We start from the raw sequence: 44342 nt of genomic DNA, 5'->3' as shown, positions 1-44342 counted from the left end.
AGAGGTGTATAAGAGACAGGTCTAGGCACGCCCTCAGACGCCGTAGCTCAGCCCCGAGACGGCGACGGCCAGCGGGCCGTCGTACACCTCGCGGGCCTCCTGGACGGCGCGCTGCGGATCGTTCCACACCGGCAGGTGTGTGAGCAGCAGCTTCCGGGCCCCGGCCTGCGCCGCCGTCTCGCCGGCCCGTCGGCCGGTCAGGTGGACGCCGTCGATGCCGTCGTCCCGGCCCTCGTGGAAGGCGGCCTCGCACAGGAACACGTCCGCGTCCCGCGCGGCCTCGACGAGCCCCTCACATGCGTCGGTGTCCCCGGAGTAGGTGAGCACGCGGGTGGTGACGCCGCCGTCGTCGTCGACGCGGTCCACCTCGACCCGGATCGCGTAGGCCTCGTCGATGGGATGGCGCACGGGGACCGGGGTGAACCGGAACGGACCGAGCCGCTCGGTGCGGCCGGCGGCCCAGCACCGGAACTCGAAGTCCTGGTGCATCCCCGGCTCGGGGTCCATCCCGTACGCCTCGGCGATGCGGTCGGCGGTGCCGGCGGGTCCGTAGACGGGCAGCCGGCCGCGGCCCCAGCCGGCCGGGTTCCAGCGGATGGCCACGTGCATCCCGCACAGGTCCATGAAGTGGTCCGGGTGCAGGTGGGAGAGCAGGATGCCGTCCAGGTCCTCGAGCTCGACGTAGCGCTGCAGCACGCCGAGGGCGCCGTTGCCGAGGTCGAGCAGGATCCGCCACGTGCGCGGGGTGACGCCGTCCGCGGCCACACCCTCCGCGGTGAGGAGGTAGCACGAGGCGGGCGAGCCCGGGCCGGGGAAGGACCCGGACGCCCCGATGATGGTCAGCTTCACGTCACACCCTCCTGCTCGGCGCCCAGCCGCACGAAGGCCGCCGAGCGCGTCGGGACCGGCGCGGCCGCGGGGCGGGGCGCGCCGATCGTCTCCAGGCGTCGCACGGACTCGACCTCGGGTCCGAGGAAGCGGCGCGCGAGGGCCTGGAAGTGGTCGGGGTCGCCGGTGGCGGCGAAGCGGTGGCGGGTGGCCTGGCCGGAGCCCGCGGCCGAGTGGGGGTGCTCGAGGCCGAGGCGGACCAGTTCCCGGTAGAGGTCCTTGGCGGTCTCCTCCGCGGAGGAGACGAGCGTGACGTCCTCCCCCATCACGAGCGAGAGGGCGCCGGTCAGCAGCGGGTAGTGGGTGCATCCCAGCACGAGGGTGTCCACGCCCGCCGCGCGCAGCGGGGCCGTGTACTCCCGGGCGGTCTCCAGCAGTTCGGGGCCGGTGGTGATGCCGGCCTCCACGAACTCCACGAACCGCGGGCACGCGACCGAGGTGATCTCGAGGTGCGGGGCGGCCGAGAACGAGTCCTCGTAGGCGCGGGACCCGACGGTCGCCTCGGTGCCGATCACGCCGATCCGGCCCGTGCGGGTGGCGGCCACGGCGCGGCGCACGGCGGGCTGGATCACCTCGATCACGGGGATGCCGTGGCCTCCCGTGTAGCGCTCTCGGGCGTCGCGCAGCACGGCGGCCGACGCGGAGTTGCACGCGATCACGAGCGCCTTGACGCCGCGCGCGACGAGCTCGTCCATGATCGCCAGGGCGAGGGCCCGCACCTCGGCGATGGGCCGCGGGCCGTACGGCGAGTGCTCCGTGTCGCCCACGTAGAGGATGGACTCGTGGGGCAGCTGGTCCATGATCGCCCGGGCCACGGTCAGCCCGCCCACGCCCGAGTCGAACACGCCGATCGGCGCGGCGGCGTCCACGGCGGCGCGCTGGCCGCTCACTGCTCGCCCTCCGCGTCCCCGGCGCCCGGCGCGGACTCGTCCGCGCCCTCGGGCAGCTCGCTGAGCATCTCCGTCATGAGCGTCTCCAGCAGCCACGAGGTGAAGTTGTAGAGCAGGGCCATGGTGGACTCGACGTCCTCCGCGCTGCGCCAGTCGTCCACGGCGTGCACGCGGGCGGCGTCCTCCTCGGTCTCGACGCCCAGGCGGGCGGCCAGGACGAGGCGCACGTCGTTGAGCGCGCGGCCGAAGGCCGGCGCCTGGTCGTGCGGCACTTCCACGCGCGTCGAGCGCAGCAGCTCGAGTGCCAGGCGCGCGTCCGCGAGCTTCCCCTCGGACAGGGCGTCCTCGGTCAGGGCCCGGTGGGCGCCCTGTTCGGCGGCGCCGGCCTGGGGCATCGCATCCGGCAGGAGGCGTGCGACGGCCGGGTCGGTGGGGGCCGAACGCTGCGGCTCCGGGTCCTGGCTCAGGTGCAGCCCGGAGACCAGCCCCCAGAACGCGGCGTCGGACGCGTCCAGCCCGGCCACGGGGCCCGCGTCCTGCGCGGCGGACACGGACGGCGGCGCCGCCGGGGGATCTTCGGGCGTGTCGACGCCGTCCTCGGCGGCCGGGGCCTCGGCGGGGTCCGCCTCGGCGGGGCGCACGTCCGCGCGTCGGCCCTCGAGCAGGGCGACGACGTCCCTGACCAGCCCGCGCAGCAGGCGCACCTCCGGCAGCTCCAGCTGCGCCGTGTACCCCCGCCGCGTCCAGCGGAACCGTTCTGCCATGCCCCTCCTCAGTCCTCCGCCTGCTCCAGCGTGGCCCACAGCCCGTAGCCGTGCATCGCGCCCACGTGCAGCTCGGCCTTCTCCTTGGTGCCCGTCGCCACCACGGACCGGCCCCGCTCGTGGACCTCGAGCATGAGCCGCTGCGCCTTGGCCGCGGAGTAGCCGAAGTGGGTGCGGAACACGTAGGCGACGTAGCTCATCAGGTTCACCGGGTCGTTCCACACCACCACGTTCCACGGCCGGTCCCGGGCTGTGTCCTCGTGAGGCCGCTCCAGCAGGGCAGTGTCGGTGGCGCCGGCGGGGACGGACTCACCCGGCGCCGGACGCACGGCGCGCGGCGCGGACGGATCGTGGCGGGTCAGCACGGACATGCGCCCCAGTGTACGAGGCGGGCGGGCCAGGACCGGCCCCGCAACGGTCCACTAGGGTGGGCGCGTGAGCCAGAACCCCGTGCCCAGCGCCCCGCGGACCGCCGACGACTGGCAGATCCCCACGGCGCTGATGACCGACCACTACGAGCTGACCATGCTCCAGGCCGCGCTGAAGGCCGGCACCGCGCACCGCCGCTCCCGCTTCGAGCTGTTCACCCGACGCCTGCCCAGCGGCCGCCGCTACGGCGTGGTGGCCGGCGTGGGCCGCGCGCTGGAGGGCCTGTCCCGCTTCCGGTTCGACACGCCCGAGCTCGACTTCCTCGCGGACACCACCGCCCTCGACGACGCCACGCTGGCCTGGCTCGCCGACTACGAGTTCACGGGTGACATCGTGGGCTACGCCGAGGGCGAGGCCTACTTCCCGCACTCCCCCCTCCTGCAGGTGGAGTCGACGTTCGCCGAGGCGTGCATCCTGGAGACCTACCTGCTCTCCATCTACAACTACGACTCCGCCGTGGCCTCCGCAGCCTCCCGCATGACGGCCGTCGCGGACGGCCGCCCGTGCGCCGAGATGGGCTCGCGCCGCACGCACGAGGAGTCCGCCGTGGCCGCCGCCCGCGCCGCGGCCATCGCGGGCTTCACCGCCACCTCGAACCTCGAGGCGGGCCGCCGGTACGGCATCCCGACCGTCGGCACCGCCGCCCACTCCTTCACCCTGCTGCACGACTCGGAGCGCGCCGCCTTCGAGGCCCAGGTCGCCGCGCTCGGGGCGGACACCACCCTCCTCGTGGACACGTATGACGTGGAGCAGGGCGTGCGCACCGCGGTCGAGGTGGCCGGCCCGGCCCTGCGGAACGTCCGGGTCGACTCCGGCGACCTCGTGATCCAGGCCCACCGCGTGCGCGAGCTGCTCGACAAGCTGGGCAACACCGAGACCGGGATCATGGTCACCTCGGACCTGGACGAGTACGCGATCGCCGCCCTGCGCTCCGCCCCCGTCAGCTCGTACGGCGTGGGCACGCGCCTGGTCACCGGGTCCGGCGCGCCCACCGCCTCCATGGTCTACAAGCTCGTGGCCCGCCAGGACGACGACGGCACGTGGGTGGACGTGGCCAAGGCCAGTTCCGGCAAGGCCAGCCGGGGCGGCCGCAAGGAGGCCGCGCGCCGCCGCGACCCGCGGGGCCGGGCCACCGCCGAGGTGATCGGCGTCAACCGCAGCGCCGCGCCCGACGCCGACGACCGTCCCCTGCTGCACCGTTTCGTACACGCCGGCGAGCTGGCCGAGGGCTGGACCGGCCCCGAGGCCGTCACCCGCGCCGCCGAGCGGCACGCCGCCTCCCTGCGCGAGCTGCCCGCCTCGGTGGGCCGCCTGCAGCCGGGCGACCCCGCCATCCCGACCATCTTCCTGGAGGACTGACCCGTGGAGAACCTGAACCGCGCCCTGGTGATCGTGGACGTGCAGAACGACTTCTGCGAGGGCGGCGCCCTCGGCGTGACCGGCGGCGCCGCCGTCGCGGCCGGGGTCAGCGAGCACCTGGCCGAGCACGCGGACGCCTACGCGGCCGTGGCCGCCACGCGCGACTGGCACGTCGACCCGGGCACGCACTTCGCCGCGGCCACCGGCGCCGAGCCGGACTTCCGCACCACCTGGCCGGTGCACTGTGTGGCCGGCACCGCCGGCGCCGAGCTGCATCCCGACCTGGACGCCGAGCACCTCGACGCCGAGTTCCTCAAGGGCCTGCACACGGACGCCTACTCCGGCTTCGACGGCGCCCTCGGTGAGCCCGACGCCGTCCCGACCGGGGCCGCGGGCGAGCGCCCCTCCGGGACCGTCGGCCCGTACGGGGCCACCGCCGTGGCCGCGGCCGCCGTCGAGTCCGGCGCCCCCGGCCTCGACGAGTGGCTCCGTGAGCAGGGCGTGGACGCGATCACCGTGGTGGGCATCGCCACGGACCACTGCGTGCGCGCCACCGTGCTCGACGCCCTCGACGCCGGCTACGAGGTCACCGTGCTGACCGACCTGGTGGCCGGCGTCGACGAGGCGGCCGCCCAGGCCGCGCTCCACGAGATGGAGGCCGCCGGGGCCATCCTGGCGACCTCGTGAGCGGGTTCGGCCCCGAGCGGCGCCCGCGTCGCCTCTGAGGCGCCGCACGTCGGGACAGTGACGAATGTCACTCGATGCGGCATGATGGAGGCACGCGGCCCCGGCGGGCGTGCCGGAGCCGGTGCCCGACGCAGACGAGGAGAGCAGCCATGACCGGCTCCCCCATCGCCGCAGACCGGGACGGCATCCGCTACCTCTCCGGGGTGATCCCCGCCGCCGACGGCGGCCGTCTGGTTGGCCTGGCCCGCGTGGTCTCCGACGGACACACCATCGCCTACCTGCAGGACATCCTCGTGGATCCGGGGCACCAGCGCCGCGGCATCGCCTCCGAGCTGCTGCGCCGCGTCTTCGCCCGGTTCGGCCAGGTGCGTCAGCACGTGCTGCTCACGGACACCGAGGAGCGTCAGCGCGCCTTCTACGAGACCCATGGATTCCGCGAGTCCCGTGACGTGGAGGGCGACGAGCTGCGCGCCTTCGTGCGCTTCCAGTCCCGGGACGGCTGAGCCCGGCGCTCAGGCCGACACGGCCTGCCGCTCCCCCCGGGCGGGGGCGGCGGCGAGATCGCCGAGCCGCTCGGCCTCGTGCGGGCCGGGCTTCATGGCGCGCAGGGCGTTGACGATGGCCACGACGTCCACGAGCTCCTGGAACAGCGCGCCGACCAGAGCCGGGATGGCGCCCGTGGCGGCGATGACCATCAGGACCAGGGAGAGCGCGATGCCGACCCAGATCGACTGCGTGGCCACCTGCAGGGTGCGCTGGCCGGCGGCCACGGCGACGGCGACCTTGGAGACGTCGTCGGCGAGCACCACCACGTCGGCGGACTCGGAGGCGGCGGTCGAGCCGCGGGCGCCCATGGCCACGCCCACGTCCGCGGCGGCGAGCACGGGGACGTCGTTGACGCCGTCGCCGACCATCATCACCGGGCGCTCCGGGCGCTCGGAGAGCAGGCGGACCTTGTCCGCGGGCAGCAGGTCCGCGTGGACCTCGTCGATGCCCGCCTCCCCGGCGATGTGCCGTCCGGTGGCCTCGGCGTCGCCGGTGAGCATGAGGACCTGGCGTGCGCCGAGGCGGTGGAGCGCCTGCACGGTGGCGGCGGACTCGGGGCGGATGCGGTCGGCCAGCAGCAGGACGCCGGCGAAGGCGCCGTCCACGGCCACGTAGACGGCGGACTGGCCGGGGGCGAGGTCGGCGGTGGCGGTGTCCGGGGCAGCCTGCGTGACGTAGGCGCGCTTGCCGACGACGACGCGGCGACCCTCCAGCACCGCGACGACGCCGTGGGTGGCCTCCTCCGTGGCATCCTGCGCGGTCGCCAGGGACAGCCCGCGCTCCTCGGCCGCCGCGCGGATGGCGTCGGCGAGCACGTGCACGGAGTACTGCTCGGCGGAGGCGGCCAGGCGCAGCAGCTCGTCCTGGGCGAAGCCGGCGGCCGGGCGCACGCCGGCCAGCTCGGGGCGGCCGGCGGTGAGGGTGCCGGTCTTGTCGAAGCCCACGGTCTGCACGGAGCCGAGGGCCTCGATGGTCCCGCCGGACTTCACGATCACCCCGGACGTGGCGGCGCGGGACATGCCGCCGAGGAAGGCCACCGGAGCGGCGATGAGCAGCGGGCATGGCGTGGCCACCACGAGCACCTCGGCGAAGCGGACCGGGTCCTGGGACAGCCACCAGGCCAGGCCGGCGATCAGGTAGGCGACGGCGGTGAACGGCACGGCGTAGCGGTCGGCCAGGCGCACCATGGGGGCGCGGGACTCGGCCGCCTGCTGCACGAGGGAGACGATGGCCGCGTACTGCGAGTCGGCCGCGGAGGCGGTCGCCTCGAGCACGAAGGCGCGGGTGCCGTTGAGCGCGCCGGACATCACGGCCGAGCCGGTGCGGTGCGTGACGGGCAGGGACTCGCCGGTCAGGGAGGACTCGTCCAGGTCCACGGCGACCTCCCCGCCGTCCTCGGCGGAGGCCACGGTGCCGTCCACGGGAAGCACCTCGGCGGGACGCACCAGGAGCCGGTCGCCGGCACGCACCTCCTCCACCGGCACGTCCTCCACGGAGCCGTCCGGACGCAGGCGATGCGCGCGCTGCGGGGCGCGGTCCAGCAGGGCGGACAGATCCCGCCGAGCGCGGCCGGCCGCGTAGTCCTCGAGGGCCTCCCCGCCGGTGAGCATCAGGCAGACGAGCACGGCGGCGAGGTACTCCCCCACCAGCACGGTGGCGACGATCGCGGTGACGGCGAGGATGTCCACACCCCAGTGCCCGCGCATCAGGTCCCTGACCATGCCCACCGAGGTCCACGCGGCCACCACCAGGGCATACGCCGAGGCGATCCAGCGCGCCGGATCCTCCGCCCCCGCCAGGTGCAGGCCGAGGGTGAGGGCGACGACGACCAGCGTCGCGAGCACCCACGGGTACCGCGCGGCGAAGCCGAGGACGGCGGGACGTGACGGGGACGGGACGGACACGGGCATGGCGACTCCTGACATCGTGCCCCCATTCCAGCCCGTCCCCGTGCCGGGTGCCAGCCAGGGGAGGCGAACCTCAGCCCGCGGGCGCCCGCCGCGCTCCCGACGGACCTCAGGTCCGGCCGACGAACCACCCGCGCAGGGTGCTCAGCCGCTTCTCCAGCTGCTCGCGGGAGGCCTGGGCCACGGCGGGGCCGCCGGAGATCTCCCGCAGGCGGTTGTGGATCACCCCGTGCGGCTGGCCGGAACGGGCCGCCCAGGCGGACACCGTCTTGGACAGCTCGGAGCGCAGCTCCTTCATCCGCCGGTGGTCCACGACGTCGGCGGGCTCGGCCGCCTGCGCACGCGGCCGGCGCTGGATCTGCTCGGCCTGCCGCTGCCGCAGCAGGGCGGAGACCTGCTCGGCGTCCAGCAGGCCCGGGATGCCGAGGAAGTCCTGCTCCTCCTCCGAGCCGACGGCGCCGCCGAGGCCGAACTCGCCGCCGTCGAAGAGCACCTTGTCGAAGCTCGCCCGGGACTCGAGGGCCTCGAACTTCTCCCGCGTCAGCGCGTCCGAGCCGCTCTCGGCCCGGTTGGCCTCCGCGATGAGGTCCTCCTCGGGGGCGTCCTCGAGGTCCTCGACCTCGACGGCGCCCTCCTTGCGGTCCAGCGCGTGGTCCCGCTCGAGCTCCATCTCGTTGGCCAGCAGCATGAGCGCGGGCACGGACGGCAGGAACACCGAGGCGGTCTCCCCACGCCGGCGGGAGCGCACGAAGCGGCCCACGGCCTGGGCGAAGAACAGGGGCGTGGACGTGGACGTGGCGTACACGCCCACGCACAGGCGGGGCACGTCCACGCCCTCGGACACCATGCGCACCGCCACCATCCACCGCTCGTCCGACGCGGCGAACTCCTCGATGCGATCCGAGGCGCCCTTGTCGTCCGAGAGGATCACGGCCGGCCGCTGGCCGGTCAGCGCCTCGAGCTGCGCGGCGTACGCGCGCGCGTCCTGGTGGTCCGTGGCGATCACGAGACCGCCGGCGTCGGGCACGTTGCGGCGCACCTCGCTGAGCCGCCGGTCGGCCGCGCGCAGCACGGACGGGATCCACTCGCCCGCCGGGTCCAGCGCGGTGCGCCAGGCGGAGGCGGTGATGTCCTTCGTGGCGGCCTCGCCGAGCTGAGCCTCCATGACCTCGCCGGTGGAGGTCTTCCAGCGCATCTGCCCGGAGTAGGCCATGAAGATCACCGGGCGCACCACGTGGTCCCGCAGCGCCGGGCCGTAGCCGTACGTGTAGTCCGCCTTCGACCGCTCGATGCCGTCCGCACCGAGTTCGTAGCGGACGAAGGGGATGGAGGCGGTGTCCGAGCGGAACGGGGTGCCGGTCAGGGACAGCCGCCGCGTGGCCGGCTCGAACGCCTCACGGATGCCCTCGCCCCAGCTCAGGGCGTCGCCGCCGTGGTGGATCTCGTCCAGGATCACCAGCGTCTTGGCGGCCTCGGTGCGGTTGCGGTGCAGGACGGGCTTGTTCGCCACCTGGGCGTACGTCAGCGCCACCCCGCGGTACTCGGCACCGTGCCGCCCGTCGGCGTTCTTGAAGTTCGGGTCGATCGCGATGCCCACGCGCGCGGCGTTGTCCGCCCACTGGCGCTTGAGGTGGTCCGTGGGCGCGACGACGGTCAGCCGCTGCACGACGCCGGAGTCCATCAGGATCTTGGCCACGCGCAGCGCGAACGTCGTCTTGCCCGCGCCGGGGGTCGCGACCGTCAGGAAGTCCTGCGGGGAGGTCTGGAGGTAGCGCTCCAGCGCCTCCTGCTGCCACTGGCGCAGCTTGGGGGCCGTCCCCCACGCCGCGCGCTCGGGCATGGCGGGGGGAAGGTCCTCGCCGATGTGGAACAGGTCGTGCTGGACGCTGCCGTCCGGGGTGCCGCTCGTCAGGGAGCGGCCGTCAGCCACGGCCGCGGCCTCCGAACCAGCCACCGCGCTTGCCGCCGCCGTCGCCGTCGCCGCCGTCCTGCGGCTCGCGCAGGCCCTCGTAGATCTCCTTGCACGTGGGGCACACGGGGAACTTGTTCGGGTCCCGGCCCGGCACCCACACCTTGCCGCACAGGGCGATCACGGGGGCGCCGGTGACGGCGGACTCCGTGATCTTCTCCTTGCGGACGTAGTGGGCGAAGCGCTCGTGGTCGCCCGGCTCGATCTCCTGGCGCAGCTCCTCACGCTCGAGGACGGACGTGCCGCCGCCGGCGGGCGCGAAGGGGTCGTTCAGGTCGGGTTCGCCGGTCACACTCATGCGGGCCAGTCTAGCCGCGCCCCTCAGAAGGCGGCCACGGCCTGGTAGGTCTCGGCCTGCGCGCGGTCGTACCAGCGCGCCCCCAGGCGCACGCCCAGCCACAGCGCGACGGCGCCCCACGCGAGCCCGAGCGCCACCGTGATCCAGCCCCACACGGCGGCCCCGGTGACGAGCCGGACGACGAAGGGCACCAGGAACGGCACCGCGAGCGCCAGGCTGACCAGCATCGCGGCGCCCTGGACGAGCATCGTGCGCATGGCCGCGCCCTGCGGCGTCGCGAACGGGCTGTCCCCTGGCTTCGGGACCGGGTAGACGAAGCGGGCGGAGACGAACGCGGACAGCCCGGCGGTCGTCCCGAACAGGCCGAGGGCCAGGCCCAGCATCGGCGCCAGCAGGGACCAGTCCCCCGCCGCCGCCACCGTCGCCGTCGTCACGAGCAGGATCATCGGCACGCCCCAGCCCGCCAGGCCCAGGACCCGGCCCCAGCGGTCGTCCACGCCCCGCACGCCCGAGACGACGTGCAGGTGGAACGCCGTGTGGTCGTAGGCGATGTCCGCGGAGATCGAGTAGGCCAGAGACCAGGCGGTGATCGGCCCGAGGACCAGCAGCAGGCCCAGTCCGGGACCCCCCTCCCCGGCCATGCCCCCGGTGAACCACAGCAGGACGGCCATGAGCGGGATGATGATGAGCCCGGCCGCGTACCGCGGGTCGGCCAGCCAGTAGCGCTGGGCGCGGGCCGCGATCGCGGTGCGCGGGCCCGTGGCCGGTCGGCCCAGCCAGCGCAGCGGCGTCGGGTCCGCTCCCGCGGCGACGCGGCGGGACCGACCGCCGCCCACGGCCACCGGCTCCACGGTGCAGCGCACGGCCAGGTGCCACAGGGCCAGGGCGGCCAGGCACCAGGCGGCCGCCACCGCGAGGTGGAGCGCGACGGCGGCGCCGCGGCCCTCGGCAGCCGCCCACGCCGCGGCGGGGCCCGCCCCGAACGGGGTCCACGCCGCGCCGCGGGCGATCTGGGGCGCGATCGCCAGGAAGTCCTCGAACGACGCGATGGCCCGCGAGAGGGCGAGGCCGCCGAGCATGAGCGGGATGAACAGCAGGACGGAGACGACGTCCCGCACCCGACGCCGGCTCGCGTAGGCGGCCAGGAGGCCGGCGAGACCGGAGCCGATCGCCACGGCGGTCACCGCGGTGAGCGCGCCCCCGACCAGGCCCACCGCCAGCGCGGCCGGCCGGTCCCACCAGCTGGCCCCCAGGCCCACCAGCACGGCCAGCGTGGCGAGCCCGACCGGCGTCGTGAAGGCGCTCAGGACCAGCCCGGCGATGAGGGTGCGGGCCGGGACGGGGAAGAGCACGAAGCTGTGCGGGTCGAGCGTGGCGTCGACGCCCGTGACGAACGGCGGGATGACGAGCCAGGCGAGCACCACGACGGCGGCGGCCAGCACGGTCGTGGCGCCGCGGGCCTCGTCCGGCAGGGCGGGCAGGCCCGTGACGAGCAGCGTCACCGCCACGGCGGCCATGCCGAGCACGTACAGCGCGCCGAGCACGCTCATCACCAGGGTGAACGGGGACCGGCGCCACTGGTTCAGGGTCAGCGTCCAGCGCAGTCGGACGAGCGTCAGAGCCATGCCAGCCCCTCCGAGCCGTGGCGGCCGCCGACGAGGTCCACGAAGCGGTCCTCGAGGTCGCGCCCGTCCCGGACCTCCTCGAGCGTGCCGGCGGCCCGCAGGGTCCCGGCCGCGATCACGGCGACGTGGGTGCACATGCGCTGGACGAGGTCCATCACGTGGCTCGAGACGATCACGGTGCCGCCCCGCTCCACGTACGAGTGCAGGATGTCCCGGATGTTCGCGGCGGAGACCGGGTCCACGGCCTCGAACGGCTCGTCCAGGACGAGCAGGTCCGGGGCGTGGACCATGGCGGCCGCCAGGGACACCTTCTTGGTCATGCCGGCGGAGTAGTCGGCCACGAGCTTGCGGCCGGCGTCCTCCAGGTCCATCACCCGCAGCAGGTCCGCGGTCCGCTCGGCCACGGTGTCCGCGTCGAGCCCGTGCAGCAGCCCGGCGTAGGTCACGAGCTGCGCGCCCGTGAGGCGGTCGAAGGTACGCACGCCGTCGGCGAGCACGCCGACCCGTCGCTTGGCCTCGAGGGGCTGCTCCCACACGTCGACGCCGTGGATCCAGGCGCGGCCGCGGTCCGGGCGCAGCAGCCCGGTGGCCATCGACAGGGCCGTGGTCTTGCCCGCCCCGTTGGGCCCAACCACCCCGAAGAACGATCCGGCCGGGACGTCCAGGTCCAGCGCGTCGAGCGCCAGCTTGTCCCCGAACCGCTGGGTCAGCCCGCGCGTGACGAGGGCGAGGTCCGGATCGGGGGCGTCCACCGCGCGACGACGGGCGGCGGCCGCCAGGTGGGCGGGGGCAGGCTCGGGCGCATGCGGAGTCATGCCTGGGACGTTACCCACCGTCAGGCGGACACGGCGTCCTCCTCAGGGATGAACTGTGGGTCCCTCAGAACAGCGCTGCGGCCAGCCGACGCCGCGAGGCCTGCACACGGGGATCGTCCGTGCCCACCACGGTGTAGAGGTCCACGAGGTGGGCGCGCGCCGTCTCCCGGTCGTCGCCGGGGTGGAGGGCGATGAACCGCACGAGTCGGGCGAAGGCGTCCTCCACGTGGCCACCGAGCACGTCCAGGTCGGCGACGGCGAGCTGGGCGGCGACGTCGTCCGGGCCGTCCGCGGCGGCCGCGCGCACCGCTGAGGCGTCGGCGTCACGGGTGCGCAGCATGAGGCGGGCCGCGGACAGGCCCTGCTGGGCCACGGCGTCCGCGGGGCTGTCGGCCAGCGCCGCCTCCCACGCCGAGACGGCCCCGGGCAGGTCGTCGGCGGCGAGGGCCTCGTGGGCGGCCCGGTGCAGCGGCGGCACGGGCGGGGCCTCCGCAGCCGCGGCGCCGGCGTCCTGGCGCGCCGGAGCGACGGGGGGCACGGTGCCGGCGACGCCGTTCTGACGGGCCACCTCGAGGATCTCCCCCATGAGCTGGCGCAGCGTCTCCTCCGGCACCTCCTGATTGACCAGCGGCACCGGCTGCCCCGCCACCACGGCCATGACCGCGGGGCCGGCCCCCAGGCCCAGCGCCTGCAGCACGGCGGGCTCCTTCGCCACGTCCAGACGCGCGAGCACGAGCCGTCCCGCCTGGGCGTCGACCGCGTCCGCGAACTGCCGGTAGAGCGCCTCGCTCGCCGCGTCCCCGGGCACATGCAGGTGCAGCAGCACCGGCACCTGGGCGGAGAGCTGGACCAGCTGCTGCAGCAGACCCTGGTCGGCGTCCGCGATCACCCACGAGCCGCCGCCGGCGCCGGCGTCGGCCCCCGGCGCGGTGCGCCCGGCCGGGGCCGGGGTGCCGAGCGAGGACAGGTCGACGGCGCCGCGCAGGTGGGACGGGGCGTCGGAGGGGGGCTGGGCGGTCACGTCGGTCACGATCCTTCCGGTCCGGGTCCGCCCCGTCGCCGGGGCGAGGGGCGTTGTCACTGCGCCCCACGGTAGCCTCCCGGGCGCGGCGCGGTCAGGCCGGGGCCCTGACGTACGCTGAGCGCGTGGAGGAGAAGGAGACCGCATCCGGCCCGGACGTCGCCGGCGTCGCCGACGTCCGTGGCCCGGCCGAGCCCGAGGGCGCGGAGCAGCCGTCCCTGGCCGGCATGCCCGTGGAGCCGGTCGGGGTGGCCGCCGCGCCGCCGTCGCACGGGCCGACGCCCGCCGGGCGTCGTCGACTGCCCCGCCTGGGCTCCGTCCTGCGGCGGCGCCGACCCTTCCTCGAGGAGGACCGGGTGGACCCCGAGTCGGTCCCCGTCGACGGCGCCGAGGATCCGGCGGTCGCGGCCGTGGCCGTCGAGTCCCCCGTGCTGACCGGCTTCCTGCTCGCGGTCGGCGTGGCCCTGGCCATCGGCGTCGTCTCGGTGCTGCGCACGAACGGACAGCTCATCGTGTGGATCGCCGCGGCCCTGTTCATCGCCCTGGGCCTGGATCCGCTGGTGCGCCGGGTCGAGTCCTGGGGCGCGCCCCGCTGGGTCGGCGTGCTCACGGCCGCGCTCGGCCTGGCCGCCGTGGCCGGGGCGTTCGTCGCCCTCCTCGTCCCCACGGTGATCGAGCAGTCCACGCAGCTGGTCCAGGACCTGCCGGCCATCATCGACGGGGTGATGACCGCCGAGTGGTTCGTGCAGCTCGACGAGGAGTTCCACCTCCAGGAGGCCGTCCGCGCCCAGACCGAGCGCCTCGCCGCCGACGGCGTCGCCGTCACCGACCTGTTCGGCGGGCTCCTCGGCTTCGGCCAGACCGTGCTGGACGCCGTCTTCTCGGTGCTCGTGGTGGTCGTGCTGACGCTGTACTTCCTCTCCTCCCTGCCGCACATCAAGTACTGGGCCTACCGGCTCGCACCGCGCTCGCGCCGGCCCCGCATCGAGGCGCTGTCCGAGCAGATCACCTCCTCGGTCGGCCACTACGTGATGGGCCAGTCCTTCGTGGCCGCCCTCAACGGCGCGGTGGCGTTCACGGCGCTGGCCATCGCCGGCGCCCCCTTCGCCGTCCTGCTCGCCGCGATCGCCGCCTTCATGGCGTTCATCCCGCTGGTGGGCGCCGCGATCGGCGGCACGCTGCTGACCCTCGTGAGCCTGCTGACCTCGTGGCAGACCGCCGCCGTGTTCGCGGCCATCTACTTCGTCTACCTGCAGATCGAGGCCTACGTCATCTCGCCGCGCGTCATGGCGCGCGCGGTGTCCGTGCCGGCGGCCGTGGCCGTGATCGCGGTGATCGCCGGAGGCGCGCTGCTCGGCGTCCTCGGCGCCCTCATGGCGATCCCGCTCGCCGCCGCGCTGCTGCTGCTGGTCCGCGAGGTCTTCATCCCCCGCCAGGACGCCCGGTAGGCCCACGACGGCGGCGCGGCCCAGACCGTCGCGGTCAGCGGCCCGGGCGGGTGCGCCAGCACACCGGGTGCCAGTGCCGCCGGTCCGCCCCCGCGTCCTCGTCCCCCATGATCCAGTCCGCGCGCCAGGCCACGAGGTGCGCCTGGCCCTGCCGGATCACCCGACCGCAGCCAGGGCACGTGTAGTCCTTCACCGCGCGCCACGCGGGGATCTGCCGGACGTGCCAGCCGCCGTCGGACCCGGACTGGCGCGAGTAGCCCGCGTCCAGGCCGAGGAGCTCCTCGAGCGGGTCGGCGCGCCCCGGCGACGGCCGGGACCGCCGGGAGGCGCCGGAGGCCCCGCGCTCACTCCGCCGAGGCGCGGACGAGCGGCGGGGGCGGTTCGAACGGGGCATGCCTCCATGCTGGCACACGAGCGGGTGGGCACGGTCCGCCTAGGATGGACCGGTGCGACTCGTCATTGCCCGCTGCTCCGTGACCTATGAGGGCCGCCTGAACGCCCACCTGCCCACCGCCACCCGCCTGCTCATGGTGAAGGCGGACGGCTCGGTGCTGGTGCACTCCGACGGCGGTTCCTACAAGCCCCTCAACTGGATGTCGCCGCCCGCGACCCTGCACGTGGAGGAGCCCTCCCCCGATCAGGCCGACCAGGGGGTGACGCAGGTCTGGCGCGTGCAGGCCAAGAAGTCCGACGACCGGCTCGTCGTGCTCATCGAGGAGGTCCTGGCGGACGACTCCCACGAGCTCGGCGTGGACCCCGGCCTCGTCAAGGACGGCGTGGAGGCGGATCTGCAGCGTCTGCTGGCCGAGCAGATCAGCCTGCTCGGCGACGGCCACACCCTCGTGCGCCGCGAGTACATGACGGCGATCGGCCCCGTGGACATCCTGGCCCGCGACGCCGACGGCGGCACCGTGGCGGTCGAGCTCAAGCGCCGTGGGGACATCGACGGGGTCGAGCAGCTCACCCGCTACCTCGAGCTGATGAACCGGGACCCGCTCCTGGCGCCCGTGCGCGGCGTGTTCGCGGCCCAGCAGATCAAGCCCCAGGCCCGCACCCTCGCCGAGGACCGCGGCATCCGCTGCGTCACCCTCGACTACGACGCGATGCGCGGCGTGGACGACGCCGAGTCCCGCCTGTTCTGAGGCGCCGGGCGGGCTCAGCGGCGCCAGAAGGACGACGCCGCGGACGGCCCCGCCTCGCTCCAGGCGCGCAGGGCGCCGGCGTCGTCGGGGTCGACGACGACGCGCACCGGACGTGTGCCGGCGCTCAGCTCCAGGACGGCCCGGCCGGCCTCGTCCGCCGGGAGGCGGTCGATCTGCAGGCGGCTCCGGTCCGCGCTCCAGCGCTCTCGCGAGAGGCGCCAGCCCCCGGTGAGGCGCAGGCGGGACTCGTCGTACACGCCGATCACACGCTCACGCCCCGGGCCCTCCCGCTCCAGGACCGCAGGGAAGGCGGCCGTGACACGGGCGAGGGCCCGGCGCCGCATCACCAGGGCGAGTGCCGACAGCACGATGACTGCCACCACGGTCGCCGAGGCGATGAGCACCGGGCCCTCCACCGTCAGGTCCTGCCGCGCCGCGTCAGGCCGCCGCGGCGTCGCCCAGCCGGGCGGACGTCGCGGCGATCACGACACGGTCGTGGTCCACGGAGAAGAAGCCGCCGCGGGCCTGCGCGGTGACGGTGCCGCCGTCCGTGGTCCGCACCACGACCTCGCCGTCGCCGAGGACGGCGAGCATCGGGGTGTGGCCCGGGAGGATGCCGATCTCACCGTTGACGGTGCGCGCCGACACGGCCGACGCGGCGCCCGACCAGATGGACCGCTCCTCGGAGACGATCTCGACGTTGAGCTCAGCCATGATCGATCAGCCCTCGGCCTGGATCTTGGCCCACTCGCGCTCGACGTCGTCCAGGCCGCCCACGTTGTAGAAGGCCTGCTCCGCGACGTGGTCCAGGTCGCCGTCGGCGATGGCCTTGAAGCCCTCGACGGTGTCCTTGACCGGCACGGTGGAGCCCTCGACGCCGGTGAACTGCTTGGCGGTGTAGGTGTTCTGCGAGAGGAACTGCTCGATCTTGCGGGCGCGGCCCACGGTGATCTTGTCCTCCTCGGAGAGCTCGTCCACACCGAGGATCGCGATGATGTCCTGCAGCTCCTTGTTCTTCTGCAGGATCTGCTTCACGCGGATGGCCACGTCGTAGTGGTCCTGGCCCACGTACTGCGGGTCGAGGATGCGCGAGGTCGAGGCCAGCGGGTCCACGGCCGGGTACAGGCCACGGGACGCGAGGTCACGGGTCAGGTTGGTGGTCGCGTCCAGGTGCGCGAACACGTTGGCCGGGGCCGGGTCGGTGTAGTCGTCCGCGGGGACGTACACGGCCTGCATCGAGGTGATGGAGTGGCCGCGGGTCGAGGTGATGCGCTCCTGGAGCACACCCATCTCGTCCGCCAGGTTCGGCTGGTAGCCCACGGCGGAGGGCATGCGGCCCAGCAGCGTGGAGACCTCGGAACCGGCCTGCGAGAAGCGGAAGATGTTGTCGATGAACAGCAGCACGTCCTGGTTCTGCACATCGCGGAAGTACTCCGCCATGGTCAGCGCGGACAGGGCCACACGCAGACGCGTGCCCGGCGGCTCGTCCATCTGGCCGAACACGAGGGCGGTGTCCTTCAGGACGTCCGCCTCGTCCATCTCGACCCAGAGGTCGTTGCCCTCACGGGTGCGCTCGCCGACGCCGGCGAACACGGAGGTGCCGCCGAAGTTGCGGGCCACACGGGTGATCATCTCCTGGATGAGCACGGTCTTGCCCACGCCGGCGCCGCCGAACAGGCCGATCTTGCCGCCCTTGATGTAGGGGGTCAGCAGGTCGATGACCTTGATGCCGGTCTCCAGCATCTCGGTGGAGCCCTCGAGGGACGCGAAGTTCGGGGCCGGGCGGTGGATCGGCCAGCGGTCCTCGGCCTGCAGCTGCGAGGCGGGCATGTCCAGGGTCTCGCCGAGCACGTTGAAGATGTGGCCCTTCACGGCGTCGCCGACCGGCACCGAGATGGGGGCGCCGGTGTCCACGACGTCGGTGCCGCGCACCAGGCCGTCGGTGGACTGCAGGGAGATGGCGCGGACCATGTTGTCGCCGAGGTGCTGGGCGACCTCGAAGGTGACCGTGCGGCGCTGGCCGTTGAGGTCGATCTCGGTGGTCAGCGCGTTGTAGATCTCCGGCATCGCGTTGGCCGGGAACTCGGCGTCGATCACGGGGCCGATGACGCGTGACACGCGTCCGGTGGCACCGCCGGTGGGGGTCCCGGTGCCCTGGTCAGTGATGGTGGCAGTCATCTCTCTCACTTCTATCGTGTGTGGATGGCGAGTCTGGTGAGTCCCGAACGGGCTCAGGAGTTGTTGAGCGCGTCCGCGCCCGCGATGAGCTCGGTGAGCTCCTGGGTGATCTCGGCCTGACGGGCGTTGTTCATCAGGAGGGTGTAGTCCTTGATGAGGCTCGTGGCGTTGTCGCCCGCCGACTTCATGGCGCGCTGACGGTTGGCGAGCTCCGAGGCCGCCGACTGCAGCATCGCGTTGAAGATGCGCGACTCGATGTACTTGGGCAGCAGCGCGTCGAGGACCTCCTCCGCGTCCGGCTCGTACTCGTAGAGCGGCAGCACGTCCTCGGCGGTGGCGGCCTCCTCCTCGACGACCTCGAGGGGCAGCAGACGCACCACGTGGGGGTTCTGCTTCACGAGCGAGACGAACTCGGTGAACACGACGTGGATCTCGTCCACGCCGCCGTCCGCCGTGTCCGTGAGGAACGCATCCACGAGCACCTCGCCGATCTCGGCGGCGCGCTCGGCGACGGGGGCGTCCGTCTGACCGGTCCACAGCTTCCTGTAGCCGCGGCCGCGGAAGTCGAAGTACGTCTGCGCCTTGCGGCCGACGACGTACACGTCCACGTCCTTGCCCTCCTCGCCGAGGCGGGCGAGGAGCTGCTCGGCCTTGCGCAGCACGTTCGCGGAGTACGCACCGGCGAGGCCGCGGTCCGAGGACATGATGAGCACGGCCGCCCGGGTCGGGTTCTCGGGCTCCGTGGTGAGGACATGATCGATGTCGTGCTGGCTCGACACGGCCGAGACGGCGCGGGTGATCGCGTTCGCGTAGGGCAGCGACGCGCTGACGCGCTCACGTGCCTTGGTGATGCGAGACGTGGCGATCAGCTCCATCGCCTTGAAGATCTTCTTCATCGACGACGTCGACGCGATCTTCTGACGGTAGACCCGGATCTGGGCTCCCATGGTGGTCCTTTCCCTGGCGGGAGGGCGGCCCGGCGTCGTCCCCGTGGGGTCCGACGCCGGACCGCTCCCTCACCGACCGGCGGTCAGCGCTTCTGCTTGGTGATCTGCTCCTGCGCGACCTGGTCCTGCTCGATCGCGCGGTGCTCCTCGTGGCCGGCCTGCACGCCGCCGTCCTCGGAGGACTGGAAGCCCTTGGAGAACTCGGCGACGGCCGACTCGAGCGCGGACACGGTGCCGTCCTCGAGCTTGCCGGTGGAGGCGATGTCGGTCAGGACGGAGGTGTGGCGACGCAGGTGGTCGATGAACTCGCGCTCGAAGCGCAGCACGTCCTGCACCGGCACCTCGTCGAGGTGGCCCTTGGAGCCGGCCCAGATGGACACGACCTGCTCCTCGACCGGGTAGGGCGAGTACTGCGGCTGCTTGAGCAGCTCCATGAGGCGCTCACCGCGGGCGAGCTGGCGGCGGGTGGCCGGGTCCAGGTCGGAGGCGAACATGGAGAACGCCTGCTGGTCGCGGTACTGCGCCAGGTCCAGCTTCAGCGTGCCGGAGACCTTCTTCATGGCCTTGACCTGGGCGGCGCCGCCCACGCGGGACACCGAGATGCCCACGTCCACGGCAGGACGCTGGTTGGCGTTGAACAGGTCCGACTGCAGGAAGATCTGGCCGTCGGTGATGGAGATGACGTTGGTCGGGATGTAGGCCGACACGTCGTTCGCCTTGGTCTCGATGATCGGCAGGCCGGTCATCGAGCCTGCGCCCATCTCGTCCGAGAGCTTGGCGCAGCGCTCGAGGAGCCGGGAGTGCAGGTAGAAGACGTCGCCCGGGTAGGCCTCGCGGCCCGGCGGGCGGCGCAGCAGCAGGGAGACGGCGCGGTAGGCCTCGGCCTGCTTCGACAGGTCATCGAAGATGATCAGCACGTGCTTGCCGCCGTACATCCAGTGCTGGCCGATGGCCGAGCCGGCGTAGGGGGCGAGGTACTTGAAGCCGGCCGGGTCGGACGCCGGGGAGGCCACGATGGTGGTGTACTCCAGGGCGCCGTGCTCCTCCAGCGTGGCGCGGACGCCGGCGATGGTGGAGGCCTTCTGGCCCACGGCCACGTAGACGCAGCGGACCTGCTTCTCGACGTCGCCCGACTCCCAGTTGGCCTTCTGGTTGAGGATCGTGTCGACGGCGATCGCGGTCTTGCCGGTCTGGCGGTCACCGATGATCAGCTGACGCTGGCCACGGCCGATCGGGATCATGGCGTCGATGGCCTTCATGCCGGTCTGCAGCGGCTCGTGGACCGACTTGCGCTCGGTCACGGTCGGCGCCTGCAGCTCGAGGGCACGGCGGCCCTCGGCCTCGATCGGGCCCAGGTCGTCGATGGGCTGGCCCAGTGGGTCCACCACGCGGCCCAGGAAGGCGTCGCCCACCGGAACGGAGAGGATCTCGCCGGTGCGCTGCACCTCCATGCCCTCGCGGATCTCCTGGAACTCGCCGAGGACGACGACACCGATCTCGCGGGTGTCGAGGTTCTGGGCCAGGCCCTGGATGCCGTTCTCGAAGCGCAGCAGCTCGTTCGCCATGACGGAGGGCAGACCCTCCACACGAGCGATGCCGTCCGCCGCGGAGATGACACGGCCGACCTCGGTGCGATCGGTGCCCGACGGTTCGTACGATGCCGCGAAATCATTCAAGGCATTGCGGACATCGTCAGCGTTGATGGTCAATTCGGCCATCTGCAGTCCCTGCTCTCTGTGCTTGGTGATCATCGACGTGACGATGATGCTTACGTTCGTGGGTGTTCCGGATGCGGGCGGGAGCCGGCGTCAGCCGGCCATCCGCCGCTGGAGGTCGTGGAGGCGCGAGGCCATGGACCCGTCGACGACGTCGTCGCCGACCTGGACGCGGATGCCGCCCACCACGTGGGGGTCCACCGTCACGTCCATGACGAGATCGCGGCCGAAGGCGCGGCGCAGGCCCAGGGCCAGCCGCTCCTGCTGCTCGGCCTCGAGCGGCCGGGCCACGGTCACCTCGGCGATCCACTGGCGCTGCCGCTCGGCGACGACGTCCGCGGCCTTGCGGACGGCGGCCGACGGCTTCAGGCCGCGCGGGGCCGAGACGGCGCGCTCGACCAGCAGTCGGCCGGCCGGGCTGGCCGACTCGCCCAGGAGACGACCGGCCAGAGCGGCCCGTGCCTCGAGGGGTGCGTGCTGATCGGTGAGCGCCCGCTGCACCTCGTGCGAGTCCTCCACCGTGCGGTTGAAGGCCAGCAGCTCGCCCGAGAGGGCGGCCAGGCCCGCGTGTCCGCCGCGTGCGGCCTCCGCGGCGGCCGCGTGCGCGGCCACCGTCTCGAGGGCGTCCCCGAGATCGCGCTCCGCCGACCAGCGGCGGCCGGCCAGGTCCTTCAGGACCTGCAGTGCACCGGGGGTCACCCGGGCGCCGAACAGCGAGTCGACGAGGCCGTGACGGCGCTCGGTGGTCCAGGCGGGGTCGGTCAGGGCGCGGCGCAGCGCGCCGTGCTCGTCCACCACGTCCAGCGCGCCGAACAGCTCGCGTGCCAGGGCCACGCCGCCCTCGTCCAGCACCGGACCGACGGCCTCCAGGGAGGCGGCCAGGGAGTCCCTCGATGCGCCCGTCATCATTCGGCGACACCTGCGCTCTGGTGACGGTCCAGGTCAGCCAGGAAGCGGTCGACCACGCGCTGCGAGCGGGCGTCGTCCTCGAGGGACTCGCCCACGATCTTGCCGGCCAGGGTCGTGGCCAGCGAGCCGACCTCGCCCTTGAGCTGCGCGGCGGCCTGCTGACGCTCGGCGGCGATCTGCGCCTGCGCCTGCTCGGAGATGCGCGTCGCCTCGGCGGTCGCGCGCTCGCGCGCCTCGGCCACGATCTCGGCGGCCTCGGTGCGGGCATCCTCGCGGATGCGGTTCGCCTCGGTGCGGGCGTCCGCCAGCTGCGACTCGTAGTCCGCCATCATCGCGTTCGCCTCGGCCTGGGCCTTCTCAGCCTTGGCCAGACCGCCCTCGATCGCCTCGACACGGTCCTGGTAGGACTTCTCGAGGGTCGGGACGATGAACTTGATGACGATGAACATGAGCAGGGCGAAGCCCACCACGACGACGAGGATCTCCCACGGGTTGGGGATCAGGGGGTTGGCCCCCTCAGCCGCCGCGAGGATCAGTCCGTTGCTGATCATGTTTCAACCATCCTTCGGTCAAGAGTCCTGTGGAGATGGAGCACCGACGGTCTCACCGTGCGGGCGCTCCGTGGACGCGGCGCGTCAGGCGCCGATGACGAAGGCGAAGACGAGGCCCAGGATGGCGAGGGCCTCGGCGAGCGCGAAGCCCAGGAGGGCGATCGGCTGCAGGATGCGCTGGGCCTCCGGCTGACGGGCGACGCCGTTGATGTAGGCGGCGAAGATCAGGCCCACGCCGATGGCGGAGCCGATGGCGGCGAGGCCGTAGCCGATCATGTTGAGCGAACCGTGCAGTTCCATGGTGTTCCTTTCACGAGGCCGAGGTGTCCGGCCGGGTTGTGGAGGGTCGGCCTCCCGGGTGGTCCTCCTGCGGAGGGCCGGGAAGACTGGTGGCGGGCTCTCCCGCCGTACCGCGGCCGCCTGGGTCGTGCCCGAGGCGGCCCCGGAAGATCAGTGGTCGTTCGCGTCGATCGCGCCCTGGATGTAGATCGCGGTCAGCAGCGTGAAGACGAAGGCCTGCAGGTACATGATCAGCAGCTCGAGGAAGTACAGGGCCACCGAGCCGAGGATGACCAGGATGCCGGTGCCCTGCAGGGCCAGGCTGCCGGTCTGCGTGATCAGGTAGGCGGCACCGGCGCCGGCGAGCATCACGATCATGTGGCCAGAGAGCATGGTGGCCATCAGACGCAGGGAGTGGGTCAGCGGGCGCACGATGAAGTTGGAGATGATCTCCAGCGGCACGAGCAGCGGCAGGATCCAGCCGGGCACACCCGAGGGCACGACGGCCAGCTTCAGGTAGCGCACGCCGTGGCGCTTGATGCCGACGCCGATCCAGATCGCGTAGACGATGAGGGCCAGGCCGTAGGCGGCGCCCGCGTGGGAGAAGGTCGGCAGCTGCAGCACCGGGATGGCGCCGAACAGGTTGTTCAGCAGCACGAAGAAGAAGATGGAGAAGAGCAGCGGGACCCACTGCTTGAAGTTCTTCTCGCCCAGGATGTCCTTCGCGATGTCGTTCCGGACGAAGGAGTAGCCGGACTCGGCGAGCCACTGGGCCTTGCCGGGCACGAGCCGGGGACGGCGCATGGCCCACGCGAAGAAGGCGGTGATGAGCACTACGGAGAGCAGGACGAGCAGCATCTGCTTGCCGAAGCCGGTGCCGTACTCCGCACCCCAGGGGAAGATCTCCGGGAGGTGACCATCAGAGATGGTGGGGGGCACGAATGATGCGTTGGCCAGCACGAGGGTCAGCACGCGGTTCCTCTCCGAAGTGATGCAGTCGACGGGACCGCAGCCTCGTCCCCGGACCACAGGCGGGCGCCGCGACATTGCGGGGGTACCGGTGCGATGCGAGACACGGATGGCGGCAGGTGGGCGCCGTCGAAGTGTTCGCCGCCAACGATACCAAACGGTGACCCGTGCTCCGTACCGCAGAAGGGGCCCACGACATGGCCCCCGGCTCGGTGTCTTCGCCCCTCGGGCGGGTCAGTCGGTGTAGATCCCGCGGCGGGTCCGCGCGAAGACGAGGACCTCCGCGGCCTGCCAGACGAGGATCGTCACGAGGGCGGCGATCGCCGCCGCGTCCGCCCGGACCCAGCCGGGGCGGGGCAGGACCCCCAGCAGCACCGCGAACACCGCGATCTTGAGCACGAACAGCCCCACGCTGACCGGCAGCGCCGCCTCGCGCGCCCGGTCCCACACGAGTGCCGTCGTCGCCCCGGTGAGCGCCGAGAGCGCGAGCACCGCGCCGCCGCCCAGCAGGGCGCTCCCGGCCGCCTCCCCGCCGACGGAGAGCAGCCACGCGGCGCACGTGATCGCCAGGGCAGCCCCCGCCGCGGTCAGGGACCACCCGAGGATCCCCCACCAGCCGCGGCGGTTCTCCCAGCGGCGCCGGCGTCGGCGGCCGCCCGCCCCGGTCACGCGTCCCCCCGCTCGTCCGGGTGGGCCGCGGCGTCGTGCCGGTCCGCGCGACGGCGCTCCACGATCGGATGCAGGGTGAGGTAGCCGGCTCCGGCCAGGGCCACGGCGAGCACGGGCAGGACGATCATGTGGTCCACGAAGTTCAGGGACACCGCGCCCCATGCCACGAGGAACGCCCAGAGCCAGAGCAGCGCGACGGCCTGCGCCTGGGTGTAGCCGCCGTCCACGAGCTTGTGGTGCAGGTGCCCGCGGTCCGCCGAGAAGGGGCTGGTGCCCTTGGCCGTGCGCCGCAGCACGGCCAGGGCGAGGTCCGCGAGCGGCAGGGCGAGGACGGCGACGGGCAGCAGGATCGGCATGTAGGCGGGGACGTTGCGGAAGCGCATCCCGTCCAGGGCGTTGACGTCGGCGGTCACGGCGACCGCGGCCGCGGCCATCAGCAGGCCGATGAGCATGGCCCCCACCTCGCCCATGAAGATGCGGGCCGGGGACAGGTTCCACGGCAGGAAGCCCACGCACGCGCCGACGAGCAGGGCCATGAGCAGGGTGGCGAGGTTGGCGTAGTCGAACTGGTTGATGGTCCGCGTCAGCAGATACGAGTAGACGAAGAAGGCCGAGCCGCCGATCAGCGCGACGCCCGCCGCCAGGCCGTCCAGACCGTCCACGAAGTTGATCGCGTTCATCGTCAGCACCACGGCGAACACCGTGAGGATGACCTGCGTGGTCTCGTTCCCCACCGGGATCCAGCCCACCGGCATCGCCTCGATGCGGATCCCGCCCAGGGCCACCGCGAGTCCGGCCAGCACCTGGCCGGCCATCTTCACCCACCAGCGCAGGTCCCACATGTCGTCGGCGATGCCCACGACGAGCACGACGGCGACGGCGACCAGGAGCCCGCGCATCGCGGCGTCGTCCGCGTAGATCCCCTGGAGGAACGGCACGACTCCCCCGACGGCGAATCCCACCAGCACGGCCGCGGCCATGGCCACGCCGCCCAGCTTCGGCACGGGGTGCCGATGCACATCCCGCTGGCGCAGCGGGGTGAACACGCGCGCGCCCAGCCCCAGCCGGCGCATGAGGGGCGTCAGGGCCCCGCAGGCGACGGCCGTGACCATGACCAGGACGAGATACGCGCGCATGGGGGCCGGTCAGGCCTCCCGGTCGGCGGGGCGCGCCGCGGCGGCGTCGTCGGCGGCCGCGATCCGCTCGGCGGCGACCGGCGGCTCCTCGCCCTCGGCGAGCAGGTCCGGCACCACCGCGCGCAGCTCCTCCAGGGGCACGGAGCCCTGCCGGGCCACGCGGAACGGGGTGACGGTGCAGTCCACGATCGTCGAGGGATCCCGGCTCTCGCGGGGGCCGGCGTCGAGGTAGAGGGCCACGGACTCCCCCAGCATCGAGCGGGCGGCGTCGGCGGTGGTGGCGGCGTCCATGCCGGTGCGGTTCGCGCTGGAGACGGCCATGGGGCCGACGGCGTAGAGCAGTTCGCGGGCCACCGCGTCGTCGGGCACGCGCAGGGCGACGGTGCCGCGGGTCTCGCCGAGGTCCCAGGTCAGCGTGGGCTGGGACTTGAGGATGAGCGTGAGGGCGCCGGGCCAGAAGCGCCCGGCGAGGGCCTCGGCCTCCTCCGGCACGTCGTACGCGAGGCCGGCCATGACGCGGCGGTCCGCGATGAGCACGGGCGGCGGCATGGTGCGGCCACGGCCCTTGGCGGCCAGCAGCACGGCCACGGCCAGCGGGGAGAACGCGTCCGCTCCGATGCCGTAGACGGTGTCCGTGGGCAGGACCACGCAGCCGCGGTCCGCGAGGACCTCGCGGGCGCGGGCCACGGCATCCTCGAGGGCGGCCGGATCCGAGACGTCGATGAAGTCACTCACGTCGGTCATTCTTCCACCTCCGCGCCCGCCGCGGCTTCGCAGGACCGGCGCGCCGTCAGGAACCGGTCTCGTCCGGTGAGGTCCGGGTGCACGCGGACGCCCGTGAACCGGGGGTCCGCGTCGAGGGCGGCCAGGAGCGCCGGGCCCTGCGTCTCGTGGTGCTCCATGGCGAAGAGGCCGCCCGGGGCGAGCAGGCCCGCCGCCCGGTGCGCGATGGCCCGCGGGATCCGCAGCCCGGGCGTGTCCCCGCCGTAGAGCGCCCGCGCCGGGTCCAGTCGGGCCTCGGGCTGGGCGGGCACCTCGGCCTCGGGCACATAGGGCGGGTTGCTCACGACGACGTCCACGCGGCCCTCGAGGTCGGGGCATGCGACAAGGGCGTCGCCTTGTCGCAGGTCGACCCCGCGCGGGGCGAGGTTCCGCCGGGCCCAGTCGGCCGCCGTCGGGTCGAGCTCGACGGCGGTGACGGCGAGCGCGCGGCCCCGCGCCTCGCCCCACGCCGCGACAGCCGCGGCGATCGCGCCGGAGCCGGTGCACAGGTCCACCACGACGCCCGCCGCCGGCCGCGCGGCCAGGTCGGCCACAACGGTCTCCACGAGCAGCTCGGTCTCCGGCCGCGGGATGAAGACGCCCGGGCCGACCGCGAGGTCGAGCCCGTGGAAGTGCGCGACGCCGGTCAGGTGCTGGACGGGCTCGCGGGCGGCGCGGCGTCCGACGAGCGCCTCGAACGCCGCCGCCTGCGCGGGCTCGGCCACGGCACCGGCGAACACCCGGGCCAGCAGCGCGCCGCGGTCGAGGCCGAGCACGTGGGCCAGCAGCAGCTCGGCGTCCACGCGCGGTGAGTCGATGCCCACCGCGGTCAGGCGGGCGGCGGCGTCGCGCAGCAGCGCGGACCAGGCCGGTGCGCTCACGCGTCCCCGCCCAGCGCGGCGAGCCGCCGCTGCTCGTCGAGGGCGAGGCAGGAGGCGATCACGGCCTCGAGGTCGCCGTCGAGGACCGCGTCGAGGTTGTGCGCCTTGTAGCCGGTGCGGTGGTCCGCGATCCGGTTCTCCGGGAAGTTGTAGGTGCGGATGCGTTCCGAGCGGTCCATGGTGCGCACCTGCGCGGCGCGCGCCGCGGAGTCCTCGGCGTCCTGCTCCGCCCGCTGCCGCTCGAGCAGCCGCGACCGCAGCACGCGCAGCGCGGCCTCGCGGTTCTGGATCTGGGACTTCTCGTTCTGCATGGAGACGACGATCCCCGTGGGCAGGTGCGTCAGGCGCACCGCGGAGTCGGTCGTGTTGACGGACTGGCCGCCCGGCCCGGAGGAGCGGAAGACGTCCACCTTGAGGTCGTTCGGATCGAGGTGGACCTCGTCCGGGGCGTCCACCTCGGGCAGCACGAGCACGCCGGCGGCGGAGGTGTGGATGCGGCCCTGGGACTCGGTGACGGGCACGCGTTGCACGCGGTGCACGCCGCCCTCGAACTTGAGCCGGGCGTAGACGCCGTCGGCCGGGTCGGCCGCGCTCCCCCGCACCGCCACATGGACGTCCTTGTAGCCGCCCAGGTCGGAGTGCGTGGCGGAGAGGACCTCCGTCTTCCAGCCCCGGGACTCGGCGTAGCGCAGGTACATGCGCAGCAGGTCGCCGGCGAACAGGGCCGCCTCCTCGCCGCCCTCGCCGCCCTTGATCTCGAGGATCACGTCGCGCGCGTCGTCGGGGTCGCGCGGGATCAGCAGCCGGCGCAGCCGTTCGGCGGCCTCCGCCTCGGCCGCCTCCAGACCGGGCACCTCGGCCGCGAAGGCCGCCGCGTCGTCGTCGCCGGCCGCGGCCAGTTCCCGCGCGTCGGCCAGCTCCTCCGCGGCCGCCGACCAGGCGCGGTGGGCCGTCACCACGGCGCCGAGCTCGGCGAACCGCCGGTTCAGCCGCCGGGCGAGTGCCGGGTCCTGGTGCACCGCCGGGTCGGACAGGCGCGCCGTCAGCTCGCGATGCTCCGCCAGGAGCCGATCCACGGCCTCGCGCCGCTGGTCCGAATCGAACACGTGCGTGCCTCTCCTCCTCCGGCCTCAGCGGGCCGGGCTGTCCGACGCGGACGGCCCCGCCCCGTCCGGCGGAGACGAGCTCCCCCGGGCGGGACGGGGCCGTGCGACGGGACGGTCAGTCGTCGCCCTTGGACCCCAGCGTGGTCTTGGAGACCAGCATGAGGAACTCGGCGTTGGACGCGGTGTCCTTGATCTTGTTGGTGAGCAGGTCGAGGGCCTGCTGCTGCTCGAGGCCGGAGAGCACCCGGCGCAGCTTCCACATGATCTTGACCTCCTCCTGCGAGAGCAGGGCCTCCTCGCGGCGGGTGCCGGACGCGTTGACGTCCACCGCCGGGAAGATGCGGCGCTCCGCGAGGTGGCGGGACAGGCGCAGCTCCATGTTGCCGGTGCCCTTGAACTCCTCGAAGATCACCTCGTCCATGCGCGAGCCGGTCTCGACCAGCGCGGTGGCCAGGATGGTCAGCGAGCCGCCGTTCTCGATGTTGCGGGCGGCGCCGAAGAACTTCTTCGGCGGGTACAGCGCCGAGGAGTCAACACCGCCGGAGAGGATGCGGCCCGAGGCCGGGGCGGCCAGGTTGTAGGCGCGGCCCAGGCGGGTCATGGAGTCGAGCAGCACGACGACGTCGCGGCCCATCTCCACGAGGCGCTTGGCGCGCTCGATGGCCAGCTCGGCGAGAGTGGTGTGGTCGTCCGCCGGGCGGTCGAACGTGGAGGCGATGACCTCGCCGTCCACCGACCGCTGCATGTCGGTGACCTCCTCGGGGCGCTCGTCGACGAGCACCATCATGAGGTGGACCTCGGGGTTGTTCGTCTTGATCGCGTTGGCGATCGACTGCAGGATCATCGTCTTGCCGGCCTTGGGCGGGGAGACGATGAGGCCACGCTGGCCCTTGCCGATGGGGCTGACCAGATCGATCACGCGGGGGCCGATCAGCTTGGGATCGGTCTCCAGGCGCAGGCGCTCCTGCGGGTACAGGGGCACGAGCTTGCCGAACTCCACGCGCTGCGGGTGCTCGACGGCGGGCTGACCGTTGACCGAGGAGATCTTCACCAGGGCGTTGAACTTCTGACGGTTGGAGCCGCCACCGTGGTGCTGCTGCTTCTCGCCGTCGCGCGGGGCGCGGATCGCGCCGACGACGGCGTCGCCCTTGCGCAGACCGTACTTCTTCACCATGGCCAGGGAGACGTAGACGTCGTTCGGGCCCGGCAGGTAGCCGGAGGTGCGGACGAACGCGTAGTTGTCCAGCACGTCGAGGATGCCGGCCACGGGCTGCAGGACGTCGTCCTCGGTCAGCTCGGTCTCGTCGACCTCGGGGCCGCCGCGGCCACGGCGGTTGCGGCCGCGCTCGTTGCGGTTGCGGCGGTTGCGACGGTTGCGGCCGCCCTCGTCGTCGCGGTCGTCGCGGCGGCTGCGGTCCCCGCGTCCGCCGTCGCCCCGGCCGCCGTCCTCGGACTTGTCGCCGCGCTGCTCGCGGGAGCCGTCGCGGCCGTTCTCACGGTCCCGATTGTTCTCGCGGCCGTTCTCGCGGTCGCGGCCGTTCTCGCGGTCGCGGCCGTTGTCGCGGTCCCGCCCGTTGCGGCCGTTGCGGCCGCGGCCGTTCTCGCGCCCGTTGTCATCACGGTCCTCCCGGTCGCCGCGGCGGTCCGCGTCGGCGCCGTCCTCGCCCTGGGCGCCGTCGGAGCGACGGTCCTGACCCTGCTGGGCGTCGTCGTCGCCGGCGCGGCGGCGGCCGCGGGAACGGCGCTCGGACTGCGGGCGGTCCTCGCCCTCGTCGCGGGTCTCGGACCCCCCGGACCGATCCTGGTCCGAGGCGGTCTCCCGGGGGGCCTGCTCGGTCTGGGCCTCGCGGGCCTCGGCCTGGGGCTGCCCGTCCTGGGCGACGGCGGCCGGAGCGGAGGTGTCGGCGTCGGCGCGGCGCGAGCGGCGGCGGGCCGGGCGCTCGGCGGCCGGGGCGGCGTCCTGAGAGGACGCGGCCGCCGGGACGGCCTCGGCGGCGGGGGCCGCGGGGGCCTGGGCCGCGCGCTCGGCGGCGTCGCGGTCCGCCACGGAGCCGCCGCGCTGGTGGTCGGAGATCGCGGTCACCAGGTCGGCCTTGCGCATGCGCGAGCCGCCGGCGATGCCGAGCTGGGAGGCCAGGGCCTGGAGCTGGGCGAGCTTGAGCGAGGCCAGGCCACCGCCGTTCGTCGGCGTGGTCTGTTCCGTGGATTCGGTCACGAAGGTTCCTTCTCCCTCGAATGCGGCCCGGCGGCGCGTGGCGCGTCGGGCTGCGGTGTGCATCCGGTCGGGCCGCGCAGCGGCGCCCCAGAAAACCGGGTTTCATGGTGTGAACTCAGCAGTGGCGCCTCCCCTGATCGTGCGCAGTCGCTGCGTGACGGGGCGGAGGCGTCCGGACTCGACCGAGCCGGAGGGGGTCCCGCATTCGGCCGTGCGTAGCACGGGATGGATCGCGGCGGGGTTCCGGCCGACGGCGCACGGTGCGTCCGGCCGTCGCAGGCCCGGGCACCGGAGACCCGGGCCGCGCGAGGCGGTGGGGTCAGCCGTGGTGGAGTGATTCCACCCTAACACCGTCCACGGCCACGCACGGCACCAGCACGCGCCAGGCGGCCGCCCCGTCCGCCGTCAGAGCACGCGCCGCCTCCGCGGCGTGCTCGGCCGCCTGGACGCCGTCGCACAGCGCGAGCACCGTGGGACCCGCGCCGGAGACGACGGCGGCGTGGCCGCGCTCGCGCAGCCCCGCGACCAGTGCGGCGCTGGCCGGCATGGTCACGGCGCGCGGCTCCTGGTGCAGCCAGTCCCGTGTGGCGGCCGGCAGCAGCGCGGGGTCCTCCGCCAGCGCGTGGACGAGCAGCGCGGCACGGCCGGCCTGGGCCGCCGCCACGGCGTGGGGCACCTCGGCGGGCAGCACGCCCCGGGCGACGTGGGTGGACAGCTCGGTGTCCGGGATCGCGACCACCGGCACCACGCGCTCGTGCAGCCGCAGCCGCGCCGTGGCCGGGCCGGGGACGTCGTCACGGGTCCAGGAGACGGTGGCCCCGCCCACGAGCGCGGGGGCGACGTTGTCCGGGTGCCCCTCGAAGCGGGTGGCCGCCTCGAGCAGGTCCGCGGGCGCCCGGCGCAGCGCGGCCGGCAGCAGGGCCTCGGCCGCGGCGTAGGCCGCGACGACGGCGGCCGCGGACGAGCCGAGCCCGCGGGCGTGCGGGATCCGGTTCACGGCGCGCAGGTGCAGCCCCGGCGCGGTGAACCCGCGGTCCCGCAGGTGCTCGTGCGCCAGGCGCAGGATCAGGTGCGCGCCGTCCCGCGGCAGGGTGGCCTCCCCCTCCCCCACGACCTCCGCGACGTCGGGGCCCGCCACGACCGTGAGCGTCACCTCGTCGCGCAGCTCCAGGGCCAGGCCCATCGAGTCGAAGCCGGGGCCGAGGTTGGCGGAGGTGGCGGGGACGGAGACGGACGCGGCGGTCCCGGGCGCCAGCGGCTGCGGTGCGGCCATGGCTCAGCTCAGGCCGAGGGCCTGGGCGACGGTGACCACGTCGAACGGCACCGAGCGCGGGGTCACGTCGGCGCCGTCGGCGCCGCGCAGGGCCCACTGCGGGTCCTTGAGGCCGTGGCCGGTGACGGTGATGACCCAGCTCTTGCCGGCCGGCACGTTCCCGGCGGCGTGGTGCTTGAGCAGCCCGGCGACGCCGGCGGCGGAGGCGGGCTCGACGAACACCCCCTCCTTCGCGGAGAGCCAGCGATGGGCCTCGAGGATCTCCTCGTCCGTGACGGAGTCGATCATCCCGCCGGACTCGTCGCGGGCGGCCTCGGCCTGCTCCCACGAGGCCGGGTTGCCGATCCGGATGGCGGTGGCGATCGTGTCCGGGTCGGTCACGGGGTGGCCCTGGACGATCGGGGCGGCGCCCGCGGCCTGGAAGCCCCACATCACGGGGGTCTTCGTGGCCACCGCGGGCAGCTCGGCGTCCGAGGCGCCCTCGTGCGGGTTCACGTAGGGGGCGGCGTACTCGCGGTAGCCCTTCCAGTACGCGGTGATGTTGCCCGCGTTGCCCACGGGCAGCAGGTGGTAGTCCGGGGCGTCGCCGAGGGTGTCCACGACCTCGAACGCGCCGGTCTTCTGCCCCTCGATGCGGGCCGGGTTGACGGAGTTCACGAGGAACACGGGGTAGTTCTCGGCCAGCTTGCGGGCCACCTCGAGGCAGTCGTCGAAGTTGCCCTGCACCTGGAGGATCTCCGCGCCGTGGGCCACGGCCTGGGACATCTTGCCCATCGAGATCTTCCCCTCAGGCACGAGCACGGCGCACGTGATCCCGGCCTGCGCGGCGTAGGCCGCCGCCGAGGCGGAGGTGTTGCCGGTGGACGCGCAGACGACGGCCTTCGCACCGTCCGCGACGGCCGCGGTGATCGCCATGGTCATGCCGCGGTCTTTGAAGGAGCCGGTCGGGTTCATGCCCTCGAACTTCACGTGCACGGTGCCCTGCACCAGCTCGGAGAGGTGGGGGGCGTGGATGAGCGGGGTGCCGCCCTCGCCGAGGGTGATCACGCGCGTGTCCTCGGTGACGGGCAGGCGGTCGGCGTACTCGCGGACGACGCCGCGCCACTGGTGTGCCATGGGTCAGTTCCCTTCGACTCGGAGGACGGACGCGACCTCGTGGACGACGTCCAGGGCGGCGAGCGCCTCGACGGTGGCGTCGAGGTCGCGCTGCCGCGCACGGTGGGTGATCAGCCGCAGGGACGCGCCGGGGGCGTCCTCGCGCTCAGATGGGACCTGGCGCAGCGTCTCGATGGAGACGCCGTGCTCCTCGAACACCCCGGCGACGCGGCGCAGCACGCCGGGCTGGTCCGCCGCGCGCAGCACGACCATGAAGGAGGTGTGGGCCTCGGCCGGGTCCAGGGCGGGCAGGGCGGTGACGGGGGTGCGCAGGCGCGCCGGGCCGCCGCGCACGATGCGCTGGGCGATCGAGACGACGTCGCCCATCACCGCGGAGGCGGTGGGGGCGCCGCCGGCGCCGGGACCGTAGAACATGAGCTCGCCGGCGTTGTCGGCCTCCACGAAGACGGCGTTGAACGCCCCGCGCACGGAGGCCAGCGGGTGCTCCCGCGGCAGCAGGGTGGGGTGCACGCGCAGGACCGCGCCCTCGGCGCCGTCGGCGGCGCGGCCGCGCTCGGCGATCGCCAGCAGCTTGATGACGTAGCCCGCCTCCGCGGCGGCGGCGTTGTCCTCGGCCGTGATCGCGGTGATGCCCGCGACGGCCACCTGGTCCAGTGTGTACGGCGCCCCGAACGCGATGGTCGCCAGGATCGCGGCCTTCGCGGCGGCGTCGTGGCCCTCGACGTCGGCGGTCGGGTCGGCCTCGGCGTAGCCGAGCCGCTGGGCCTCGGCGAGGGCGTCGTCGAAGTCCGCCCCCTCGGAGTCCATCCGGTCGAGGATGAAGTTGGTGGTGCCGTTGGCGATGCCCATCACGCGGGTGACGCGGTCGCCGCCCAGAGAGTCGCGCAGCGGGCGCAGGATCGGGATGGCGCCGGCGACGGCGGCCTCGAAGCTGAGCTGCGCGCCGGTGGCGGCGGCCGCGGCGTACAGCTCCTCGCCGTGCTGGGCCAGCAGCGCCTTGTTGCCCGTCACCACGGACGTGCCGGCGGCCAGGGCGCGCAGGATCAGGGTGCGGGCCGGCTCGATGCCGCCCATCAGCTCGATGACGACGTCCGCGCCGTCCACGAGCGCCTCGGCGTCGGTGGTGTAGAGCGCCGGGTCCGCCTGCCAGTCGCGCGTCGCGCCCGTGTCCCGCACCGCGATGCCCGTGAGCTCGAGGTCGGCGCCCACGCGGTCCCGCAGGATGTCGGCGTCCTCGGTGAGGATCCGGGCGGTCTGGGACCCCACGGTCCCGCCGCCCAGCAGGGCGACCTTGAGTGCGGTGGGGGCGTCGGTGTGCTGGGGCATGGTCCTCCGTGATCCAGGGTGGGGGTCGGGGCCGCGCGATCGCGCGGTTCGGCTGGCCTCGAATCTAGCGTGGCGCCCCGGCCCGTCCCACCGCGCGACACTCGGTGTCCGCAGAGCGGGACGGACCCACCCGGGCCCGAGGCCGACGGCCGGGTGCGCCTCGCCCGCGTCCTCAGCGGGCGAGGCGCGGATCGGCCTCGCGGGCGAACAGGTCCTCCTGCGTCTCGCGGCGGATGATCACCCGCGCCTGCCCGCCGGAGACCGCGACGACGGCCGGGCGGGCCAGCGCGTTGTAGTTCGAGGACATCACGTGCGTGTACGCGCCCGTGGCCGGCACGGCCAGCAGGTCGCCGCGGCCCAGGTCGGCCCGCAGGTACACGTCGCGGACGAGGATGTCGCCGGACTCGCAGTGCTTGCCCACCACGCGGGAGAGCACCGGCTCGGCCTCCGAGGTGCGGCGCGCGGAGACGGCGGTGTAGTCGGCGTCGTAGAGCACGGGACGCGGGTTGTCGGACATGCCGCCGTCCACGGCGACGTAGCGGCGGGCCGCCGTGCCGCCGTGGGGGGCGTCCGCGTCCACGGTCTTGGTCACCCCGACCGTGTAGAGGGTCAGGCCCGCGGGGCCTGAGATGGCCCGCCCCGGCTCGAGCGAGACCCGCGGGCACCTCAGGCCGAGGCGCTCGACGGTCTTCTGGACGTCGTCGGCGAGGGCGTCGGCGATCTCCGCGGCCGGGCGCGGCTCGTCCACGGCCGTGTAGGCGATGCCGTGGCCGCCACCGAGGTCGAGCTCGGCCAGCTCCACCCCGTGCTCGGCCTTGACCTCGGCGAGGAACTCGAGCACGCGTCCGGCCGCCAGCCCGAAGCCCTCGGCCTCGAAGATCTGGGACCCGATGTGGCAGTGCACGCCCAGCAGGTCGATCGACTCGGCCGCCAGGGCCGCGGCCACGGCGACGGCGGCCGGCGAGCGGCCGGCCACGTTGCCGTCCCGGTCGGTGGAGGCCGGGGCCAGGGAGAGGCCGAACTTCTGGTCCTCGTGCGCGGTGGCGATGAAGTCGTGGGTGTGCGCGTGCACGCCCGGGGTCAGCCGGAGCATCACGGGGGCGCGGCGGCCGGCCTCGGACGCGAGCGCGGCCAGGTGGGTGAGCTCGTCGAGCGAGTCCACGATGATCCGGCCCACGCCCGCCTCGAGGGCGGAGCGCAGCTCGGCGTCCGACTTGTTGTTGCCGTGCAGTCCGATGTGGGCCGGGTCGACGCCGGCGGCCAGCGCGATCGCCAGCTCGCCGCCGGAGGCGGTGTCCACGCGCAGGCCCTCCTCGGCCGCCCAGCGGGCGGTGGAGAGGGTGAGCATGGACTTGCCGGCGTAGTAGACGTCCGCTCCCCCGCACAGGTCGGCGAACGCGGCGTCGAAGCCCTCGCGGAACGCGCGGGCGCGGGCGCGGAAGTCGTCCTCGTCCACCACGAGCAGCGGCGTGCCGAACTCCGCGGCGAGCGCGCTCGCGCGCAGGCCCTGGACGGTGAGCTCGCCGTCGACGGCACGGTCCACGCCGGCGGCCCACAGGCCGGGCACGAGCGCGTCCGGGTCCCCCGGCGCGGGGAGCCAGGCGGGGGCGAGCGGGGAGAGGCGGGGCGGGCTGCGGCGTCCTCATCCGGGCGCTCACATCTTCTCCGGGGCGGACACGCCGAGCAGGCCCAGGCCGTTGGCCAGCACCTGGGCGGTGGCGTCGTTGAGCCACAGGCGGGTGCGGTTGAGGGTCTCGACGGGACGCGGCGTGCCGTCGTCGGTGGGCATGGGCACGATGCGGCAGGCGGCGTACCAGGAGTGGTAGGCCCCGGCGATCACCTCGAGGTGGCGGGCCACGCGGTGCGGCTCGCGCAGGCGCGCCGCCGCGCCGACGACGGCCGGGAACTCCGCCAGCTGGGCCAGCAGCTCCGACTCGGTGGCGTGGGTGAGCAGGGCGGCGTCGAACTCGGAGCGGTCCACGCCGTGGGCCTGCGCGGTGCGCGCCGCGCCCGAGGCGCGGGCGTGGGCGTACTGCACGTAGTAGACGGGGTTGTCGTTCGTGGCGGAGCGCAGCAGCTCGGGGTCGATCGTCAGGGGCGAGTCCGCGGGGTAGCGGGCCAGGTCGTAGCGCAGGGCGTCGCGGCCGAGCCACTCCACGAGGTCCTTGAGCTCGATGATGTTGCCGGCGCGCTTGGAGAGCTTCGCGCCGTTGACCGAGATGAGCTGGCCGATGAGGATCTCGATGTTCGTCGCCGGGTCGTCGCCGGCGGCGGCGGCGATCGCCTTGAGGCGGTTCACGTAGCCGTGGTGGTCGGCGCCGAGCAGGTACACCTTCTCCTCGAAGCCGCGGTCGCGCTTGTGGAGGTAGTAGGCGGCGTCGGCGGCGAAGTAGGTGGGCTCGCCGTTGGCGCGGATGAGCACGCGGTCCTTGTCGTCGCCGAAGTCGGTGGTCTTGAGCCACACGGCGCCCTCGCGGTCCTCGATGTGGCCCTGTTCGCGCAGCCGCTGCACGGCCTGGTCGATCGCGCCGGAGTCGTGGAGCGTCTGCTCCGAGGTGAACACGTCGAAGTGCACGTCGAAGGCGGCGAGCGTGTCCTTGATGTCCTGCATCTGGAGCCGGTACGCGGCCTCGCGGACCACCGGGCGGGCGGCCTCCTCCGTCAGCTCGCGCACGTCCGGGTGCTCGAGGGCGACGGCGTCGGCCAGCTCCTGCACGTACGCGCCCGGGTAGCCGCCCGCGGGGACGTCGCGGCCGTGCAGGCGGGCGAGGACCGAGTCGGCGAACACGTTCATCTGGTTGCCGGCGTCGTTGACGTAGTACTCGGCGGTGACGTCCGCGCCGGAGGCACGCAGCAGGCGGGCGATCGCGTCGCCCAGCGCGGCCCAGCGGGTGTGGCCGATGTGCAGCGGGCCGGTGGGGTTGGCGGAGACGAACTCCATGTTCACGGTGTGCCCGGCCAGGGCGTCGTTGCGGCCGTACTCCGGGCCGGCCTCGACGATCTCGCGGGCCAGGGCGCCGGCCGAGGCCGCGTCCAGGGTGACGTTGAGAAAGCCGGGGCCGGCGACGTCGACGGCGGCGATGCCCGGCTTGTCGGTCAGGCGCTCGGCTACGAGCCCGGCGAGGTCGCGCGGGGCCATCCCGGCCTTCTTGCCCAGCTGGAGGGCGACGTTGGTGGCCCAGTCGCCGTGCTCGCGGCTGCGGGGTCGCTCCACCTTCACGCGCGCGGGGGTGATCTCCTCCCGCAGCGCGGCGGGGAGGTCACCGGCATCGACGGCGTCGGTGAGGACAGCGGACAGCAGGGCGGAGAGGTCTTCGGGCTTCACCCGCGCAAGTCTACGGAAGGGCCGCCGCGCCCGTGCGCGTGCGAACGAACCCTGCGAGATGGCCCCTCCGGCCCGCGGTGGGGGCCATCTCGCAGGGTTCGTCGGGGTGGGGGGGTCAGGCGGGCCAGGCGGCGAGGCCGCCGGCGAGGGACAGGACGCGCCCGCCGGCGCTCGGGTCGGCCCCGACGACGGCGTCCCGCGCCCGGGCCGAGCGGGCTCCGGCGGCGCAGTAGACCACCAGGACGCGGTCCTGCCCGGGCGCGTGGGCCGCCGGCTCCGCGAGGACGGCCTCGAGCGGGACGTGTCGATCGGCCACCGCCGCGGGGGCCTCGACGCGGCGCAGGCGGCGCTCCCAGTCCTCGCGGACGTCGAGCAGGGTGAGGGACGCGGCCCGGGCGGGGTCGGCGAGCAGGGCGGCCAGCGCGGCGGGGGCGATCTCCCCGCCCGCGGCGCCGCACGCCTCCGCCGAGCCGGGGGCGCCGGCGTCGTCCGGGCGGGGGGCCTGGTCCGCGTGGGCGGACAGGTCCGTCACGGGGGTCCGCTCGGGGTCGGGCACGAGCCGCAGCTCACGGAAGCGCATCGTCAGGGCGTCCACGGAGAGCAGCCGCCCGACCAGGGGCTCGCCCACCCCGGAGAGCAGCTTGATCGCCTCGGCCGCCATGAGGGAGCCGATGATCCCGGGCAGCACCCCGAGCACCCCGGCCTGCGCGCACGAGGGCACCTCGCCGGGTTCGGGACGCTCCGGGAACACGTCCCGGTACAGCGGCCCGCCCGGGGCGAACACGCTCACCTGCCCCGCGAACCGCAGGATCGCGCCCCACACCACGGGCACGCCGGCGATCTCGCACGCGTCGGCCACGAGGTAGCGGGTCGCGTAGTTGTCCGTGCCGTCGAGCACGAGGTCCACGGCGCCGACCCGCTCGAGCGCGTTGGCCGCGGTCAGGCGTTCGCGGTGCTCGACCACGCGCACCTCGGGGTGCAGGCCGCGCATCGTCGCGGCGGCGGAGGCGGTCTTGGGGCGGCCGAGGTCCGCCTCGGCGTGGATCACCTGGCGGTGCAGGTTGGAACGGTCCACCACGTCGTCGTCGATCACGTGGACCTCCCCCACGCCCGCGGCGGCGAGGTAGGTCAGCACGGGCGCCCCGAGGCCGCCGGCGCCGACCACGAGGACGCGGGAGCGCAGCAGCGCCAGCTGGGCCTCTGGGCCGAAGCCGTCCAGGCTCAGGTGGCGGGCGAAGCGCTCGAGCTGGGTGTCGGACAGCGCGGTGAGGTCGCGGGGCTCGCGGGCGGCGGGGTCCAGGGCGGCGGTCACCGCTCGTCCTCCTCGGCCGTGACCCGCCCGGCCATCGGCGAGGAGGCCAGGGCGTGCTCGCGGCGCGGGATGCGCCCGGCACGGCGGGCGTGGAAGCCCGCCTCGAGCGCGAGCCGGCACGCGTGGGCCATGCGGGCGGGCTCGGCGGCGCGCGTGATCGCCGAGGCGGCGAGCACGGCGTCGCAGCCGGCCTCCATCGCCAGGGCGACGTCCGAGGCGGTGCCCACGCCGGCGTCGAGCACGATCGGCACGGAGGCGCGGGAGACGATCAGCTCCAGGTGTGCGCGGTTGAGGATGCCCAGCCCCGAGCCGATCGGCGAGCCCAGCGGCATGACGGCGGCGGCGCCGGCCTGTTCGAGGCGCAGCGCCATGGCGGGGTCGTCCGACGTGTAGGCCAGGACGGTGAAGCCGTCGGCGGCGAGCCGCTCGGTGGCCTCGAGGGTCTCGACGACGTCGGGCAGCAGGGTGCGCTCGTCGGCGATGACCTCGACCTTCACGAGGTCGGTCTCGAGCGCCTCCCGGCCGAGCCGGGCGGTGAGCACGGCGTCCCGGGCGGTGTAGCACCCGGCGGTGTTGGGCAGCACGTCGATACCGAGGCGGTCCAGCAGCGCGACCAGGCCGTCACGGGTGTCCGCGGACCAGCGGCGCAGCGCCACGGTGGTGAGCGTGGTGCCGGAGGCGACGAGGGCGCCCTCCAGGGCGGTGAGGTCGGTGATGCCGCCCGTGCCCATGATGAGCCGGGAGGCCAGGTCGTAGCCGCCGATCCGCAGCGGCGGGATCGCGGGGGCGGCGGGCGGGGTGCGGTGCTCGGCCATCGCTCAGCCCCCCTGCACCGCGGTGACGACGTCGACCTCGTCCCCGGCGGCCAGCGCCCGGGTGGCCCAGGCCGACCGGGGCACGACCTCGCCGCCGACCGCCACGGCCACGCCGAGCCGCCGCCCATCCGCGGCGGCGCCGTCCTCGCCGATCGCGCGCCCGGTGACGTGCGCGACGACGTCGCGGACGGTGGCCACGGCCAGCTCGGCGGGCTCTCCGTTGAGGGTCAGGGTGAGGGTGCTCATGCGATCTCCTTCAGGCGGGCGTGCAGCAGCTCGAGGATCCGCCCGGCCGCCCAGGGGGCGAGCAGGATCCCGTGACGGTGGAAGCCGGTGGCGACGACGGCGCCCGGAGCCTCGGGCACGGCGAGCACGCGCGGGGCGTCGTCGGGGGTGCCGGGGCGGGCGGCGGTGGTGATCTCGACCAGCTCGCACTCGCGGACGGCGGGCAGGATCGCGGCGGCGTCGGCGAGCAGGTCCAGCACGGCCCCGGCGGAGGTGCCGGCCAGGCCGTCCTCGCGGGCCGAGGCGCCGACCACGAGGGTGCCGTCCGCGCGGGGCACGAGGTAGACCTGGCGCCCGTGGACGAGGCCGCGGACGGTGCGGGTGATCAGGTGCGACTCCCCCGGCAGCAGCTGCTCGGGGCGCACCCGCAGACGCAGCACGTCGCCGTGGACGGGGCGCAGCGGGACCTCGACGGCGGTGGCCGCGCCGCCGATCCCGCGGTGGCCCAGGCCCGCGGCGAGGACCGCGCCGTCGGCGGTGAGGACGCCCCCGTCGGCCAGCGTGAGGCGCACCCCCTCGCCCTCCGGGCCGGCGGCGGTGACGCGTCCGGCCACGAACCGGGCGGCGGGTCCGGCGCCGACCGGGAGCGGGCCGCCGTCGGGTCCGGTCTCGGCGCGCAGGGCGGCGACGCAGGCGGCGGCGAGCCGTCGCGGGTCCACCTGATGGTCGTCCGGGGCGTCGAAGCCGGCGGCCAGGCCCGGGGCCAGGGCGGGCTCGGCGCGGCGCAGCGCGCGGACGGAGACGGGCTCGACCCGGCGACCGAGGATCGAGGCGTGCTCGAGCACGTGGTCCCAGGCGCGGGCGTCCGAGGGGTCCGCGGCCACGATCCAGGCGCCCTGTGCGAGGAAGCCCGTCTCCACATCGGTGAAGGCGGCGAGCAGGTCCACGAGGGCCGGGTAGGCCTCCCAGCCGGCCTGCAGCAGCGGGGCGAGGTCGTCCTGGCTGAACTGGGTCTCGGCGAGCGGCGCGAGCATCCCCGCCGCGGCGTGGGTGGCCCCGGCCACGGCGTGCGGGCGCCCGGCGGCGTCCAGCTCGGGGGCGATCAGGGTGACGGCGTGGCCTGCGGCACGCAGACGCACGGCGGCGGTGAGGCCGATGATCCCGGCCCCGACGACGGCCACGTGCACGGACCGGTCCTCCTCACGGCGGCATGACCCGCATCGAGTGGTGATGGTCGGCCGCGCCGGCGCGGTGCGCCCCTGCGGCCCTCTCAGCCCGGCGTGTGCGGCCCGGGCTCCCATGGAACAGCGGCCAGTCTGCCACAGTGGGCGCATGCACTCCCCCGATCCGCTCCTGATGACCGCGGCCGGCCGCGACGACGGCGGCACCGGCCCCGGCGCGCGCCGCCGCGCCCGCCTCGCCGCCTCCCGGCTGTACGTCTGCACCGACCTGCAGCGGTTCCTGCGCCCGGACGGCACGCTCGACACGGCCGCGTTCGCCGACTTCTGCGCGGCGGCGTTCCGCGGCGGTGTGGACGTGATCCAGGTGCGGGACAAGGCCGTGGACGTGGCGGTCGAGCTGGCCGCGTTCGCCACGCTCGTCCCGCTGGCCCGGGAGCACGGGGCGCTCTCGGCCGCCAACGACCGCGCCGGCGTCGCCGCCCTGGCCGGGGTGGACGTGTTCCACACGGGCCAGACCGACCTGACCACCGCGCAGTGCCGCGCCCTGCTGGGCCCGGACGTGGTGCTCGGCCGCTCGTGCCACACCGAGGCGCAGGTGCGCGGCGCCCGCGCGGAGGACGGCCTGGACTACTTCTGCACGGGGCCGGTGTGGGCGACGCCCACGAAGCCGGGTCGGGCCGCCGTCGGACTGGAACTGCCGACCCTCGCCGCACGCCTGGACGCGGAGGACCCGGCGGGGGCGCGGCCGTGGTTCGCCATCGGCGGCGTCGACGCGGACCGGCTGCCCGAGGTCCGCGCGGCCGGGGCGGAACGGATCGTGGTGGTCCGCGCCGTGACGCAGGCCGAGGACCCCGAGGCCGCGGCCCGGACCCTGCGCGCGGGCCTGCCCGGCTGACGCGCCCCGCGGGGAGGTCACGGACGGGCCGTCCTGATGGTGTAGAGTCGACGAGTCCGCAACGCGCTCGACGCGTCGCGACCCCCGCCTCCGTAGCTCAGGGGATAGAGCGTCTGCCTCCGGAGCAGAAGGCCGCAGGTTCGAATCCTGCCGGGGGCACGAGCGAACAGAGCCGGACCCCCGTGGCGACACGGTGGTCCGGCTCTTCTGGGTTCTGCGGACCCGGACGCTCGAGCGGAGCGGGAGGTCCGGGTCACCGGCATTCGAGGCGGGAAATCGACCTCATGGGACGTCCCGAGGTGCGTATTCGCCGGATTTCCCGCCTCGAACGTGTCGAAGCCCGGAGGTCCCGCCCTCAACCCCGCTGCGCATGACCGTGGTCGACGGGCCCGTGCCACGTCGGCCGCGAGGCGTCCCCGACCGCGAGCGCCTCCCCCGCCCGCATCGCGTCGGCCAGCCACGGCTTGGCCCGCTCGAGTGCGTCCTCCCAGCTCAGGCCCGCGCCGGCCAGTGTGGCCAGGGCCGAGGAGAGGGTGCAGCCGGTGCCGTGCGAGGCGCGGGTCGTCACGCGCGGGCCGCGCACCTCGTGCACGGCTCCGTCCACGCGCACGACGGCGTCCGGCACCTCCGCCGCCTCGGCCTCGTCCAGGTGCCCGCCCTTGAGCAGGACGGTCACGTCGTGCTCGGCTGCCAGGCCCCGGGCCGCGTCGAGGGCGGCGTCCCAGCCCGTCGCGTCCCGCCCGGTCAGCCGGGCCAGCTCGGGCAGGTTGGGGGTCACCAGGTGCGCCGCCCGCAGCAGCCGGGACCACGCGGCGCGCCCGTCGTCGTCGCCCACCGCGGTGAGGGCGTCCCCGCTCGAGGCCACCATGACCGGGTCCAGCACGACGACGGCGGGCAGGGTCTCCTCGAGCCAGTCGGCGACGGCCCGCATGAGCTCCACCGTGCCGAGCATGCCGATCTTCACGGCGTCCACGGCGATGTCGGCGGCGACCGAGTCGAGCTGGGCGCGCACCACGTCCACCGGCAGCGGGTGGACGGCCTGCACGCCCTGCGTGTTCTGGGCGGTGATCGCGGTGATCGCGGTCATCCCGTAGCCGCCCCACGCGGCGATGGTCTTCAGGTCGGCCTGGACACCGGCGCCGCCGCCGGAGTCAGAGCCGGCGATGCTGAGCACACGGGGGACGGCGGAGGTCATGCGGGGGCTCCTTCGGGTCGGGGCGGATCGGCCGCCCGGGCCGGGCCGATCCCGCCCATGAGAATGTAGTCGCATGTCCCACGTCACAGAGAGCTCTCCCGCGCACCCCGGCCGAGCCGAGGAGTCGGCGCCGCTGCGGCCGACCTCCCCGCTCGGGATCGCCGCCACGTTCATCGGCACCACCATCGGCGCCGGGTACGCCTCGGGCAACGAGATCCTGCAGTACTTCGTGAGCTTCGGCCTCTGGGGCGGCACGGGGGCGCTCGTGATCGCCGGCGCGCTGTTCTTCCTGCTCGCGGTGATCGTGCTGCGGCTGGCGCAGAAGCTGCGGACCACGGACATCCACCGGATCGTGAACCCCACGACGTCGCGCGTGCCCACCTGGTTCGCGGACCTGTGCATCACCACGTCCCTGCTGGGGACGCTGGTGATCATGCTGGCCGGGGCCGGGGCGGCGGTGCACACCGCGTTCGGGCTGCCCTCGCTCGTGGGCTCGCTGGTGATGGCCGCCGTCTGCGTGGTCTCGGTGCTGGCCGGCATCACGGGCCTCGTGCGCGTCCAGGCCGTGGTGGTCCCCCTGATCATCGTGGTCGCCGTCGGCGTCGCGGTGTGGGGGTTGGCGAACCCGGGGGCCGCGGTGGACGACGTCGCCGCGCTCGTGACCTCGTCCCCGCTGATCAACCAGTGGTGGCTCTCGGGCGTGCTGTACGTGGCCTTCAACATCCAGCTGGCCTACGCGGTGCTCGCCCCGATCGGGCAGGAGAGCTCCTCGTCGGGCCGCTCCCTCGTCGCCGGGGCCGGGCTCGGGGCCCTGGGCCTCGTGGTGATGGCCGGCGCGGTGATGGCCGCGATGACCGCCCACGCCCAGCTCATCGGCCGCGCCGAGCTGCCCATGGTCGAGCTGGCCGCGATGATCGGCGGCTGGGCCGCCCTGCTGTACACGGTCGTCCTGCTGCTGGCGCAGTTCACGACGGCGGTCTCGTGCCTGTACGGCGGGGTGGAGCGCATCGCCCTGCTGTCCTCGATGCGCCGCGTGCCGGGCTGGGTCATCGCCGTCGTCACGGCCCTGGCCGCCACCCTGCTCTCGAGCGTCGGCTTCTCCGACCTCGTGGGCACCGTCTACCCCGTCCTCGGCTACGCCGGCATCGTCATCATCGTGATGCTGGTCGTGACGTGGATCGTCGAGCGCACCACGGTGCGCCGCCGGGCGGCCCGCGCGGCGCGCGCCTGAGCGCCCGGCCGCATGGCCGGACGGCGGCGGTGAGACCCCGCGGGGGACGTGCTAGGGTCGCTCGCATCCCACGGGAGCCCCACGGCACGGGGCTGAGACCGGGCTGACGCCGCCCGGAGACCGTCTGAACCTGTCCGGGTCATTCCGGCGAAGGAAGAAGGAGCCGCGGCCATGTCCGTTTCCGAGCGCACCCCCCTGCCCGCAGCCGAGTCGACGGCCGAGGTCGTCGCCGAGGAGAACTACCCCACGCACCGTCTGGGCTGGCTCGAGGATGCCGAGCACGGCATCCGCGTGCCCGTCACCGAGGTCCACCAGGACGACTCCCCCGACGGCACGCCCAACC

43 protein-coding genes and 1 tRNA gene are annotated in these 44342 nt (G+C 74.3%); 8 read left to right on the top strand and 36 right to left on the bottom strand.

What is annotated here, in order from left to right:
• Window positions 1-33 precede the first annotated feature (33 nt).
• The 4 genes from J1M39_RS00770 to clpS are packed head-to-tail and all read right to left on the bottom strand — an operon-like array spanning window position 34 to window position 2913.
• Window positions 34-849 carry an MBL fold metallo-hydrolase gene (locus J1M39_RS00770; protein WP_036382148.1) on the bottom strand — a complete coding sequence of 272 codons (816 nt, stop codon included), beginning with the start codon at window positions 847-849 and terminating at the stop codon, window positions 34-36.
• Window positions 846-1778 (bottom strand): glutamate racemase, encoded by a 933-nt coding sequence (murI, locus tag J1M39_RS00765; protein WP_036313006.1) that lies wholly within the window; start codon window positions 1776-1778, stop codon window positions 846-848. Before murI ends, J1M39_RS00770 begins: the two co-directional genes overlap by 4 nt.
• Complete coding sequence (locus J1M39_RS00760; protein ID WP_044659192.1) at window positions 1775-2542, bottom strand: DUF2017 family protein; 768 nt, start codon at window positions 2540-2542, stop codon at window positions 1775-1777. The genes murI and J1M39_RS00760 overlap by 4 nt, the downstream gene beginning before the upstream one ends.
• 8 nt (window positions 2543-2550) lie before the next feature.
• Complete coding sequence (clpS, locus tag J1M39_RS00755) at window positions 2551-2913, bottom strand: ATP-dependent Clp protease adapter ClpS (RefSeq protein ID WP_002857236.1); 363 nt, start codon at window positions 2911-2913, stop codon at window positions 2551-2553.
• 64 nt (window positions 2914-2977) lie between these two features.
• Here clpS and J1M39_RS00750 point away from each other — a divergent pair, with 64 nt between their 5' ends.
• The 3 genes from J1M39_RS00750 to J1M39_RS00740 all read left to right on the top strand — a co-directional run bounded on the left by J1M39_RS00750 (window position 2978) and on the right by J1M39_RS00740 (window position 5520).
• The gene (locus tag J1M39_RS00750; protein ID WP_206496364.1) at window positions 2978-4330 is read left to right on the top strand and encodes a nicotinate phosphoribosyltransferase; all 1353 of its coding nucleotides are present in this window, start codon (window positions 2978-2980) and stop codon (window positions 4328-4330) included.
• Between the two features lie 3 nt (window positions 4331-4333).
• Window positions 4334-5017, top strand: coding sequence for an isochorismatase family protein (locus J1M39_RS00745; RefSeq protein ID WP_036382159.1), 684 nt, complete (start codon window positions 4334-4336; stop codon window positions 5015-5017).
• Window positions 5018-5166: 149 nt separating this feature from the next.
• Entirely contained in the window at window positions 5167-5520 is a 354-nt protein-coding gene (locus J1M39_RS00740; RefSeq protein ID WP_044659194.1) for a GNAT family N-acetyltransferase, read from the top strand.
• A 9-nt stretch (window positions 5521-5529) separates the two neighbouring features.
• Here J1M39_RS00740 and J1M39_RS00735 read toward each other — a convergent pair whose 3' ends face one another.
• The 6 genes from J1M39_RS00735 to J1M39_RS00710 all read right to left on the bottom strand — a co-directional run bounded on the left by J1M39_RS00735 (window position 5530) and on the right by J1M39_RS00710 (window position 13198).
• Entirely contained in the window at window positions 5530-7473 is a 1944-nt protein-coding gene (locus J1M39_RS00735) for a heavy metal translocating P-type ATPase (protein WP_159228060.1), read from the bottom strand.
• A gap of 106 nt (window positions 7474-7579) precedes the next feature.
• Window positions 7580-9400, bottom strand: a complete 1821-nt coding sequence (locus J1M39_RS00730) for a DEAD/DEAH box helicase (RefSeq protein ID WP_136939817.1) — start codon at window positions 9398-9400, stop codon at window positions 7580-7582.
• Window positions 9393-9737 (bottom strand): DUF3039 domain-containing protein, encoded by a 345-nt coding sequence (locus tag J1M39_RS00725; protein ID WP_010079007.1) that lies wholly within the window; start codon window positions 9735-9737, stop codon window positions 9393-9395. Before J1M39_RS00725 ends, J1M39_RS00730 begins: the two co-directional genes overlap by 8 nt.
• Before the next feature lie 23 nt (window positions 9738-9760).
• Entirely contained in the window at window positions 9761-11362 is a 1602-nt protein-coding gene (locus J1M39_RS00720; RefSeq protein ID WP_159228059.1) for a Tat (twin-arginine translocation) pathway signal sequence, read from the bottom strand.
• Window positions 11353-12177 (bottom strand): ABC transporter ATP-binding protein, encoded by an 825-nt coding sequence (locus J1M39_RS00715; RefSeq protein ID WP_061867878.1) that lies wholly within the window; start codon window positions 12175-12177, stop codon window positions 11353-11355. Before J1M39_RS00715 ends, J1M39_RS00720 begins: the two co-directional genes overlap by 10 nt.
• Window positions 12178-12241: 64 nt before the next feature.
• Window positions 12242-13198 (bottom strand): co-chaperone YbbN, encoded by a 957-nt coding sequence (locus J1M39_RS00710; protein WP_342356352.1) that lies wholly within the window; start codon window positions 13196-13198, stop codon window positions 12242-12244.
• Window positions 13199-13323: 125 nt separating this feature from the next.
• On the opposite strand from J1M39_RS00710, the gene J1M39_RS00705 reads away from it, so the two are divergent.
• Window positions 13324-14646 (top strand): AI-2E family transporter, encoded by a 1323-nt coding sequence (locus tag J1M39_RS00705; protein WP_159228057.1) that lies wholly within the window; start codon window positions 13324-13326, stop codon window positions 14644-14646.
• 34 nt (window positions 14647-14680) lie between these two features.
• On the opposite strand, the gene J1M39_RS00700 is transcribed toward J1M39_RS00705, so the two are convergent.
• Complete coding sequence (locus J1M39_RS00700; RefSeq protein ID WP_049161478.1) at window positions 14681-15040, bottom strand: hypothetical protein; 360 nt, start codon at window positions 15038-15040, stop codon at window positions 14681-14683.
• Window positions 15041-15092: 52 nt separating this feature from the next.
• Here J1M39_RS00700 and nucS point away from each other — a divergent pair, with 52 nt between their 5' ends.
• Complete coding sequence (gene nucS, locus J1M39_RS00695; protein WP_061867881.1) at window positions 15093-15788, top strand: endonuclease NucS; 696 nt, start codon at window positions 15093-15095, stop codon at window positions 15786-15788.
• 14 nt (window positions 15789-15802) lie between these two features.
• Here the strand turns inward: nucS and J1M39_RS00690 are convergent, their stop codons facing one another.
• From J1M39_RS00690 to J1M39_RS00575, 24 genes are all read right to left on the bottom strand, one after another.
• Window positions 15803-16204, bottom strand: a complete 402-nt coding sequence (locus J1M39_RS00690; protein WP_036382180.1) for a DUF2550 family protein — start codon at window positions 16202-16204, stop codon at window positions 15803-15805.
• A gap of 22 nt (window positions 16205-16226) precedes the next feature.
• The gene (locus tag J1M39_RS00685; RefSeq protein WP_036313044.1) at window positions 16227-16502 is read right to left on the bottom strand and encodes a F0F1 ATP synthase subunit epsilon; all 276 of its coding nucleotides are present in this window, start codon (window positions 16500-16502) and stop codon (window positions 16227-16229) included.
• Between the two features lie 6 nt (window positions 16503-16508).
• Entirely contained in the window at window positions 16509-17966 is a 1458-nt protein-coding gene (gene atpD, locus J1M39_RS00680; protein WP_044659202.1) for a F0F1 ATP synthase subunit beta, read from the bottom strand.
• A gap of 53 nt (window positions 17967-18019) precedes the next feature.
• Window positions 18020-18913: a F0F1 ATP synthase subunit gamma gene (locus J1M39_RS00675; protein ID WP_158183659.1), complete on the bottom strand. Its 894-nt coding sequence runs from the start codon at window positions 18911-18913 to the stop codon at window positions 18020-18022.
• Between the two features lie 83 nt (window positions 18914-18996).
• Entirely contained in the window at window positions 18997-20631 is a 1635-nt protein-coding gene (gene atpA, locus J1M39_RS00670) for a F0F1 ATP synthase subunit alpha (protein WP_036334989.1), read from the bottom strand.
• 90 nt (window positions 20632-20721) lie between these two features.
• Window positions 20722-21537, bottom strand: a complete 816-nt coding sequence (locus tag J1M39_RS00665) for a F0F1 ATP synthase subunit delta (RefSeq protein WP_052833434.1) — start codon at window positions 21535-21537, stop codon at window positions 20722-20724.
• Window positions 21534-22088: a F0F1 ATP synthase subunit B gene (locus J1M39_RS00660; RefSeq protein WP_002857262.1), complete on the bottom strand. Its 555-nt coding sequence runs from the start codon at window positions 22086-22088 to the stop codon at window positions 21534-21536. Before J1M39_RS00660 ends, J1M39_RS00665 begins: the two co-directional genes overlap by 4 nt.
• Window positions 22089-22172: 84 nt before the next feature.
• On the bottom strand, window positions 22173-22388 hold the full coding sequence (locus J1M39_RS00655) for an ATP synthase subunit C (RefSeq protein ID WP_002857264.1): 216 nt from the start codon (window positions 22386-22388) through the stop codon (window positions 22173-22175).
• Between the two features lie 150 nt (window positions 22389-22538).
• Window positions 22539-23339 (bottom strand): F0F1 ATP synthase subunit A, encoded by an 801-nt coding sequence (gene atpB, locus J1M39_RS00650; RefSeq protein ID WP_036382182.1) that lies wholly within the window; start codon window positions 23337-23339, stop codon window positions 22539-22541.
• 231 nt (window positions 23340-23570) lie between these two features.
• A complete protein-coding gene (locus J1M39_RS00645) occupies window positions 23571-24005 on the bottom strand; it encodes a hypothetical protein (protein ID WP_036382185.1) in 435 nt (144 codons plus the stop codon).
• Window positions 24002-25141, bottom strand: coding sequence for an MraY family glycosyltransferase (locus J1M39_RS00640; protein ID WP_036382187.1), 1140 nt, complete (start codon window positions 25139-25141; stop codon window positions 24002-24004). The genes J1M39_RS00645 and J1M39_RS00640 overlap by 4 nt, the downstream gene beginning before the upstream one ends.
• A 9-nt stretch (window positions 25142-25150) precedes the next feature.
• Window positions 25151-25885, bottom strand: coding sequence for an L-threonylcarbamoyladenylate synthase (locus tag J1M39_RS00635; RefSeq protein ID WP_036313064.1), 735 nt, complete (start codon window positions 25883-25885; stop codon window positions 25151-25153).
• Window positions 25882-26784 carry a peptide chain release factor N(5)-glutamine methyltransferase gene (gene prmC / locus J1M39_RS00630; RefSeq protein WP_159228055.1) on the bottom strand — a complete coding sequence of 301 codons (903 nt, stop codon included), beginning with the start codon at window positions 26782-26784 and terminating at the stop codon, window positions 25882-25884. The genes J1M39_RS00635 and prmC overlap by 4 nt, the downstream gene beginning before the upstream one ends.
• Window positions 26781-27890 (bottom strand): peptide chain release factor 1, encoded by a 1110-nt coding sequence (gene prfA, locus J1M39_RS00625; protein WP_115165158.1) that lies wholly within the window; start codon window positions 27888-27890, stop codon window positions 26781-26783. Before prfA ends, prmC begins: the two co-directional genes overlap by 4 nt.
• Window positions 27891-28005: 115 nt before the next feature.
• Entirely contained in the window at window positions 28006-30105 is a 2100-nt protein-coding gene (gene rho / locus J1M39_RS00620) for a transcription termination factor Rho (protein ID WP_159228054.1), read from the bottom strand.
• Window positions 30106-30424: 319 nt separating this feature from the next.
• Window positions 30425-31378 (bottom strand): homoserine kinase, encoded by a 954-nt coding sequence (thrB, locus tag J1M39_RS00615; protein ID WP_069942035.1) that lies wholly within the window; start codon window positions 31376-31378, stop codon window positions 30425-30427.
• Between the two features lie 3 nt (window positions 31379-31381).
• Window positions 31382-32494, bottom strand: a complete 1113-nt coding sequence (gene thrC / locus J1M39_RS00610) for a threonine synthase (RefSeq protein WP_036313078.1) — start codon at window positions 32492-32494, stop codon at window positions 31382-31384.
• 3 nt (window positions 32495-32497) lie between these two features.
• Window positions 32498-33820 (bottom strand): homoserine dehydrogenase, encoded by a 1323-nt coding sequence (locus tag J1M39_RS00605; RefSeq protein ID WP_044659213.1) that lies wholly within the window; start codon window positions 33818-33820, stop codon window positions 32498-32500.
• A 172-nt stretch (window positions 33821-33992) separates the two neighbouring features.
• Window positions 33993-35387 carry a diaminopimelate decarboxylase gene (gene lysA, locus J1M39_RS00600; RefSeq protein ID WP_342356351.1) on the bottom strand — a complete coding sequence of 465 codons (1395 nt, stop codon included), beginning with the start codon at window positions 35385-35387 and terminating at the stop codon, window positions 33993-33995.
• Window positions 35388-35474: 87 nt separating this feature from the next.
• Entirely contained in the window at window positions 35475-37145 is a 1671-nt protein-coding gene (gene argS, locus J1M39_RS00595) for an arginine--tRNA ligase (protein ID WP_206496362.1), read from the bottom strand.
• A gap of 115 nt (window positions 37146-37260) precedes the next feature.
• Window positions 37261-38457 (bottom strand): molybdopterin-synthase adenylyltransferase MoeB, encoded by a 1197-nt coding sequence (gene moeB, locus J1M39_RS00590; RefSeq protein ID WP_073115749.1) that lies wholly within the window; start codon window positions 38455-38457, stop codon window positions 37261-37263.
• Window positions 38454-39272, bottom strand: a complete 819-nt coding sequence (locus tag J1M39_RS00585) for a thiazole synthase (protein WP_036316581.1) — start codon at window positions 39270-39272, stop codon at window positions 38454-38456. The genes moeB and J1M39_RS00585 overlap by 4 nt, the downstream gene beginning before the upstream one ends.
• A gap of 3 nt (window positions 39273-39275) precedes the next feature.
• On the bottom strand, window positions 39276-39518 hold the full coding sequence (gene thiS / locus J1M39_RS00580; RefSeq protein WP_036381688.1) for a sulfur carrier protein ThiS: 243 nt from the start codon (window positions 39516-39518) through the stop codon (window positions 39276-39278).
• Window positions 39515-40684, bottom strand: a complete 1170-nt coding sequence (locus J1M39_RS00575; protein WP_036316589.1) for an FAD-dependent oxidoreductase — start codon at window positions 40682-40684, stop codon at window positions 39515-39517. Before J1M39_RS00575 ends, thiS begins: the two co-directional genes overlap by 4 nt.
• A 145-nt stretch (window positions 40685-40829) precedes the next feature.
• Between J1M39_RS00575 and thiE the strand changes: the two genes are divergently transcribed.
• Window positions 40830-41573 carry a thiamine phosphate synthase gene (thiE, locus tag J1M39_RS00570; protein WP_206496361.1) on the top strand — a complete coding sequence of 248 codons (744 nt, stop codon included), beginning with the start codon at window positions 40830-40832 and terminating at the stop codon, window positions 41571-41573.
• 86 nt (window positions 41574-41659) lie between these two features.
• Window positions 41660-41732, top strand: a tRNA-Arg gene (locus tag J1M39_RS00565).
• 196 nt (window positions 41733-41928) lie between these two features.
• Here J1M39_RS00565 and thiD read toward each other — a convergent pair.
• Window positions 41929-42768, bottom strand: coding sequence for a bifunctional hydroxymethylpyrimidine kinase/phosphomethylpyrimidine kinase (gene thiD, locus J1M39_RS00560; RefSeq protein WP_145950652.1), 840 nt, complete (start codon window positions 42766-42768; stop codon window positions 41929-41931).
• Window positions 42769-42841: 73 nt separating this feature from the next.
• Between thiD and J1M39_RS00555 the strand changes: the two genes are divergently transcribed.
• Window positions 42842-43999 (top strand): YkvI family membrane protein, encoded by a 1158-nt coding sequence (locus J1M39_RS00555; RefSeq protein ID WP_134416578.1) that lies wholly within the window; start codon window positions 42842-42844, stop codon window positions 43997-43999.
• Window positions 44000-44342 lie beyond the last annotated feature (343 nt).

The organism is Micrococcus sp. KRD077 (assembly GCF_017168505.1).
Taxonomy (GTDB): domain Bacteria; phylum Actinomycetota; class Actinomycetes; order Actinomycetales; family Micrococcaceae; genus Micrococcus; species Micrococcus luteus.
Note: the sequence above shows the minus strand (reverse complement) of the source record. Positions and strands in the feature narration are given on the sequence as shown.

Excerpts from the sequence above, each read along its gene's own strand:
- J1M39_RS00740 (WP_044659194.1), top strand. The coding sequence starts at position 5,167 with ATGACCGGCTCCCCCATCGCCGCAGACCGGGACGGCATCCGCTACCTC.
- J1M39_RS00640 (WP_036382187.1), bottom strand. The coding sequence starts at position 25,141 with ATGCGCGCGTATCTCGTCCTGGTCATGGTCACGGCCGTCGCCTGCGGG.
- J1M39_RS00605 (WP_044659213.1), bottom strand. The coding sequence starts at position 33,820 with ATGCCCCAGCACACCGACGCCCCCACCGCACTCAAGGTCGCCCTGCTG.
- J1M39_RS00585 (WP_036316581.1), bottom strand. The coding sequence starts at position 39,272 with ATGGCCGAGCACCGCACCCCGCCCGCCGCCCCCGCGATCCCGCCGCTG.
- J1M39_RS00725 (WP_010079007.1), bottom strand. The coding sequence starts at position 9,737 with ATGAGTGTGACCGGCGAACCCGACCTGAACGACCCCTTCGCGCCCGCC.
- J1M39_RS00665 (WP_052833434.1), bottom strand. The coding sequence starts at position 21,537 with ATGATGACGGGCGCATCGAGGGACTCCCTGGCCGCCTCCCTGGAGGCC.
- thiS (WP_036381688.1), bottom strand. The coding sequence starts at position 39,518 with ATGAGCACCCTCACCCTGACCCTCAACGGAGAGCCCGCCGAGCTGGCC.
- thiE (WP_206496361.1), top strand. The coding sequence starts at position 40,830 with ATGCACTCCCCCGATCCGCTCCTGATGACCGCGGCCGGCCGCGACGAC.
- J1M39_RS00635 (WP_036313064.1), bottom strand. The coding sequence starts at position 25,885 with ATGACCGACGTGAGTGACTTCATCGACGTCTCGGATCCGGCCGCCCTC.
- J1M39_RS00715 (WP_061867878.1), bottom strand. The coding sequence starts at position 12,177 with ATGACTCCGCATGCGCCCGAGCCTGCCCCCGCCCACCTGGCGGCCGCC.
- J1M39_RS00700 (WP_049161478.1), bottom strand. The coding sequence starts at position 15,040 with ATGCCCCGTTCGAACCGCCCCCGCCGCTCGTCCGCGCCTCGGCGGAGT.
- J1M39_RS00735 (WP_159228060.1), bottom strand. The coding sequence starts at position 7,473 with ATGCCCGTGTCCGTCCCGTCCCCGTCACGTCCCGCCGTCCTCGGCTTC.
- J1M39_RS00720 (WP_159228059.1), bottom strand. The coding sequence starts at position 11,362 with ATGGCTCTGACGCTCGTCCGACTGCGCTGGACGCTGACCCTGAACCAG.
- J1M39_RS00685 (WP_036313044.1), bottom strand. The coding sequence starts at position 16,502 with ATGGCTGAGCTCAACGTCGAGATCGTCTCCGAGGAGCGGTCCATCTGG.
- thrC (WP_036313078.1), bottom strand. The coding sequence starts at position 32,494 with ATGGCACACCAGTGGCGCGGCGTCGTCCGCGAGTACGCCGACCGCCTG.
- J1M39_RS00675 (WP_158183659.1), bottom strand. The coding sequence starts at position 18,913 with ATGGGAGCCCAGATCCGGGTCTACCGTCAGAAGATCGCGTCGACGTCG.
- thrB (WP_069942035.1), bottom strand. The coding sequence starts at position 31,378 with ATGGCCGCACCGCAGCCGCTGGCGCCCGGGACCGCCGCGTCCGTCTCC.
- J1M39_RS00555 (WP_134416578.1), top strand. The coding sequence starts at position 42,842 with ATGTCCCACGTCACAGAGAGCTCTCCCGCGCACCCCGGCCGAGCCGAG.
- clpS (WP_002857236.1), bottom strand. The coding sequence starts at position 2,913 with ATGTCCGTGCTGACCCGCCACGATCCGTCCGCGCCGCGCGCCGTGCGT.
- atpD (WP_044659202.1), bottom strand. The coding sequence starts at position 17,966 with ATGACTGCCACCATCACTGACCAGGGCACCGGGACCCCCACCGGCGGT.
- atpA (WP_036334989.1), bottom strand. The coding sequence starts at position 20,631 with ATGGCCGAATTGACCATCAACGCTGACGATGTCCGCAATGCCTTGAAT.
- J1M39_RS00760 (WP_044659192.1), bottom strand. The coding sequence starts at position 2,542 with ATGGCAGAACGGTTCCGCTGGACGCGGCGGGGGTACACGGCGCAGCTG.
- J1M39_RS00655 (WP_002857264.1), bottom strand. The coding sequence starts at position 22,388 with ATGGAACTGCACGGTTCGCTCAACATGATCGGCTACGGCCTCGCCGCC.
- thiD (WP_145950652.1), bottom strand. The coding sequence starts at position 42,768 with ATGACCTCCGCCGTCCCCCGTGTGCTCAGCATCGCCGGCTCTGACTCC.
- J1M39_RS00660 (WP_002857262.1), bottom strand. The coding sequence starts at position 22,088 with ATGATCAGCAACGGACTGATCCTCGCGGCGGCTGAGGGGGCCAACCCC.